The 57213-nt window shown below is 70.5% G+C and carries 52 protein-coding genes and 2 tRNA genes (2 of these 54 only partly in view); 38 read left to right on the top strand and 16 right to left on the bottom strand.

The features are described 5' to 3' along the window. Positions 1–1623: the 5' portion of a GGDEF domain-containing protein gene (locus tag BM424_RS08720; protein ID WP_093415202.1), read on the bottom strand. It extends 108 nt beyond the left edge of the window; only the first 1623 of its 1731 coding nucleotides appear in the window; its start codon is at positions 1621–1623; the stop codon falls past the left edge of the window. A gap of 110 nt (positions 1624–1733) precedes the next feature. After that, positions 1734–1804 (bottom strand) — tRNA-Gln (locus BM424_RS08715). A 518-nt stretch (positions 1805–2322) separates the two neighbouring features. On the opposite strand from BM424_RS08715, the gene BM424_RS08705 reads away from it, so the two are divergent. The 7 genes from BM424_RS08705 to BM424_RS08675 all read left to right on the top strand — a co-directional run bounded on the left by BM424_RS08705 (position 2323) and on the right by BM424_RS08675 (position 11684). Further along, the gene (locus tag BM424_RS08705) at positions 2323–3291 is read left to right on the top strand and encodes an acyl-CoA desaturase (RefSeq protein WP_093415199.1); all 969 of its coding nucleotides are present in this window, start codon (positions 2323–2325) and stop codon (positions 3289–3291) included. Positions 3292–3469: 178 nt separating this feature from the next. Then, the gene (locus tag BM424_RS08700) at positions 3470–4063 is read left to right on the top strand and encodes a TetR/AcrR family transcriptional regulator (RefSeq protein ID WP_093415198.1); all 594 of its coding nucleotides are present in this window, start codon (positions 3470–3472) and stop codon (positions 4061–4063) included. Positions 4064–4195: 132 nt separating this feature from the next. Continuing rightward, complete coding sequence (mfd, locus tag BM424_RS08695) at positions 4196–7780, top strand: transcription-repair coupling factor (RefSeq protein ID WP_093415196.1); 3585 nt, start codon at positions 4196–4198, stop codon at positions 7778–7780. 113 nt (positions 7781–7893) lie between these two features. Beyond that, a complete protein-coding gene (locus BM424_RS08690; RefSeq protein WP_245775717.1) occupies positions 7894–8820 on the top strand; it encodes a SurA N-terminal domain-containing protein in 927 nt (308 codons plus the stop codon). A 259-nt stretch (positions 8821–9079) separates the two neighbouring features. Next, complete coding sequence (locus tag BM424_RS08685; protein ID WP_093415195.1) at positions 9080–10060, top strand: nucleoside triphosphate pyrophosphohydrolase; 981 nt, start codon at positions 9080–9082, stop codon at positions 10058–10060. Beyond that, complete coding sequence (locus BM424_RS08680) at positions 10053–10805, top strand: lytic transglycosylase domain-containing protein (RefSeq protein ID WP_093415193.1); 753 nt, start codon at positions 10053–10055, stop codon at positions 10803–10805. The genes BM424_RS08685 and BM424_RS08680 overlap by 8 nt, the downstream gene beginning before the upstream one ends. Positions 10806–10943: 138 nt before the next feature. Continuing rightward, a complete protein-coding gene (locus BM424_RS08675; RefSeq protein WP_093415723.1) occupies positions 10944–11684 on the top strand; it encodes a lytic transglycosylase domain-containing protein in 741 nt (246 codons plus the stop codon). Positions 11685–11850: 166 nt separating this feature from the next. Here the strand turns inward: BM424_RS08675 and BM424_RS08670 are convergent, their stop codons facing one another. Continuing rightward, positions 11851–12228 carry a tetratricopeptide repeat protein gene (locus tag BM424_RS08670; RefSeq protein WP_093415192.1) on the bottom strand — a complete coding sequence of 126 codons (378 nt, stop codon included), beginning with the start codon at positions 12226–12228 and terminating at the stop codon, positions 11851–11853. A 261-nt stretch (positions 12229–12489) separates the two neighbouring features. Between BM424_RS08670 and eno the strand changes: the two genes are divergently transcribed. The 3 genes from eno to BM424_RS08655 are packed head-to-tail and all read left to right on the top strand — an operon-like array spanning position 12490 to position 14843. Continuing rightward, positions 12490–13776 (top strand): phosphopyruvate hydratase, encoded by a 1287-nt coding sequence (gene eno, locus BM424_RS08665; RefSeq protein WP_093415190.1) that lies wholly within the window; start codon positions 12490–12492, stop codon positions 13774–13776. A gap of 3 nt (positions 13777–13779) precedes the next feature. Then, positions 13780–14346, top strand: coding sequence for an FtsB family cell division protein (locus BM424_RS08660; protein ID WP_175547992.1), 567 nt, complete (start codon positions 13780–13782; stop codon positions 14344–14346). 2 nt (positions 14347–14348) lie between these two features. Next, positions 14349–14843: a DUF501 domain-containing protein gene (locus BM424_RS08655; RefSeq protein WP_217649671.1), complete on the top strand. Its 495-nt coding sequence runs from the start codon at positions 14349–14351 to the stop codon at positions 14841–14843. A gap of 119 nt (positions 14844–14962) precedes the next feature. Here the strand turns inward: BM424_RS08655 and BM424_RS08650 are convergent, their stop codons facing one another. Next, positions 14963–16576, bottom strand: a complete 1614-nt coding sequence (locus BM424_RS08650; RefSeq protein WP_093415187.1) for an acyl-CoA dehydrogenase family protein — start codon at positions 16574–16576, stop codon at positions 14963–14965. 209 nt (positions 16577–16785) lie between these two features. Between BM424_RS08650 and BM424_RS08645 the strand changes: the two genes are divergently transcribed. From BM424_RS08645 to BM424_RS08615, 7 genes are all read left to right on the top strand, one after another. After that, positions 16786–18282, top strand: coding sequence for a lytic transglycosylase domain-containing protein (locus tag BM424_RS08645; protein ID WP_245775715.1), 1497 nt, complete (start codon positions 16786–16788; stop codon positions 18280–18282). A gap of 138 nt (positions 18283–18420) precedes the next feature. Continuing rightward, complete coding sequence (locus BM424_RS08640) at positions 18421–19374, top strand: Ppx/GppA phosphatase family protein (protein WP_093415185.1); 954 nt, start codon at positions 18421–18423, stop codon at positions 19372–19374. Positions 19375–19592: 218 nt separating this feature from the next. Continuing rightward, positions 19593–21209, top strand: a complete 1617-nt coding sequence (locus BM424_RS08635; protein WP_093415184.1) for a peptide ABC transporter substrate-binding protein — start codon at positions 19593–19595, stop codon at positions 21207–21209. A gap of 74 nt (positions 21210–21283) precedes the next feature. After that, the gene (locus BM424_RS08630) at positions 21284–22210 is read left to right on the top strand and encodes an ABC transporter permease (protein WP_093415182.1); all 927 of its coding nucleotides are present in this window, start codon (positions 21284–21286) and stop codon (positions 22208–22210) included. Further along, entirely contained in the window at positions 22203–23162 is a 960-nt protein-coding gene (locus BM424_RS08625) for an ABC transporter permease (RefSeq protein ID WP_093415181.1), read from the top strand. Before BM424_RS08630 ends, BM424_RS08625 begins: the two co-directional genes overlap by 8 nt. Positions 23163–23173: 11 nt before the next feature. Next, entirely contained in the window at positions 23174–24184 is a 1011-nt protein-coding gene (locus BM424_RS08620) for an ABC transporter ATP-binding protein (RefSeq protein WP_245775714.1), read from the top strand. Beyond that, on the top strand, positions 24177–25175 hold the full coding sequence (locus BM424_RS08615) for an ABC transporter ATP-binding protein (protein ID WP_093415178.1): 999 nt from the start codon (positions 24177–24179) through the stop codon (positions 25173–25175). The genes BM424_RS08620 and BM424_RS08615 overlap by 8 nt, the downstream gene beginning before the upstream one ends. Positions 25176–25230: 55 nt before the next feature. Here the strand turns inward: BM424_RS08615 and BM424_RS08610 are convergent, their stop codons facing one another. Next, positions 25231–25470, bottom strand: a complete 240-nt coding sequence (locus BM424_RS08610; protein WP_139274030.1) for a cell division protein SepF — start codon at positions 25468–25470, stop codon at positions 25231–25233. A 51-nt stretch (positions 25471–25521) separates the two neighbouring features. Continuing rightward, complete coding sequence (locus BM424_RS08605) at positions 25522–26988, bottom strand: S10 family peptidase (protein WP_093415176.1); 1467 nt, start codon at positions 26986–26988, stop codon at positions 25522–25524. 82 nt (positions 26989–27070) lie between these two features. Here BM424_RS08605 and BM424_RS08600 point away from each other — a divergent pair, with 82 nt between their 5' ends. The 4 genes from BM424_RS08600 to hepT all read left to right on the top strand — a co-directional run bounded on the left by BM424_RS08600 (position 27071) and on the right by hepT (position 29570). Continuing rightward, positions 27071–27805, top strand: coding sequence for a uracil-DNA glycosylase (locus BM424_RS08600; RefSeq protein WP_281248723.1), 735 nt, complete (start codon positions 27071–27073; stop codon positions 27803–27805). A gap of 190 nt (positions 27806–27995) precedes the next feature. Then, positions 27996–28643: a molybdopterin-dependent oxidoreductase gene (locus BM424_RS08595; RefSeq protein WP_217649653.1), complete on the top strand. Its 648-nt coding sequence runs from the start codon at positions 27996–27998 to the stop codon at positions 28641–28643. Positions 28644–28707: 64 nt separating this feature from the next. Beyond that, the gene (locus tag BM424_RS28765; protein ID WP_175547990.1) at positions 28708–29130 is read left to right on the top strand and encodes a nucleotidyltransferase domain-containing protein; all 423 of its coding nucleotides are present in this window, start codon (positions 28708–28710) and stop codon (positions 29128–29130) included. Then, entirely contained in the window at positions 29127–29570 is a 444-nt protein-coding gene (gene hepT / locus BM424_RS28760) for a type VII toxin-antitoxin system HepT family RNase toxin (protein WP_175547989.1), read from the top strand. Before BM424_RS28765 ends, hepT begins: the two co-directional genes overlap by 4 nt. A gap of 104 nt (positions 29571–29674) precedes the next feature. Here the strand turns inward: hepT and BM424_RS08585 are convergent, their stop codons facing one another. Further along, positions 29675–29971 (bottom strand): putative quinol monooxygenase, encoded by a 297-nt coding sequence (locus BM424_RS08585; protein ID WP_093415172.1) that lies wholly within the window; start codon positions 29969–29971, stop codon positions 29675–29677. A gap of 713 nt (positions 29972–30684) precedes the next feature. On the opposite strand from BM424_RS08585, the gene BM424_RS08580 reads away from it, so the two are divergent. The 7 genes from BM424_RS08580 (at position 30685) to BM424_RS08545 (ending at position 38383) form a co-directional block, all read left to right on the top strand. Then, positions 30685–32007, top strand: coding sequence for an NAD(P)/FAD-dependent oxidoreductase (locus BM424_RS08580; protein WP_093415171.1), 1323 nt, complete (start codon positions 30685–30687; stop codon positions 32005–32007). Between the two features lie 339 nt (positions 32008–32346). Further along, positions 32347–33450 carry an ATP-grasp domain-containing protein gene (locus tag BM424_RS08575; RefSeq protein ID WP_245775713.1) on the top strand — a complete coding sequence of 368 codons (1104 nt, stop codon included), beginning with the start codon at positions 32347–32349 and terminating at the stop codon, positions 33448–33450. A 99-nt stretch (positions 33451–33549) separates the two neighbouring features. Continuing rightward, a tRNA-Leu gene (locus tag BM424_RS08570) sits at positions 33550–33623 on the top strand. Between the two features lie 228 nt (positions 33624–33851). Then, on the top strand, positions 33852–35201 hold the full coding sequence (locus BM424_RS08565) for an acetamidase/formamidase family protein (RefSeq protein WP_093415169.1): 1350 nt from the start codon (positions 33852–33854) through the stop codon (positions 35199–35201). A 146-nt stretch (positions 35202–35347) separates the two neighbouring features. Then, complete coding sequence (locus tag BM424_RS29410; RefSeq protein ID WP_245775712.1) at positions 35348–36154, top strand: hypothetical protein; 807 nt, start codon at positions 35348–35350, stop codon at positions 36152–36154. A 266-nt stretch (positions 36155–36420) separates the two neighbouring features. Further along, positions 36421–37452: a membrane protein insertase YidC gene (gene yidC, locus BM424_RS08550; RefSeq protein WP_093415166.1), complete on the top strand. Its 1032-nt coding sequence runs from the start codon at positions 36421–36423 to the stop codon at positions 37450–37452. Positions 37453–37594: 142 nt separating this feature from the next. Continuing rightward, positions 37595–38383 carry a Bax inhibitor-1/YccA family protein gene (locus tag BM424_RS08545; protein ID WP_093415165.1) on the top strand — a complete coding sequence of 263 codons (789 nt, stop codon included), beginning with the start codon at positions 37595–37597 and terminating at the stop codon, positions 38381–38383. Between the two features lie 189 nt (positions 38384–38572). On the opposite strand, the gene BM424_RS08540 is transcribed toward BM424_RS08545, so the two are convergent. Together BM424_RS08540 and BM424_RS08535 are read right to left on the bottom strand one after the other, a co-directional pair. After that, a complete protein-coding gene (locus BM424_RS08540) occupies positions 38573–39793 on the bottom strand; it encodes an acetyl-CoA C-acetyltransferase (RefSeq protein ID WP_093415163.1) in 1221 nt (406 codons plus the stop codon). 244 nt (positions 39794–40037) lie between these two features. Beyond that, on the bottom strand, positions 40038–40961 hold the full coding sequence (locus BM424_RS08535) for an SGNH/GDSL hydrolase family protein (protein WP_093415162.1): 924 nt from the start codon (positions 40959–40961) through the stop codon (positions 40038–40040). A gap of 241 nt (positions 40962–41202) precedes the next feature. Here BM424_RS08535 and BM424_RS08530 point away from each other — a divergent pair, with 241 nt between their 5' ends. The 3 genes from BM424_RS08530 (at position 41203) to BM424_RS08520 (ending at position 45099) form a co-directional block, all read left to right on the top strand. After that, the gene (locus tag BM424_RS08530; protein ID WP_093415160.1) at positions 41203–42570 is read left to right on the top strand and encodes a cystathionine beta-synthase; all 1368 of its coding nucleotides are present in this window, start codon (positions 41203–41205) and stop codon (positions 42568–42570) included. Positions 42571–42670: 100 nt separating this feature from the next. Beyond that, entirely contained in the window at positions 42671–43855 is a 1185-nt protein-coding gene (locus BM424_RS08525; protein ID WP_093415159.1) for a hypothetical protein, read from the top strand. Positions 43856–43959: 104 nt separating this feature from the next. Further along, positions 43960–45099, top strand: coding sequence for a cystathionine gamma-synthase (locus BM424_RS08520; RefSeq protein ID WP_093415157.1), 1140 nt, complete (start codon positions 43960–43962; stop codon positions 45097–45099). Positions 45100–45227: 128 nt separating this feature from the next. Here the strand turns inward: BM424_RS08520 and BM424_RS08515 are convergent, their stop codons facing one another. Next, positions 45228–45473, bottom strand: a complete 246-nt coding sequence (locus BM424_RS08515; RefSeq protein ID WP_093415156.1) for a hypothetical protein — start codon at positions 45471–45473, stop codon at positions 45228–45230. Between the two features lie 99 nt (positions 45474–45572). Between BM424_RS08515 and ilvA the strand changes: the two genes are divergently transcribed. Then, positions 45573–46784 (top strand): threonine ammonia-lyase, encoded by a 1212-nt coding sequence (gene ilvA / locus BM424_RS08510; RefSeq protein WP_093415154.1) that lies wholly within the window; start codon positions 45573–45575, stop codon positions 46782–46784. Positions 46785–46792: 8 nt separating this feature from the next. Beyond that, positions 46793–47338: an Lrp/AsnC family transcriptional regulator gene (locus BM424_RS08505; RefSeq protein ID WP_093415153.1), complete on the top strand. Its 546-nt coding sequence runs from the start codon at positions 46793–46795 to the stop codon at positions 47336–47338. A gap of 104 nt (positions 47339–47442) precedes the next feature. On the opposite strand, the gene greA is transcribed toward BM424_RS08505, so the two are convergent. Further along, entirely contained in the window at positions 47443–47931 is a 489-nt protein-coding gene (greA, locus tag BM424_RS08500) for a transcription elongation factor GreA (protein WP_175547988.1), read from the bottom strand. 190 nt (positions 47932–48121) lie between these two features. Then, positions 48122–48562: a DUF4307 domain-containing protein gene (locus tag BM424_RS08495; protein ID WP_245775711.1), complete on the bottom strand. Its 441-nt coding sequence runs from the start codon at positions 48560–48562 to the stop codon at positions 48122–48124. A 216-nt stretch (positions 48563–48778) separates the two neighbouring features. Between BM424_RS08495 and mca the strand changes: the two genes are divergently transcribed. From mca to BM424_RS08480, 3 genes are all read left to right on the top strand, one after another. Continuing rightward, positions 48779–49663 carry a mycothiol conjugate amidase Mca gene (gene mca / locus BM424_RS08490; RefSeq protein WP_093415150.1) on the top strand — a complete coding sequence of 295 codons (885 nt, stop codon included), beginning with the start codon at positions 48779–48781 and terminating at the stop codon, positions 49661–49663. Beyond that, positions 49660–50049: a hypothetical protein gene (locus BM424_RS08485; protein WP_093415713.1), complete on the top strand. Its 390-nt coding sequence runs from the start codon at positions 49660–49662 to the stop codon at positions 50047–50049. The genes mca and BM424_RS08485 overlap by 4 nt, the downstream gene beginning before the upstream one ends. A gap of 231 nt (positions 50050–50280) precedes the next feature. Continuing rightward, positions 50281–52293 carry a thioredoxin domain-containing protein gene (locus tag BM424_RS08480; RefSeq protein ID WP_093415148.1) on the top strand — a complete coding sequence of 671 codons (2013 nt, stop codon included), beginning with the start codon at positions 50281–50283 and terminating at the stop codon, positions 52291–52293. Here the strand turns inward: BM424_RS08480 and trhA are convergent. Beyond that, complete coding sequence (gene trhA / locus BM424_RS08475; protein WP_342742602.1) at positions 52284–52961, bottom strand: PAQR family membrane homeostasis protein TrhA; 678 nt, start codon at positions 52959–52961, stop codon at positions 52284–52286. The two genes, BM424_RS08480 and trhA, sit on opposite strands and share 10 nt — an antisense overlap. 155 nt (positions 52962–53116) lie before the next feature. Here trhA and BM424_RS08470 point away from each other — a divergent pair, with 155 nt between their 5' ends. Beyond that, complete coding sequence (locus BM424_RS08470) at positions 53117–53893, top strand: isoprenyl transferase (RefSeq protein WP_093415145.1); 777 nt, start codon at positions 53117–53119, stop codon at positions 53891–53893. 66 nt (positions 53894–53959) lie between these two features. Here the strand turns inward: BM424_RS08470 and BM424_RS08465 are convergent, their stop codons facing one another. Beyond that, positions 53960–54202, bottom strand: coding sequence for a hypothetical protein (locus BM424_RS08465; RefSeq protein ID WP_093415144.1), 243 nt, complete (start codon positions 54200–54202; stop codon positions 53960–53962). Positions 54203–54453: 251 nt separating this feature from the next. Further along, positions 54454–54699 (bottom strand): hypothetical protein, encoded by a 246-nt coding sequence (locus BM424_RS08460; protein ID WP_093415142.1) that lies wholly within the window; start codon positions 54697–54699, stop codon positions 54454–54456. Positions 54700–55546: 847 nt separating this feature from the next. Between BM424_RS08460 and phoH2 the strand changes: the two genes are divergently transcribed. Next, entirely contained in the window at positions 55547–56926 is a 1380-nt protein-coding gene (gene phoH2 / locus BM424_RS08455; RefSeq protein WP_093415141.1) for an RNA 5'-3' helicase PhoH2, read from the top strand. Positions 56927–56972: 46 nt separating this feature from the next. Here phoH2 and BM424_RS08450 read toward each other — a convergent pair whose 3' ends face one another. After that, positions 56973–57213, bottom strand: the end of a protein-coding gene (locus BM424_RS08450; RefSeq protein ID WP_093415139.1) for a GuaB1 family IMP dehydrogenase-related protein. The gene runs 1199 nt beyond the window's last position; 241 of the gene's 1440 nt are visible here — the last part of the coding sequence; the start codon falls outside the window, past its right edge — the gene reads right to left on this strand; it ends in the stop codon at positions 56973–56975.

Below are 57213 nucleotides of genomic sequence, written 5' to 3'. Positions count from 1 at the left end.
CCCGCCGTTGCGCTTCGACTGGTACATCGCGGCGTCCGCGCGCGCCAGCACCTGAGCGGCCGACTCCTGCGGGCGCATCGCGACCACGCCGATCGACAGCGTCACGCCGCGGGAGAGCTCCGGGGCCAGCCCGTCGACGGCCTCGACGGTGCGGTTGAGCGCCTGCTCGGCCGCCGAGAGCGTGGCGCCGGGCAGCAGCACCACGAACTCGTCACCGCCGTAGCGGGCGACGAAGTCGTCGGTGCGCAGCGTGTCGCGCAGGTTGCTCGCCACGGTGCGCAGCACGTCGTCGCCCTCGGCGTGCGAGCAGCGGTCGTTGACGCCCTTGAAGCCGTCCAGGTCGACCAGCGCGACCGCCAGCGGCTGCACGTCGGGCGTGCTGAGCAGGGTTTCCAGCCGGTCGTCGAGGGCGCGCCGGTTGGACAAGCCGGTCAGCGGGTCCTCGCGGGCCTGCCGGGTGATCGCGTCGTGCTTGTGGCTCAGCCGCGAGTTCTCCAGGCGAGTGGCCAAAGTGGACACCCGCGTCTCGCGCATCGCCCACAGCTCGGTCTCCAGCTCCAGGGCGTAGTCGCGCAGCGCGTCCCGCGGCCGGTCCGGCGCGAGCTCGGTGAGCAGCGCGAACTCCCGCGCCAGCGAGATCCGCAGGGTCGGCTCGGAGGAGTCGTGGCTGAGGCTGGTCAGCGTCTCCGACAGCACCCGCACGGCGTCGTCGCGGTGATCGCCGCGCACCAGGCAGCGGGACAGCGCGATCGCCATGATGATCTGCTCCCGCGGGTGCATCGAGCGGTCGAGGTGGCGCATCTCCTCCAGCCGCGTGATGTGGTCGGCGGAGGGGGAGGCCAGCGCGTGCGCGGCGCCCAGCACCGGCATCTGCTCGGCGGCGGTCCGGTTGGACACGCGCGGGAACAGCGACTCCCGCCACGGGCCCTCGACCGCGACGGCCAGCGCGGAGGCGGTGGAGAACTGGCTGGCCGCCTCGTCGGCGAGCCCGACCCGCTCCAGCCGCAGTCCCCAGCCCAGCTGCATCCGGCAGCGGTTGATCATGTGCACGGCGATCTCGTGCGGGCCGCCGCTCTCGCGGATGCGCTGGTGAGCGCGGGCCATCACCTCGTCGGCCATCTCGTAGACGCCGAGCTGGGTGAGCACCAGGCCGATGTCGATCAGCGAGGTCGCCAGCAGCCGCTCCCAGGACCGGCGGCCGAGGGTGCGGTCGGGCGCCAGCTCCTCGTCGAGCATCGCCAGGCCGTGCGCGACCTCGGTGAGCGCGGTGTCCTCGGCGCCAACGAGCAGCGCCCGGCGGCCGCGCAGCGCGTGCGCGTCGGCCTGCAGCACTTCGAGGCCGTGCCGCTTGGTGTGGGTGAGCAGCTCGTCGAGCAGTTCGTCGGCGCTGTCGACCAGTTCGGCGGTGTTGAGGCGCATGGCGGCGCAGTGCCGCAGCAGCTGGGCGACGATGCGCGGTTCGCCCCGGCGCTGGGCCTCGAGGAGCAGGTTGTCGGCTTCGCGGAGCGTGTTGGACTGGCCGGCCGGGTCGCCGTGCTGGCCGACGGCGTTGAGTTCGCGGGCACGACCGACCAACCACGCGTCGGACACCTCGCCCAGCGTGGTCACGGGATCGTCGCGCAATGCGGCAGTGTCGTCGCGCAGCGGCGCACACCCCCTGTTCACCTTGTCTCCCGGGCTGCCCGGGCGGTGCGCGTCGCCGCGCACCGCGTCGGGCCCGGGAGGGCTGCTCGCTCCGCCGCCAGGATTCGAACCTGGACCATCGGAACCAAAATCCGAGGTGCTGCCTTTACACCACGGCGGATCGGGCGCGTCGGGCCCCCGGAACCGGGCGTTGCGCGCCGGCGCCGCAGCGTGAGCTTACCGGTCCGTGACAACGACCGGTGTCGCCCTGTCGAGATCATCACGTGGTCGGCGGAATCGGTGTCGCGATCGGGCTTGCGGTCGGGCCGCGGCCGGGGTGCCGGGCGGCAGGGCGGCGCGAGGGGTTGCCGCCGTTGCGGACGGGGTGTCTTGGGCAGCCGGGGACTCAGGCTCGGAAGCCCGCACGGCTGGTTCTGAGCGCGCACACCGTGGGGACGGAGATCGACTGCGTCCGGTTGCACCGCGGGATGCGGACGATCGGGTGAACGCAGAACCCGAGACACGCCCGGAATGCAGCGACACGCCACTTTTTTTCCTCCGGGGGGTGACGATTTCGCATCGAACAACTTACGCTAGCGTAGGTTACGGTCCCGTAGGGTGGAGGTGTTGCGGAGGCCGTGATCGTCGGGCGTGGAACCGAAGTTTTCCCACCTCCTCAAGCCATTCGAGGTATTGAGCATGACCGCAGCTACCGAGTCGGTGACCCCAACTCAAGCCAGCCGTGAGTCCGGACCCAAGCCGTTGACCGCCGGGCAGCGCCCGCTGATCGGGCACCTGTCGGTGTACCTGTTCGTCCTGGTCCCGTTCGCGGCGCTCCTGCTGGCGGTCCCCGCCGCGTGGGGCTGGGGGCTGGGCTGGGTCGACATCGGCTTGGCCGCTGTTTTCTACGTCGTCTCCGGGCTGGGCGTGACGGTCGGTTTCCACCGCTACTTCACGCACGGCTCCTTCAAGGCCAACCGCGGCGTCAAGATCGCTCTCGCGATCGCCGGGATGATGGCGGTGCAGGGGCCGGTGATCACCTGGGTCGCCGACCACCGCAGGCACCACGCCTACTCCGACCGCGACGGCGACCCGCACTCGCCGTGGCGCTTCGGCTCCTCGCCGGTCGCCCTGGCCAAGGGCTTCTGGTACGCGCACATGGGCTGGCTGTTCGAGCGCGACCTGACCAACCAGGACCGCTTCGCGCCGGACCTGAAGAAGGACGCCGAGCTGGTGCGCGTCGACAAGCTGTTCCCGCTGTGGACGGCGCTGAGCCTGGTGCTGCCGGGCGTCCTCGGCGGCCTGATCACCTGGTCCGTCTGGGGCGGTCTCACCGCGTTCTTCTGGGCCGGTCTGGTGCGCGCCTCGCTGCTGCACCACGTGACCTGGTCGGTGAACTCGATCTGCCACATGATCGGCGAGCGCCCGTTCAAGAGCCGCGACAAGGCGGCCAACTTCTGGCCGCTGGCGATCCTGTCGTTCGGCGAGTCCTGGCACAACTCGCACCACGCCGACCCGACCTGCGCGCGGCACGGCGTGCTGCGCGGCCAGCTGGACATCTCGGCACGGGTGATCTGGTTCTTCGAGAAGGTCGGCTGGGCGTGGAAGGTCCGCTGGCCCAACGAGAAGCGCCTCGCGCGCATCGCGGTCACCGACTACAAGGGCTGACCGCTCAGGCTGCCGGTGCCCGCGCGGTGATCACCGCGCGGGCACCGCTGTGTCTCGGGCCTGCACCGCGAGTGCGGGTCCCTCGCTTAGGGTGGGTCGAGTGGCAGGACGGAGACGTGGGCGGAACGCGCCCGAAGCGGCGGCGCCCACGCGGGCTCCAGCGCGGCCTCGTGCCCGGATGACGGGCAAGGAACGACGGCAGCAGCTGCTGGACGTGGCGCGCGCGCTGTTCGCGGAGAAGGGGTTCGACGGGACCTCCATCGAGGAGATCGCGCACCGCGCCGGGGTCTCCAAGCCGGTGGTCTACGAGCACTTCGGCGGCAAGGAGGGCGTCTACGCGGTCGTGGTCGACCGCGAGATGCGCGACCTGCTGGACCTGATCGTCTCGGCGCTCGACGCCGGGCACCCGCGGGTGCTGCTGGAGCAGGCCGCGCACGCTCTGGTCGACTACATCGACGAGAACACCGACGGCTTCCGCGTGCTGGTCCGCGACTCGCCGGTGGCCAGCAGCAGCGGCACCTTCTCCAGCCTGCTCAACGACATCGCCAGCCAGGTCGAGCACATCCTCGGGCTCCAGTTCAGCGCCCGCGGCTACGACGCCAAGCTCGCCCCGCTCTACAGCCAGGCGCTGGTGGGCATGGTCGCGCTGACCGGCCAGTGGTGGCTGGAGGCGCGCAAGCCCAAGAAGGAGGAGGTGGCCGCTCACCTGGTCAACCTCGCCTGGAACGGGCTGTCCGGGCTGGAGCACAAGCCCAAGCCGATGACCCGGTGACCTGGGGCGGGCTGTTCGTGTCACCCCGGAGTCGTAGTCTGGGGTTCCCACCGCTTGAGTGGCCGCCACCTCGCGCTCGCGTCCGGGCCGAGGTGTGTCCGCATTCGCTCTTCTCCGCTGCGAGGTAGCTCCATGAGCAAGGCCGGTCCCCTGCGCGGACTGCTCGACAACGTGCTGCGCGATCCCGCCCTGCGTCGCCTCGTCGACGCCGCGGACAGCCCGCGCCTGGTCGTGGAGGGCCCGGCCGCGGCGCGCCCGCTGACCGCCGCCGCGCTGGCCGCCGGGGCCGACCGCCCGGTGCTGCTGGTCACCGCCACCGGCCGGGAAGCCGAGGAGTCCGCCGCCGCGATCGCCGACCTGCTCGGACCCGACGGCGTGGAGGTCTTCCCGTCCTGGGAGACGCTGCCGCACGAGCGCCTGTCGCCGCGCGCCGACACCGTCGGCCGCAGGCTGTCGGTGCTGCGCAGGCTCGCCCACCCCGAGGAGCACCCGTGCGGGCAGATCCGGGTGCTGGTCACCACCGTCCGCAGCCTCATCCAGCCGATCGCCCCCGGCCTCGGCGAACTCGCGCCGGTGCGGCTGTCGGTGGGCGTCGAGGTCGACTTCCAGGAGACCGTCGAACGCCTGGCCGGGCTCGCCTACGACCGCGTCGACATGGTCGAGAAGCGCGGTGAGTTCGCCGTGCGCGGCGGCATCGTCGACGTCTTCCCGCCCACCGAGGAGCACCCGCTGCGGGTGGAGTTCTGGGGCGACGAGGTCACCGAGATCCGCCCGTTCTCCGTCGCCGACCAGCGCTCCCTGCCCGACGCGTCCGACACCGACCTGATCGCGCCCGCCTGCCGCGAGCTGCTCATCACCGAGCAGGTCGCCGAGCGCGCGGGCAAGCTCGCCGAGCAGCACCAGGCCGACGCCAACCTCGCCGAGATGCTCGGCAAGATCGCGGGTGGCGCCCCGGTGGAGGGCATGGAGGCCCTCATCCCGGCGCTGTGCGAGGGCGAGATGCAGCTGCTCAGCGACCTCGTCCCGGCCGGGACGCACGTGATCCCGGCCGACCCGGAGAAGATCCACGCCCGCGCCGCCGACCTGGTGCGCACCGGGCAGGAGTTCCTGGAAGCGTCCTGGATGGTCGCCGCCGACGGCGGCAAGGCCCCGATCGACCTGGGCGCCTCCGCCTACCGGGGCCTCGCCGAGGTCGCCGAGCACACCCGCTCGCTCGGCCTGCCCTGGTGGCCGCTGACCCAGCTGACCAGCGAGGAAGGCGAGGACGACGAGGTCGTCCGGCTCACCTTCAAGCAGCCCGACGCCTACCGCGGCGAGATCGAGCGCGCCTACGCCGACCTGCGCGCGCACACCGCCTCGGGCGGCGCGGCCGTGCTGGTGGTGGCCGGTGCCGGGACCGCGCAGCGCGCCGCGCAGCAGCTCCGCGAGGCCGAGCTGCCCGCCGCGCTGGTCGAGGACGGGCTCGCCGACGAGCCCGCCGCCGGTGTGGTCACCGTGGTGCGCGGCGGCCTGGAGGACGGCTTCGCCGCTCCGGAGATCGCGCTGGTGGTGCTCACCGAGGCCGACCTGACCGGCGGTCGCGGCGGCACCTCCACCAAGGACATGCGGCGGATGCCGTCGCGCCGCCGCAACGCCGTGGACCCGCTGGCGCTCAAGACCGGCGACTTCGTGGTGCACGACCAGCACGGCATCGGCAAGTACGTCGAGATGGTGCAGCGCACCGTCGGCGGCGCGACCCGCGAGTACCTGGTGCTGGAGTACGCCTCCAGCAAGCGCGGGCAGCCCGGCGACCGGCTGTTCGTGCCCACCGACCAGCTCGACGAGGTCACCCGCTACGTGGGCGGTGAGACGCCGACGCTGAACAAGCTCGGCGGCTCGGACTGGAAGAACACCAAGGCCAAGGCGCGCAAGGCGGTCAAGGAGATCGCCGCCGAGCTGGTGCAGCTCTACGCCGCCCGCCAGTCCTCGCCCGGGCACGCGTTCGGCGTCGACACCCCGTGGCAGCGCGAGCTGGAGGACGCCTTCCCCTACACCGAGACCGGCGACCAGCTCGCCGCGATCGACGAGGTCAAGGGCGACATGCAGCGCTCGGTGCCGATGGACCGGGTGATCTGCGGCGACGTCGGCTACGGCAAGACCGAGATCGCGGTGCGCGCCGCGTTCAAGGCGGTGCAGGACGGCAAGCAGGTCGCGGTGCTGGTGCCCACGACGCTGCTCGCCCAGCAGCACCTGACGACCTTCGCCGACCGGATGCGCTCGTTCCCGGTGACCATCAAGGGCCTGTCCCGGTTCACCGACCCGGCCGAGTCCGACCAGACGATCAAGGGCCTGGCCGACGGCGAGGTCGACATCGTCATCGGCACGCACCGGTTGCTGCAGACCGGCGTCCGCTACAAGGACCTCGGGCTGGTGATCGTCGACGAGGAGCAGCGCTTCGGCGTCGAGCACAAGGAGCACATCAAGGCGCTGCGCACGCACGTCGACGTGCTGACCATGTCGGCCACGCCGATCCCGCGGACGCTGGAGATGAGCATGGCCGGCATCCGCGAGATGTCGACGATCCTCACCCCGCCCGAGGAGCGGCACCCGGTGCTGACCTACGTCGGCGCCTACGACCCGAAGCAGGTGGGCGCGGCGATCCGCCGCGAGCTGCTGCGCGACGGGCAGGTGTTCTTCGTGCACAACCGGGTCAACGACATCGAGAAGACCGCCCGCCAGCTGCGCGAGCTCGTCCCGGAGGCGCGGATCGTCACCGCGCACGGGCAGATGAACGAGGAGCGGCTGGAGAAGATCATCCAGGGCTTCTGGGAGCGCGAGCACGACGTGCTGGTGTGCACCACGATCATCGAGACCGGCCTGGACATCTCCAACGCCAACACGCTGATCGTGGACCGCTCCGACATGCTCGGCCTCGCCCAGCTGCACCAGCTGCGCGGGCGCGTCGGCCGGGCGCGGGAGCGCGGCTACGCGTACTTCCTGTACCCGCCGGAGAAGCCGCTGACCGACACCGCGCACGACCGGCTGGCCACCATCGCGCAGAACTCCGAGCTGGGCGCCGGTATGGCGGTGGCGATGAAGGACCTGGAGATCCGGGGCGCGGGCAACATCCTGGGCGCCGAGCAGTCCGGGCACATCGCCGGCGTCGGCTTCGACCTGTACGTGCGGCTGGTGGGGGAGGCCGTGGACGCCTTCCGCAAGCACGCCGGGGCCGAGCCCGCCGAGGGCGAGGAGGAGCTCACCGACGTGCGGGTCGACCTGCCGATCGACGCGCACATCCCGCACGACTACGTGCCCGGCGAGCGGCTGCGCCTGGAGGCCTACCGGAAGCTGGCCGCCGCGGCCGGCACCGACGACCTGGAGGCGGTGCGGGCCGAGCTCACCGACCGCTACGGCCCGCTGCCGGAGCCGGTGGAACGGCTGCTCAAGGTGGCCCGGTTCCGGCAGATCTGCCGCGAGCACGGGGTCCGCGAGGTGACGCTGCAGGGCTCGTCGCTGCGCTTCTCGCCGCTGGAGCTGCCGGACTCCAAGCAGGTCCGGCTCAAGCGGCTGTACCCGAAGGCGGTGTACAAGCCCGCGCTGCGCACGATCTCGCTGCCCCGCCCCACCGAGGGCGCGGCCGGGGGCCGGATGGGCGCCCCGCAGCTGCGCGACGAGGCGCTGCTGGAGTGGTGCGCGACGTTCCTGGAGACCCTCACCAGCAACCCGGTGCCCGCCTGACGTCGGGCAAGCGACCGAGCTTTCCGAGCCTGGGATCGGTCGTGGTGGCGAGATGTTGACTTCGTTCTGTGTTGAGTCTTCATCTCAGGGTGATGACGTGAGAGGGTGCCCGCGTGACGATCTCGCTGCGCCGTGGCCGCTTGTTCGCGTCTCTCGCCGTTGCCGGTGTGCTGCTGTCGGGTTGCGGGTCGGGGCCCGGTCACGCGGGTGCCGCCGCGATCGTCGGTGACCAGCGCATCCCGGTGTCCGAGGTGCAGTCCTGGTTCTCCGAGGTGCTGGCCAAGGAACCGGAGCTCAAGCCCCAGCTGCGGCAGCAGGGCCAGTACGACGAGCTGGGCCGGACGCTGGCCGGGCAGCTGGTGCGCAAGGAGCTCGTCGCGCAGGCCGCGCGGCAGGACGGGCTGACGGTGTCCGAGCAGCAGGTCACCGACATGATCAACCAGTGGGGCGGCCCGCAGGCCACCCGGGGCAAGATCTTCACGCCGGAGAACCTGCACGACATGGCGCGCAGCGAGGCGCTGGTGACCGAGCTGGGGCGCCGCTACTTCGACGGCCTGGCCGTCACCTTCGACTTCACCCAGGCCACGACCCGCGCGGAGGCCGAGCGCAAGGCGCACCAGATGGCCCGGGGCGACGCCGCGGTCCGCGACCTGATCGCCGCCGATGCCCGCGCCGGTGTCCCCGCGGCGGCGGGGCAGCACCTGCGGGCGGTGGACAGCCCGAAGCTCGCCGCCTCGACCCCGCTGTTCGGCGCCGAGCCGGGCACGGTGCTGGCGTTCGAGCCGGAGCCGAACTCGGGCCAGTGGCTGGTCGCGCTCATCCGCCAGCGCGAGGCGAAGCCGTCGCCGAACCCGACGAGCTCCGTCGACGACCAGACGCTGCAGGGCGTGGGCAGCTTCCTGCTGGGCGCGACCGCCGACCGCGTCGGCGTCCAGCTCAGCCCCCGCTACGGCGTCTGGGACCAGATCGGTCTGCAGGCCGCCCCCAACGAGGGCGAGACCACCGGCTTCCGCCTCGAACCCGAGGACAAGTCCTCCTGACCCCGGCGAAGTTCTCATGAACTTCCCCCACCCCACGCCCCAGGGGCCCCGAAGTTTTCATGAAAACTGCGTCATCCCCAGGACCACAGGGACGGGGAAGTTTTCATGAAAACCTCCCGATCTTCGGGACCACTGGGGTGGGGAGGTTTTCATGAAAACTTCGGGATCTCGGGGACCGCCGGGGTGGGGAGGGTTCGTGGGGGTTGGGTGTGGTGCACGTCAATGCGCCTCGGTGAAGCGGGCTTGGGACAATCGCGGTATGAGCGAGCTCCGGGTGGCCGAAGGGACCGCGATCGTCCTGGTCGACGATCGACTCGACGAAGCGCTGCCCGCAGCCGCGCTGCCGCTGGTCCGCAAGGCCGCGGAGGTCTACGCCGACGCGGGGCTGTCGGCCGCGACCAAGGCCGCGCTGCAGGTGCCCGAAGCGCCCGAGGACGTGGTCGCGCGCGCCGCTGACGCGCCGGTCGTGCTCGTCACCGGGGAGATCGGTCCGGCCGCCGAAACCCTGCGCGCCGCCGGTGCTCTCGTCGTCGGGGCGCCCGCGCCGGACGGCGTCGAGCTGCTGGACGCGGTCACCGTGATGGACCGGCTGCGCTCGCCCGGCGGCTGCCCGTGGGACGCCGAGCAGGACCACGACTCGCTGCGCCAGTACCTCGTCGAGGAGGCCTACGAGCTGCTCGACGCCATCGCCGAGAAGGACCGGGAAGCGCTGCGCGAAGAGCTCGGCGACGTCCTGCTGCAGGTGCTGTTCCACGCGCGGGTCGCCGCCGAGGACCCCGACGACCCGTTCGGCATCGACGCCGTCGCGGCCGGGCTGGTGAGCAAGCTCGTCAGCAGGCACCCGCACGTCTTCGCCGACGACACCGCCGTGGTCGACACCGAGACCCAGCACGCGCGCTGGGAGGAGCTCAAGCAGCGGGAGAAGCAGCGCGAGTCCATCGTGGACGGTGTCGCGCTGGGCCAGCCCGCCGTGGCGCTGGCCGCCAAGCTCACCCAGCGCGCCGCGCGCGCCGGAATCCCGCTGGAGGCCATGCCTTCCGGCGACGACACCGGTTCGGCGCTGTTCGCGCTGGCCGCGCGGGGCAAGCTCGACGGCATCGACCCCGAGGACGCGCTGCGCTCGGTCGCCCTGGAGTTCGCCACGCGCATCCGGGCCGCCGAGCGCCGCGCCCGCGAGACCGGCCGCACCGACCTCACCGCCGCCGACTGGAGCGAGCTGCTGAGCGGATCCGATGCCTGACCGCAGGCTGGTCGCCGTCCCGCTGCTGTTAGCGCTGGCCGCCTGCTCGCCCCAGCCCTCGATGCCGTTCGAGATCCCGTCGGCCTCCGCGCCGCCGGACCCGGGCGTCGACCCGCCGCCGGTGGAGGTGCTCGCCGCGGGCGCCCGGACGCCGAACCGGCCGCAGGCGCAGCTCACCGAGTGGTCGGAGCGGATGTCCGATGAGCTCAACATCCCGCGCGCCGCGCTGCAGGCCTACGGGTACGCGCAGGTCGCGCTGGGGGCCGAGACGGCCGAGTGCGGGCTGAGCTGGACGGTGCTGGCGGGCATCGGCGCGGTGGAGTCCAGCCACGGCAGGCACGGCGGCGCCCGGCTCGACGACACCGGCAGGCCGACGCCGCGGATCATCGGGCTGCCGCTCGACGGCAGCGCCGGGGTCAAGCAGATCCACGACACCGACGGCGGCGTCCTCGACGGCGACCCGGTGTGGGACAGGGCGGTCGGGCCGCTCCAGTTCATCCCCTCCACCTGGAACAAGTACGCCGCCGACGCCGACGGCGACGGTGTCGCCGACCCGCAGGACATCGACGACGCGGCGCTGACCGCCGGGCGCTACCTGTGCGCGGTCGGGCACGACATGCGCGACGGCGACCGGTTCTGGTCGGCGCTGCTGGACTACAACCAGTCCCGCAGCTACGGCCAGGAGGTCCTGGACTACGCCGACCACTACGGGCGGACCAGCCGGTCACTCCCGGCGGAGGGCTGAATCCGGAGGGTGTTCGGTGCCCTGAAGTGCTGGAACCCGAGGGCTACCTGCAAGTAGCCTGTGCTGGTGATCAGGATCTCGCCAACGGTGCTCGCGGCCCTCGGTCGCCTCGCGCTGGTCGTCTCGCTGCTGGCCGCGATGGTCGTCGGCGTCGCCCTGGTCCAGCTCCTCGGCACGCCCGAGAAAGCGCCGGTCGCCGCGCCGCCGCGCCCCGAGGACCCCGAGCCCGCGCCGGTCGAGCCCGGCTCGGTCGCGCCCCCGGTGCAGGCCCCGCAGGTCGAGCCCCAGCCGCAGCCGCAGCCCGGCGTCGACCCGGTGCGCGAGTGGGCGAACCAGATCTCGGCCGTGGTCGACATCCCGGCCCGCGCCGTCGTCTCCTACGTCAACGCCGACCTGGCGCTGCGCCAGCACCAGCCGAGCTGCCGGATCTCCTGGACCACGCTGGCCGGCATCGGCCGCATCGAGTCCAACCACGGCCGCTTCGCCAACCGGCAGCTGCGCGAGGACGCCCGCCCGTCGACGCCGATCATCGGCATCAAGCTCGACGGCGGCCCCGACGTCCGGCTCATCCCGGACAGCGACGGGGGAGTGCTCGACGGCGACGTCGAGCACGACCGCGCCGTGGGGCCGATGCAGTTCATCCCCTCGACCTGGCGCAAGTGGGCCACCGACGGCAGCGGCGACGGCCGCGGCGACCCGCAGAACCTCGACGACGCGGCCGTCTCGGCGGCCCGCTACCTGTGCGCCAACGGCCGCGACATGTCCACCGGCTCCGGCTGGTGGCAGGGCGTCATGTCCTACAACAACTCCGTCGAATACGCCCAAAAGGTCTTCGGCCTAGCCGAGTCCTACGCAGCAGCGGGCAACCAGCGCCCCTGACCCCCTCCTCACCCCCCGGCTCCGCACCGGGTGACCGGATTACGGCAGTAATCCGTCCCCCGATTACGGCGGTTTTCCGTCCCCTGATTACGGCGGTACTCCGGGTGGGACACGGATTACGGCGGATTACTCCGGTATTCGGGTCACCCCGGGGGAGCGGGTCGGGTCAGGAGGAGTGGACGGCGATGTGGGCGTTGATCTCGCCCAGGGCTTCCTGGTAGGCCGGGTCCGGGTACATGGTGGCGGCGAGGCGGATCTGGGCGCGGGCCTCGGTGAGGCGGCCCTGGCGCTGCAGGGTGCGGCCCAGGACCAGCCGCGCGTAGTGGTCCGAGGGGTCGAACTCCAGGACGCGCAGGAACGCGCGCTCGGCCCGGCGCAGCTGCGCCGAGAAGAAGTAGGCCCGTCCCAGCAGCAGCTGCACGCTGGGCTGCTCGGAGGCGACGTCGACAACGGGTTCGAGGACTGTCAGGGCTTCCAGCGGGCGTCGTTGCGCGAGCAGTTCCTCCGCTCGGCGGAACGCTGTGACCGTGCCTTCTGTCGTCATGGCGCCGACAACGTTAATCCGCGATCGGCTGTTCCGAGACGTCCGACCGGATGGTCTTGCGGTGACGGGCAGATGTCGCGGACGCGACACGGGAGCGGAGAACGAGCGGCGCAGATCACCGCATCGCGAGTCTGCGGCGAGCGCGGTACCGGCCCGGTTAGGCTCGTAGTCGGTTGTCGGGGCGGACGGCCGGAGCGCGGCGTGCGGGAACGTCGTGGCGGTTGCTCCCGTCCTATGGATCCAAGCTGGTTAGGAGCACACGTGGCGATCATCGAACAGGTCGGCGCCCGCGAGATCCTCGATTCGCGCGGTAACCCCACCGTCGAGGTCGAAGTGGCGTTGGAGGACGGCACGCTCAGCCGTGCGGCGGTCCCCTCGGGCGCGTCGACCGGCGAGCACGAGGCCGTCGAGTTGCGCGACGGTGACGCCGGCCGCTACGGCGGCAAGGGTGTGGAGAACGCCGTCTCGGCCGTGCTGGACGAGATCGGCCCGGAGCTGACCGGCCTGGACGCCACCGAGCAGCGCGTGGTCGACCAGAAGCTGGTGGACCTCGACGGTACCCCGGACAAGTCCCGGCTGGGCGCCAACGCGATCCTCGGCGTCTCGCTGGCGGTGGCCAAGGCCGCCGCGGAGGCCTCGGAACTGGAGCTCTTCCGCTACATCGGCGGCCCGAACGCGCACGTGCTGCCGGTGCCGATGATGAACATCCTCAACGGCGGCGCGCACGCCGACACCGGGGTGGACATCCAGGAGTTCATGATCGCGCCGATCGGCGCGGACACCTTCGCCGACGCGCTGCGCTGGGGTGCCGAGACCTACCACGCGCTGAAGTCGGTCCTGAAGTCCAAGGGCCTGGCCACCGGCCTGGGCGACGAGGGCGGTTTCGCCCCCGACCTGCCCAACAACCGCGAGGCGCTGGACCTGATCGCCTCGGCGATCGACAAGGCCGGCTACAAGCTGGGCCGCGACATCGTGCTGGCCCTCGACGTGGCCGCCACCGAGTTCTTCGAGGCGGGCACCTACAACTTCGAGGGCAGCAAGCGCACCGCCGACCAGATGGCCGAGTACTACCAGGAGCTCGTCTCCGCGTACCCGCTGGTGTCCATCGAGGACCCGCTGGGCGAGGACGACTGGGACGGCTGGGCCAAGCTGACCAAGCAGATCGGCGACAAGGTGCAGCTGGTCGGCGACGACCTGTTCGTCACCAACCCGGAGCGCCTCGAGGACGGCATCAACAAGGGCGCCGCGAACGCGCTGCTGGTCAAGGTCAACCAGATCGGCACCCTGTCGGAGACGCTGGACGCGGTCAGCCTGGCGACCTCGTGCGGCTACAAGTCGATGATGAGCCACCGCTCCGGCGAGACCGAGGACACCACGATCGCCGACCTGGCGGTGGCCACCGGCTGCGGCCAGATCAAGACGGGTGCTCCGGCGCGCAGCGAGCGGGTCGCGAAGTACAACCAGCTGCTGCGCATCGAAGAGGGCCTCGGCGACGCCGCCCGCTACGCGGGTGACCTGGCGTTCCCGCGGTTCAACGCGGAGAGCTGAGTCATGCCGGCCGGGCGCGCATCCGATTCGCAGGGGCGCGGCGAGCGGAAGGTTCCGCCGTCGCGCCGGCCGGTGCGCGCCCGCCGGGACTCGGCCCAGGGCCGAGCCGCCCAGGGCAAGGCTTCCCAGGGCAAGTCGGCTCAGCGCAAGCCGCCGCCGAAGCGGCGTCCGGCGAGCAGGCCCCGGTCCAGCACCGGCGGCGCGTTCCAGCTCTCCTCGACGCGTCGCGCGGCGGTGCTGGCGACGCTGGTGTGCGTGATGGCGCTGAGCGTGGCGGTGCCGCTGCGCACCTACCTCAGCCAGCGCGACGAGCTCAACGCGCAGGAGGCGCAGCGCGCCGAGCTGGAGGTGCAGGTCCGCCAGCTGGAGCAGCGCAAGCAGGAGCTGTCCGACCCGGAGCAGGTGGAGGCCGAAGCGCGGGCGCGCCTCGGCTACGTCCGCCCGGGCGAGACGCCCTACATCGTGGAGGTGCCGCAGGCCCCGGCCCCGCCGCCTCCGCGGGCACCCGGTGACGACGGGGTGCCGTGGTACGAGGAGATGTGGAACTCGGTGTTGGGGAAGGATTCGTGAAGGTGGACACGTCGCTGGTCAGCGAGGCCGACCGGGAGTGCGTCCGGCGTCAGCTCGGACGGCCGCCGCGGGGGCTGCACGCGATCGCGGCGCGCGACGCCTCCGGTGAGCCGACGGTGGTGCAGACCTGGCCGCGGCTGGAGGACGGCACCCCGTTCCCGACGCTGTACTACTTGACGGCCCCGGACCTCACCGCCCACGCCTCGACGTTCGAGGCGGAGGGGCTGATGAAGGAGATGCAGGACCGGCTGGCCACCGACGCCGAGCTCGCCGAGGTGTACCGGCGCGCCCACGAGTCCTACCTCGCGGAGCGCGACGCCCTGGAGTCGCTGGGCACGGACGTCAGCGCGGGCGGGATGCCGGACCGGGTGAAGTGCCTGCACGTCCACATCGCCCACGCCCTGGCCAAGGGGCCGGGGGTGAACCCGTTCGGCGACGAGGCCATCGACCTCATCGCCGAACGCTGGCCGGAGCACCGCTACCTCCTCGCCCGCTGAGGCCAGATTCCTTCCGCACTTCGGAACGCGGGTTCCACCGGTGACGGTTTTAGCCATAATCACCCATGATCAATGTCCGTTTTGTCCGGACAATTATGGCTAAAACTGTCCGACGGCCCTCACCTCCCCGGCGCGATGCGGTCGACGAGGGTCTTGGGGCTCGGGATCGGGGTCGCGCCGAAGGTGCGGCCGGGGTCGCCGAGGCGGGTGGCGATGAAGGCGTCCGACACCGTTGCGGGCGCGTAGCGCTGGAGCAGTGCCGCCTGCAGGGTCAGGGCCAGGGACTCCGCCAGCGCCCTCGCGCGTTCCGGCCGGGGGTCGGCCAGTTCCGCCCGGACCCGGCGGACGGCTCCGTCGTAGATCGCGTTGTCGCCGCCTGCCGCGTCGAGCTCGGCGAGGATCGCGTCTCGGCTGCTCGGCTGCTTGGCCAGGGCTCGCAGCAGGTCGAGGGCCGTGACGTTGCCGGAGCCCTCCCAGATCGACATCAGCGGCGCCTCCCGGTAGAGCCGCGGCATCCCGGACTCCTCGACGTAGCCGTTGCCGCCCAGGCACTCCAGGGCCTCGGCCACCACGTACGGCGCGCGCTTGCAGACGAAGAACTTCGTCGCGGGCAGCGCCAGCCGCAGCAGGTCGTGCTCCTGCTGCTCCACCGCCGCGGCCAGCCGCATCGCCAGCGTCGTCGCCGCCTCGGACTCCAGCGCCAGGTCGGCGATGACCTGCTGCATCAGCGGCTGGTCGGCCAGCCGCGCGCCGAACGCGCTGCGCCGCTGCACGTGGTGGGCGGCCTCCGACAGCGCGATGCGGACGTTGGCCGCCGCGCCCAGAACGCAGTCGAGCCTGGTCATCGACACCATCTCGATGATGCAGCGGACCCCCCGCCCCTCCTCGCCGACGAGGTGCCCGATGGCGCCGGTGTACTCGATCTCCGAGGAGGCGTTGGACTTGTTGCCGAGCTTGTCCTTGAGCCGCTGCAGCCGGATCTCGTTGCGGCTGCCGTCGGGCAGCACGCGCGGCACCAGGAAGCAGCTCACCCCGTTCGCGGTCTGGGCGAGGGTGAGGAACAGGTCGTTCATCGGCGCCGAGGTGAACCACTTGTGCCCGACGAGCCGGTAGGTCCCGTCGGCCAGCGGCTCGGCGGTGGTGGTGTTGGTGCGGACGTCGGAGCCGCCCTGCTTCTCGGTCATCGACATGCCCGCGAGCAGCGCCGACTTCTCCTGCGGCGGCCGCAGACCGAACTCGTATCCGGGCGCGGTCAGCTTCGGCTCGTACTCGGCGGCCAGCTCGGGCGACCAGCGCAGCGCGGGCACCGAGGAGTAGGTCATCGAGATCGGGCAGCCGTGCCCGGCCTCGGCCTGCGACCACAGGTAGAACCCGGCGGCCCGGCGCAGGTGCGCGCCCGGCCCCTGCCCCCACGGCGCGGCGTGCAGGCCGTGCGCGATGGCCCGCTCCATCAGCCAGTGCCAGGACGGGTGGTACTCGACCTCGTCGATCCGGTTGCCGTAGCGGTCGTGGGTGCGCAGCTGCGGCGGGTTCTCGTCGGCGAGCCTGCCGTGCTCGCGGGCCTCGGCCGACCCGGCCTCCAGCGCGAGCGGGGTGAGGTCGCCGACGGCGTAGCGGGTCAGCGCCGAGCCCAGCGCGGGATCGCAGGCCAGCGGGTCGAACCCGGACAGCGGGACGGACTGGTTGGAGACCTGGTGGGTGCTGAACGCGCGCAGCTCGTCGGTGAGCGTCATGCTCCGGAGCCTAGGCACAACCACTTCCGAGTTGAACGGGTCGGGAGAGATCGTGAGGTGGGAAGTTTTCATGAAAACTTCCCCGTCCCCGGGCGGTCGGCTCGGTCGGGTGAACCTGCCCGTTCTCCGGTCGGCGGAGCTTCCCGACCTGGTGTATCCAGGGACTCGGCTCTGGCGGAGGCTCGAACTCTGGTGTGGGGGTTTCACGGGTGGCGAACCGCAAGAACAAGATCCGGCGGAAGGCTCAGACGCGCGCCGTGGTGGGGGATCGGGCGCGGAAGTGGCTGGCGGCCACCGCGATGGCACCGGTCCTGGCGCTGCCGGCGGCGCTGGTCAGCGCGTCCGCGCTGCCGACCGCGATGGATCAGCACTCGCCGGATCTCCGGCAGCTGGGGGTGAGCGGGAACCTGCCGCAGGCACCGGCGCTGAGCCCTCGCGTGCTCGACGAGGCCGCCGACCCGGAGCAGCTGGCGGCGGTGCCGCAGGCCGCGCCCCGGGTGGAGCTGCCGACCGGTGAGCTCGGCATCCCCGAACCCGTCCTGGCCGCCTACATGCAGGCGGCGCGCTCGGTGGAGCAGACGCACGCGTGCGGGCTGCACTGGTCGGTGCTGGCCTCGATCGGCCGCATCGAGTCCGGGCACGCCCGCGGCGGCGACATCGACGTCAACGGCACGACCACGCACGCGATCCTCGGGCCGCGGCTGTCGGGCGGGCCGAACATCGCGGCGATCCCGGACACCGACGCGGGCCGCTTCGACGGCGACCCGGTGTGGGACCGGGCCGTGGGTCCGATGCAGTTCATCCCGTCCACCTGGCGGAAGTTCGCCACCGACGGCAACGAGGACGGCGTCGCGAGCCCGCACAACCTGCCGGACGCGGCGGCCGCGGCCGGGACCTACCTGTGCAGCGGCGGTGGTGACCTCAGCGATCCGCGCGAGCTGGCGGCAGCGGTGTTCCGCTACAACCACTCCGAGAGCTACGTCCGCACCGTCATGGTCTGGGCCGACGCCTACCGCCGCGGCGTCACGCCGACCCCGGCGGAGCTGGCCCCGGCGGCCGGCGACGTGCTCGCCGGGGAGCGGGTGTCCGCCGATCCGGGCGCGCTCGCGATGCCCGCGCCCGCGCCGCTGACCGTTCCCGGGATCGAACCGGTCCCGCCGGTGGAGGACCCGCAGCCGCAGGCCCTCCCGCCGCTCACCCCGGCCCCGGAGCAGCAGGAGCCCGCCCCGGCGCCCGTTCCGGAGTCCGGCCTGGCGGAGCCGCCGCTGGTGCCGCCGGTCGAGCCCGCGCCGCCGCAGCTGCCGGGCGACGAGCCGACGACCAAACCCGCGCCGACCCCGACGGTCCCGACGACGCCGCCGAGCTCGGAGACCCCGACGCCGGAGCCGTCCACATCGGAGCCCGCGCCGAGCGCTCCGCCGAGCTCGTCGAGCACCCCGACTCCGGAACCGAGCACCGAATCCCCGTCCTCGGAGCCGAGCGCCGAGCCGCCGACCTCGCAGGCTCCCGGCTCGCAGGTCCCGCAGCCGTGCGACACCGAGCTGCTCGACCGCGGCGAGTTCTCGCTGCTCGAACCGGAGGCGGGCGAGGACGTCCAGCCCGGCGAGTCGTTGCCGCTGCTGGCGCAGGCCGGCGGTCAGGTCTTCACTGACGCCGGCGGCGTCGCCGCACCCTGCACCGTCCCGGAGGACTACCAGCCCCGCTGACCGGCCGGACCCCGGAACCGGGCCGCGCGCGTTGCCGTCAACGCGCGCGGCCCGGCGCTGTCTCCGGGGTGGCCGGGTCCCGATAGCGTTGGGGGAGCGGCCGGAAACGCCGGTGCGCAGCTGGTCGAGGAGGGTGCGATGGCACGGGTTGCGGCGATCGACTGCGGGACGAACTCGATTCGCCTGCTGATCGCGGACGTCACGGTCCACGACGACGGGCGCAAGGACCTGCGCGACATCTACCGCACGATGCGCATCGTCCGGCTCGGCCAGGGCGTGGACGCCACCGGCCGGCTGGCGCCGGAGGCCATCGAGCGCACCCGGGAGGCGCTGGTCGACTACGCGGCGATGGCCGCGCGCAAGGGCGTCGAGCGGGTCCGGATGGTGGCGACCTCGGCGACCCGCGACGCGGAGAACCGCGAGGACTTCTTCTCGATGGTCCGCGAGACGCTGGGCGTCGACGCCGAGGTGATCACCGGTGACGAGGAGGCGCGGCTGTCGTTCGTCGGCGCGGTCGGCGACCTCGACCCGCTGGACGGCCCGTTCGTGGTCACCGACGTCGGCGGCGGCTCGACCGAGGTCGTGGTGGGCACCTGGGACGGCGCGAACGCCGACATCACCGCCGCCCACTCCGCCGACATCGGCTGCGTGCGGCTGACCGAGCGGTGCCTGCACGACGACCCGCCGACCGGCGAGGAAGTCCTCGAAGCGGAGAAAGTCGCACGTCAGATCCTCGACGAGGCGTTCGCGCGGGTCGACGTCAGCGAGGCGAAGACGTGGGTGGGGGTGGCCGGAACGGTCACCACGCTCTCCGCCATCGCGCAGGATTTGCCGGAATACGACCCGCAGGCGATTCACCTTTCCCATATTTCCCAGAATCGTGTCGAACAAATCGCCGAACGCCTTCTTTCTTCAACGCACGAAGAGCGTTCGAAGATCGGATCGATGCATCCGGGCCGGGTGGACGTCATCGGGGGCGGTGCGCTGGTGGTCAAGGTTCTGGCGCAGGAGTTTTCCGAGCGCAGCGGCATCTCGTCGATGACAGCCAGTGAGCACGACATCCTCGACGGTATTGCCCTGTCCATCAGCTAGTTCCCAGATCGTGGACAGGTGGTTTCACTTGCAAAGAATGGGAATGGTGAATCGATTCAGAAAGTGACGGCTTTGTGACACTGCATTGCCGCCGCCCGGTTCTCACTTATGTTTACGCACGTCTGACGCGACGGTGAAGAACCGTCGTGCGTGATGACCCCGGAAAATCAACCTGGGGCGCGCGTGGAAGCGGGAGGACCTACATGCGAAAGGGACGTTTGGCCGCATTGGTCGCGGCCCCGCTGGCGGTGGCGTTGCTCGCCACCGGCTGCGGCGGTGGCGGCAGCGGCTCGGGAGAGGACGGCGTCATCACCCTGGACTGGGGCGAGCCGGAGAACCCTCTTGTCCCGGCCAACACCACCGAGGAAAACGGTGGTTTCATCGTGAGCTCCATGTTCACGGGTCTCGTGAAGTACCGCGCGAGCGACCTCAAGGTCGAGAACGCGGTCGCCGACAAGATCGAGACCACCGATCACCAGAACTACACGATCAAGCTCAAGCCGGGCTGGACGTTCCACGACGGGACGCCGGTCAAGGCCAAGAACTTCGTGGACGCCTGGAACTACTCCGCCTACGGTCCCAACGGCATGCAGGGCGCGAGCTTCTTCGAGCAGATCGACGGCTACGACCAGCTGCAGTCCGAGGACCCGGACGGCGAGGAGGGCCCGGCACAGGCCCCGCCGCCGCCGGCCAAGGAGATGTCCGGTCTCAAGGTCGTCGACGACACGACGTTCACCGTCAAGCTGAAGGCGCCGCTCACGATCTTCCCGGTCGTGCTGGGCTACTCCGCCTACATGCCGCTTCCCGACTCGTTCTTCGCCGACCCTAAGGGCTTCGAGGAGCACCCGATCGGCAACGGTCCGTTCAAGTTCCAGGACCGCCAGCCGAACGTCGAGCTGAACCTGACCGCCTACGACCAGTACGCCGGCGCCGACAAGCCGACGATCAAGGGCGCCAAGTTCAAGGTCTACGACAACCTCGACACCGCCTACCAGGACCTCGTCTCGGGCAACCTGGACTTCCTGCGCGCCGTCCCGGTCTCCGCGCTGGTCGGCGACAAGTGGAAGCAGGACCTCGGCGACCGCGCGAAGCAGAAGCCGGGCCTGCTCACCCAGAACCTGGGCATCCCGATCTACGACGAGAAGTTCAAGAACCCGCTGCTGCGCAAGGCGATCTCGATGTCGATCGACCGCAAGACGATCACCCAGCAGGTGTTCGCGGGCGGTCGCGACCCGGCGGACGGCTTCGCCACCCCGGCCGTCGACGGCTACCGGCCCGGCCAGTGCGGTGAGGCCTGCGAGTTCAACCCGGAGAAGGCCAAGCAGTACCTGGCCCAGGCCGGCGGTTTCCCGGGCACCCTGACCCTGGAGACCAACGCCGACGGCGGGCACGACGAGTGGGTGCAGGCCGTGGCCGCGAGCATCCAGCAGAACCTGGGCATCCCGACCCAGTTCGTGCCGGTCCCGACCTTCGGCGAGTTCCGCCAGAAGGCCAACGCGTTCCAGTTCGACGGCCTGTTCCGCACCGGGTGGAAGGCCGACTACCCGAACCTGGAGACGTTCCTGACGCAGCTGTACCGCACGGACGCGTCGTCGAACGACTACAAGTACTCCAACCCGGCGTTCGACGCCGCGCTGGACAAGGCGAACGCGGCTCCCGACATGGCCGCCGCGACCGCCGGTTACGCCGACGCGGAGAAGCTGCTGGCGGAGGACCTGCCGGCGATCCCGCTGTGGACCCAGCCGGTGCAGTACGGCTTCTCGGAGCGAGTCGCCGCAGGTGAGGTCAAGGCCTACCGTGAGCTCGATCTGACCACGGTCCGCCTGAACCCGTAAAACCGAGTGCGGGCCCGGCCCACCGAAACCCGGTGGGCCGGGTCCCGCGCTGCTGTTGATGGAGGAGGCCCAGGATGGGTCGCTACGTGTTGCGGCGGCTGCTGCAACTGATCCCGGTCTTCATCGGGACGACTTTTATCATCTATGCGCTGGTGTGGGCGATTCCCGGCGACCCGTTCGCGGGCAAGTGCGGCGACCGCGGCTGTCCTCCCGCCTACATCGCGGAGATGAACCAGAAGTACAACCTGGACGATCCGCTCATCGTCCAGTACATCAAGTACCTGGGGAAGCTGCTGACGGGTGATTTCGGGGAGACCTACTCCGGAACCGCGATCTCCTCGCTGCTCGAACAGGCCTATCCGATCACCGTCCGGCTCGCCATCGTCGCCCTGATCATCGAGGGCGTCATCGGTCTGGCCGCCGGTGTTCTGACCGGCCTGCGCGGGCGCGGCTTCCTGGACAACCTGGTGCTGGTGTCCACGCTCTTCCTGATCGCGCTGCCGGTGTTCGTCACCGGTTTCGTGGCCCAGATCGTGCTCGGTTCCGAGCTCGGCATCATCAGGCCCACCGTCTCCTCCGATCCCTCGATCGGCGAACTCATCGTTCCCGGGTTCGTCCTCGGATCCCTGTCGATGGCCTACGTGTCCAGGCTGACGCGGACGAGCATGATGGAGAACAAGCACGGCGACTTCGTGCGCACCGCCGTCGCGAAGGGCCTCACGCCCCGCCGCGTCGTCGGCGTGCACATGCTGCGCAACTCCATGATCCCGGTCGTCACGTTCCTGGGCACCGACCTGGGCGCGCTGATGGCCGGTGCGATCGTCACCGAAGGCGTGTTCAACATCCGTGGTATCGGTGGCCTCGTCTTCAAGGGGATCACCACCCAGGAAGGCACCACGGTGACGGGGATCGTCACCGTCCTGGTGCTGGTCTACCTGCTGATGAACCTGCTGGTGGACATTCTCTACGCGGTGCTCGACCCGAGGATCCGATATGACTGACCGAACCCCCACCACCCTCGCGGCCGACGATTCGGCGGCCGCGCACACCGAAGCGGCCGTCTCCGAGGAGACCAAGAACGAGAAGCCCCGGGGACTCTGGAGCGACGCCTGGCGCGACCTGCGCCGCCGTCCGCTGTTCCTGATCGCCTCGGTGCTGATCCTGGCTCTGCTGATCATCGCCGCGTTCCCGCAGCTGTTCACGCACGTGGACCCGAACTTCCAGGACCTCACCAAGGCCCGCGACACCCCGTCGGCGGACGCCTGGTTCGGGTACGACAACCTCGGCCGGGACCTCTACGCCCGCACCATCATCGGCGCCCGCGCGTCGATCCTGGTCGGTCTGGCGGCGACCCTGCTGACCGTGCTGCTCGGCGGGTTCATCGGCATCATCGCCGGTTACTTCGGCGGCGTCGTGGACACGTTGATCTCCCGGTTCTCCGAGATCTTCATGGGCCTGCCGTTCGTGCTCGGCGCGATCGTCATCCTCACCACCATGAACGCCGAGGTGAAGATCCCCAGCGGGACTCGCATCGTCACCCAGGTGGTGCTCACGATCGGGGTGCTGTCCTGGCCGGTGTCGATGCGCATCATGCGGTCGGCGACGATCGCGGCCAAGCAGCAGGACTACGTCAAGGCCGCCCGCGCGCTGGGGGCCAGCTCGGGCCGGATCATCTTCCGGCACGTGCTGCCCAACACGCTCGCGCCGGTCATGGTCTACGCGACCATCGCGCTCGGCGGGTTCATCGGTGCGGAGGCGACGCTGTCGTTCCTCGGCATCGGCCTGCGCGAACCGGTCGTGTCCTGGGGCGTGATGATCGCCGACTCGCGCAACTACATCCAGTCGGCGCCGCACCTGCTGTTCTTCCCGGCCGGTTTCCTGGTGCTCACGGTCCTGGCGTTCGTGATGCTCGGCGACGCCGTCCGCGACGCGCTCGACCCGAAGCAGAAGTAGGAGTGACCGCTGTGTCCGCACACGAACACGAGACCTCGGCGGGACGTCTGCTCGAGGTCGAGGACCTGCACGTCGAATTCCGCACCCGGGACGGCGTCGCGAAGGTCCTCAACGGCGTGAACTACCACGTCGACGCCGGCGAAACCCTCGCCGTGCTGGGCGAATCCGGTTCCGGCAAGAGCGTCACCGCGCAGACGGTGATGGGCATCCTGGACATCCCGCCGGGAGCGATCACCGGGGGCGCGATCCGCTACCGCGGCGAGGACCTGCTCACCGCCACCGAGGAGCGCAGGCGCGAGCTGCGCGGCGACTCGATGGCGATGATCTTCCAGGACGCCCTCTCGGCGCTGAACCCGGTCTACACGGTCGGGTTCCAGATCGCCGAGCAGCTGCGGACCCGCCGCGGCATGTCCCGCAAGGACGCCACGGCCAAGGCCGTCGAGCTGCTGGACCAGGTGAAGATCCCGAACGCCAAGCAGCGCGTGAAGGAGTACCCGCACCAGTTCTCCGGCGGCATGCGGCAGCGCGCGATGATCGCGATGTCGCTGGCCCTGGACCCGGCCCTGCTCATCGCCGACGAACCCACCACGGCGCTCGACGTTACCGTGCAGGCCCAGATCATGGACCTGCTCGACGAGCTGCGCCGGGAACGCGGCATGGGCCTGATCCTCATCACCCACGACCTGGGCGTGGTCGCCGAGGTCGCGGACCGGATCGTGGTGATGTACGCGGGCCGCATCGTCGAGTCCGCCGACGCGCACTCGCTGTACAAGCAACCGGGCCACCCCTACACCGACGGCCTGATGCGGTCGATCCCGCGCCTGGACCTCAAGGGCCAGGAGCTGGAGACGATCAAGGGCCTGCCGCCGAACCTGATGGCGGTGCCGCCGGGATGCCCGTTCCACCCCCGCTGCACGCGGGCGGAGGACAAGTGCCGCACGGAGGTGCCGACCGACCACGACCTCGGGTTGGGCCGGGTCAGCGCCTGCCACTTCGCGGAGGAGATGATGAGCCGTGGCTGAGCCGATCCTCCAGGTCAACGACCTGGTCAAGCACTTCCCGGTGCGCGCGGGCTTCCCGCGTCGCACCGTCGGGCACGTGCGGGCGGTCGACGGCGTGTCCTTCGACCTGAACAAGGGCGAGACCCTCGGCGTCGTCGGCGAGTCCGGCTGCGGCAAGTCGACGCTGGCGCAGGTGCTGATGCGGCTGGAGCCGCCGACCAGCGGCACCGCGACGTTCGAGGGCCGCGACATCTTCAAGATGCGCGGGTCCGAGCTGCGCAAGCTGCGCCGGGACATGCAGATCGTGCTGCAGGACCCCTACACCTCGCTGAACCCGCGGCGCACCGTCGGCGACATCGTCGGCGAGCCCTTCGAGATCCACCCCGAGGTGGCCCCGAAGGGCGAGCGGCGGCGCAAGGTGCAGGAGCTGCTGGAGGTCGTGGGCCTCAACCCCGAGCACATCCACCGCTACCCGCACCAGTTCTCGGGCGGTCAGCGGCAGCGCATCGGCATCGCCCGCGCGCTGGCGCTCAAGCCGAAGGTGATCGTCTGCGACGAGCCGGTGTCGGCGCTGGACGTGTCGATCCAGGCGCAGGTGATGAACCTGCTCGGCGACCTGCAGGACGAGTTCGGGCTGTCGTACGTGTTCATCGCCCACGACCTCGGTGTGGTCCGGCACCTGTCGGACCGGGTCGCGGTGATGTACCTCGGCAAGATCGCCGAGGTCGGCACCGAGGACGAGATCTACGAGCACCCGCAGCACCCGTACACCCAGGCCCTGCTGTCGGCCGTTCCGGTGCCGGACCCGACCCTGCGCGGCAAGCGCGAGGTCATCCGGCTCAGCGGTGACGTCCCCAGCCCGGCCAACCCGCCGTCGGGCTGCCGCTTCCGCACCCGCTGCTGGAAGGCGCAGGACATCTGCGCCGAGAAGGCGCCGGAGCTGGAGATCCGCACCGGCACCCACCCGGCGGCCTGCCACTTCGCGGAGGAACACCCCCACGTCGTGGCCTGATCCGACGAGACGCGGGCGCTCCCACCGGTTCTCCGGAGGGGGCGCCCGCGTCGTGTCAGCTCTGCTGCTCGGGGTGGCTGAGCAGGAAGACCCTGGGCGCGACCCGTTGCATCTCGCCGCCGCGGGCGACGACCAGGCCCGCCGCGAAGTCGACGAGCTGCGTCGCCTCGGACCCCGGAACGCCGCTGAGGTCCATCAGCACGGCGTTGCCCTGCCGGTAGTAGTCGCCCACGTAGTAGACGTCCTGGTAGTTCTGCGGGTGCAGCGTCTTGACCACCCGATCAGTGTCACCCACCGACCGGCCCTGTCAATCGCAAGCGAGGGCCGTGCCGCGCGATTTCCCGCGTCAGGTTCCGCTGACGAAGCGCGCGAGGTCCTCGGACTGCTGGAGCCGGGACGGCTCGTGGACGTACATCATGTGGCCCGCCGGGTAGTAGCGGACGTCGATGTTGTCGCGCAGCTCGTCCGGGACGGGCAGCCGGGCCAGCACGTGCTCGGCGGCGAAGTACGGCGTGGCGCCGTCGGTGTAGCCGCAGCCCACGTGCACCCGCAGGTGCGGGTTGGCCTGCATCGCCGAGCCCAGCTTGTCCACCACCGACACCGCCGCGCCCTCGAACTCCTTGTAGGACCACGGGTGAACGCGGCCGGTCAGCGTCTCGTAGGGCAGGTCGCTGCGGTAGTCGAGCTCCTCGCGCAGGTAGTGGTTGATCGCCGCCGAGTAGGCGCCGCGGATGCCGGAGATGCTCGGGTCGTCGGTGAAGCGCTCCACCGCCGCGTCCGGCTCCCACCCGGTGAACCGGCCGTCCATCCGGCCGACGGTCCTGCGCTCGTCGCGCAGCAGCTCGGTGAAGAACCGGATGTGCTCGATGCGCAGGTTGACGCGGTCCACGTAGTCCTCGGACAGGCCGGACAGCTCGGCGAGCCTGCGCACCACGTCCGCCCGCTCCTCCGGCGTGAGCCGCGCGCCCCGGGCCAGCGCCCACGGGTAGTCCTCGGCGGCGAACTTCTCGGCCTCGTCGAGGACCTCGCGCAGCGGCCGGTCGCCGTGCTTGCCGTGGTGGTGGGCGATGGCGGCGTAGGTCGGCAGGTACAGCGAGTACGGCAGGTCGTTGCCCTCGGTGAACCGGATCGTGCCCATGTCCAGCACCGACGAGATCAGCAGCAGGCCGTTCGGGTACAGCCCGTGCCGCGACTGCAGGTGATCGGCCAGCGCCGCCGCGCGCAGCGTCCCGTAGGACTCGCCGGCGAGGTACTTCGGCGACATCCACCGGCTGTTGCGGGTCGTCCACAGCCGGATGACCTCGGCGATCGACTCGACGTCGCCCTGGAAACCGTGGAAGTCGCCGGGTTTTCCGCCCTCGACGGCCCGCGAGTAGCCGGTGGAGACGGGGTCGATGAACACCAGGTCGCTGTGCTTGAGCAGCGTCTCGGGGTTGTCGGCCAGCCCGTACGGCGGCGGCGCGAGGTCCCCGGCGTCGCCGGAGATCACCCGGCGCGGCCCCAGCACGCCCAGGTGCAGCCACACGCTCGCCGACCCGGGTCCGCCGTTGAACGCGAAGGTCACCGGGCGGTTCGAATCCGGTGCGGCGTCGAGGACGTAGGAGGTCAGGAAGACCTCGGCCTTGGCCTTGTGCCCGTCGAACTTGCCGTCGGCGTAGACCTCGTCGCGCAGCACCAGGCGTCCCGTGGTGGCGGTGTAGGACAGCTCGGTGCCGTCCACGGTGATCGCGTGATGGGTGCTGACCAGGTCGTCCACCGGCTCGGCGGGGGTGGTTTCCTGCTGCGTCGCCTCGGCGGCCTTCTCCTCTGCCATGCCGCCCACAGTACGTGCCACCGGAGGCGTCTTCTGTCAGTTTTGGAGCGTGGAAACGACATCGGAGTTGATCTCCTCCCCGGTGGGTTCGCCCGCCGACGCGGCCCCGCGCGCCGGTGATCTGACCGAACTGGACGAACTCGTCACCCGCTGCACGGCCTGCCCCCGGCTCGTCGCCTGGCGCGAGGAGATCGCCCGCGTCAAGCGCGCCGCGTTCCGCGACGAGGAGTACTGGGGCCGTCCGATCCCGGGCTTCGGCCCGCACGACGCGCGGATCGCGATCGTCGGCCTGGCCCCGGCCGCGCACGGCGCCAACCGCACCGGCCGGATGTTCACCGGGGACCGCTCGGGCGACGTCCTGTTCCGGGCGCTGCACGAGGTCGGCCTGGCCTCGCAGCCGCACGCGGTCTCATCGCACGACGGCCTGACCCTGCGCGACGTCCGGATCACCGCCCCGGTCCACTGCGCTCCACCGGCCAACAAGCCCACCCCGGCCGAACGCGACACCTGCCGCCCCTGGCTCGTCCGCGAACTCGACCTGCTCCGGCCGACGCTGCGGGTCGTGGTCGTCCTCGGCGCCTTCGGCTGGCAGGCCCTCCTCCCGGTCCTCGCCAACGCGGCCTGGCAGCTTCCCCGCCCGCGCCCGAAGTTCGGCCACCTCGCCCACGCCGAACTCCCCGCCACCGACGACGGAGCCCCGCTCCACCTCCTCGGCTGCTACCACGTCAGCCAGCAGAACACCTTCACCGGAAAACTCACCCCGGAGATGCTCCAAGAGGTCTTCACCCAGGCGAAAACCCTGGCCGCGGCCGACTGATCCGAGCACTCCCACCGCATGAAACGTCCCGCTATTACCACTCGGGGCAACGAGAGGGTTCGGGTGCGTTCCTCACCAGGGGACAGTTTTAGTCCAAACTGTCCGGACATTTCGGGCATCGACCCTCGGCAGTTTGGACTAAAACTGCCGTCCTCCGGACACCCGGCCCCGACGGTGGGACGCTCGGAGGGTGGACCGAGAACTCCCCACCGGCCAGCGCGTCGCGCAGCTGGAGCGGTTCGGGCTCCCGGAGTTCGCACGACGCCTCGCCGCCGTGCCGGAACGCCCGGTCCTGACCGTCCAGGGCGCGGTCCGGCGGCCCGCCCAGTTCGACCTCGCGGAGCTCCTCGACGGGCTGCCCGAGCACGAGCAGCGCAGCGACCTGCACTGCGTGACCACGTGGAGCGCGCTCGACCTGCACTGGTCCGGGTTCCGGTTCCGCGACCTCGCCGCCCGGATCGCCGACGCGGTCCACCCGCACCCGCGCGCGACGTGGCTGATGGCCACGGGACTGGACGGCTTCCGCTCGTGCCTCGCACTCGAAGACGCCTGCGCGGACCGGGTTCTCGCCGCCACCCGTCTCAACGGCGCCGAGCTCCCGCCCGAGCACGGAGCCCCGCTCCGCCTCGTCTCCGCAGATCAGTACGGCTACAAGAGCGTGAAGCACCTCGTCGCCCTCGAATACCGCCTCACCTACAGCGCAGGCTCGGCCGGTTTCAAGGAGCACCCCCGAGCCCGCGTGGCCCGGGAGGAGCGAAGCCGCTACCTCCCCGGCCCCCTCTGGCGCCGCATCTGGGCCGCAGCCCTACCCCTCGCCCGCAAGCCCTACCGCAGCTGAACCGCAAAACCGCGCCCGCTCGCACCCGGTCCACCACTGCACCGTCCGGTTATGCTGGTGAGCGATGACGACACCGCGCGAAGCGCTGGGACGACTCGACTCCGCAGCGGAGTCCGGCGAGATCGAGGAGCTGTGCGCCAGGCACGGCCTCGATCTGCTCGTCGTGCACGGCAGCGCGGTCGAAGAAGCGCCGATGCGGCCTCCGGGCGACCTCGACATCGCCTGTCGCTCTCTTCCCGGAACCGAGTTGGACGTCATCGGGTTGATCAACGACCTGATGGACTTGACCGGCTTCGACGGCATCGATCTCCTCGTGCTGAACTCGGCCGGTGTCGTCGCCAGCGCCCGCGCGCTCAGCCCGCAGAGCGTGCTGCTGTACGAGGCGGAACCGAGTCTGTTCACGCTGGCGCAGATCGCGGCCCTGACGACGGAGATGGAGACCAAACACCTTCGCCTCCTCGACCTCAAACTGATGGCTGGTCGATGACACCCAGACGCCTGGACGTCGAAGTCCTCCGAAACAAGCTCGACGCGGTCGACCGCGCAACCACCACCCTGCAGAGCATCACGCCGCTCGACGCGGACAAGCTCCGGTCGGAGCCGGTGACGGCGGCCGCTGTCGAGCGGTTGACCTGCCGCCTGGTCGATCTGGCTGCTGACGTCAACACTCACATCGGCTCGGTGGTCCTCGGTCGTGCCCCGGAGAACTACCGCGAAAGCTTCGACCTGATGGAACAGGCCGGTGCGCTGACCGGGGAACTCGTCGAGAAGATCAAGCCTTCGGTGGGCATGCGCAACGCGATCGTCCACGAGTACCTGCGCATCGACTACGACATCGTTGCCGCAGCGGTACCGCTCGCTTTGGAGACGTACTCCGAGTACCGGAAGCAGGTCGCTGGGTACGTCTACGACCAAGCCGCCGGCTGACGCCGGAACGGCGCAGTGCGGCCGAGGTCGTCCGGACGTTCCGGTCCTTGATCATGGGTGATCTTCGGTGACAGCTGTCTGTCACCGCCCACCGGCAACCGCCGTCACACGCCGAGGCCTCCGGCGATCGAGGTCGCCTGTCCGGTGAACTCCCCCGTCAGCAGCGGCATCGCCTCGCCGATGGCCTTCCGGGTTTCGGGCAGCTCCAGCGACGCCGCGTGGTCCTCCTCGCTCCGCCACACCTCGGTGACCCAGATGGTGTCGTCATCGGTCGCCGAGGTCGCCACCACGTACGACTCGCACCCGTGCTGCCGCAGGTTCTCCACCCCACCCACCAGCAACGCCACGACCTCGTCCCGCTTACCGGGCTTCGCCTTCATCGAAGCGATGTAACCGAACATCCCCACGCCCTCCCTCTCCGAACCGGACTCGCAGCAGCCTGACACCCCGGCCCGACAGCACGGTCCGAAACCCACCGCACGACCGTCAGCGTCAGGGCACCGACCACGTGCGCACGGGCGACGGGAACGCTCGAGGGGCGTGGCTGGGATCAGTCGATCGAGTTCTGGAGCTCAGGGCGCTCCTGGGATAGCTTCGGCGCAGGAGCGCGGCGTCGTGGGCGTCGGGCGAGTCGTAAGGCCAGGTGCACCCGGGGCAGACCGGGACCCTGGCCTTACGCATGTTCGGGGTCAGCGGTGGAAGAGACGGGCGGTTGTGGCTGGAGCTGTCCTTCTGCTTCCCGGGGTGTTGAGTTCGGTGGGAGGTTCGGTGGGGGTCGGGGCCGGGCGGTAGACTTGATCAACAACGAGGAATTTCCTGGATGTTGCCGTTCTCTGACAAGTTCGCCCCGGTGGCGGTCACCTTCGTCAAGAATCGGTTCGAGTCCGGCCCCGCTCGCCGAAGATTCGGTAGGGTGGCGGCAACCGGCTCGCCGGACATCAACGGTGCAGCCCAGGCCCGGTTCACCCTTCCGCGCTTGTTCGTTACAGAGCGCGTACGCAGCGCGTATGGATGCCTACCGCGCGTTGATCGTGATCGACGCCACTCGCGACTGGCGTCACATTAAGGGGGGTAGCTGCAGCGCGGTCACGGTATGTGGTGCGACGATAAAGCCATGGCTGGTAAATCCGATCCCACGCGGATTCTCATCCTCGGCGGCGGTTACGTCGGCATGTACACGGCACTTCAGCTGCAGAAGAAGCTGGGTCGCCGTGAGGCCTCCGTGACGGTCGTCGATCCTCAGCCGCACATGACCTACCAGCCCTTCCTACCGGAAGCGGCCGCGGGTTCGGTTGAACCCCGCCACGTGGTAGCGCCACTGCGACGAGTGTTGAAGCGGTGCCATGTGATCACCGCATCTGTCACCGAGATCAAGAACGACGAGAAGCTCGTCACGATCGAGAACCCGCAGAGCGGCACCGAGACGCTCGCCTACGACGTCCTCGTCGTGGCGCTGGGCTCGGTGTCCCGGCTGCTGCCAATCCCCGGCCTCGCCGAGGAAGGCATCGGGCTCAAGACCGTGGGCGAGGCGACGTACCTGCGCAACCACGTTCTGGCCAAGATGGACGCCGCGGCCAACACCGACGACGAGGAGCTGCGCAAGCGGCTGCTGACCTTCACCTTCGTGGGTGGCGGGTTCGCCGGTGTCGAGGCGCTGGCCGAGCTGGAGGACATGGCCCGCTACGCGAGCCGTGACTACCCGAACGTGGGCCCCGAGGACATGTCCTGGGTGCTCGTCGAAGCCGCCGGCCGGGTGATGCCCGAGGTGAGCGAGAAGATGGGCGTCTACGTCGTCAAGGCGCTCGAAGAGCGCGGCATCAAGGTCTACCTGAACACCTTCCTGAAGTCGGTCGAGGGCGGTCACGCGGTCCTGTCCGACGGCACCGAGTTCGACACCGACACCCTGGTGTGGAACGCGGGTGTGAAGGCCAACCCGGTGGTCAAGAACAGCGACCTGCCGCTGGACGAGCGGGGCCGCGTCAAGGCCTCCGCGCACATGCAGGTCGAGGGTCTGCCGGGGGTCTGGGCCGCCGGTGACGTCGCCGCGGTGCCGGACCTGTCCAAGACCGACGAGGACCCGAACGCCACCTGCGCCCCGTCCGCGCAGCACGCGGTCCGCCAGGCCGACCAGCTCGCCAAGAACGTGCTGGCGACCCTGCGGGACAAGCCGACCAAGGAGTACCGGCACGCCTACGCCGGCTCGGTCGCGGGTCTGGGCCTGTACAAGGGCGTCGCCGACGTCTACGGGTTCAAGGCCAAGGGCTTCGTCGCCTGGTTCATGCACCGCAGCTACCACGTGAGCCGGATGCCCACGTTCAACCGGAAGATGCGGATCGTCATCGACTGGACGCTGGCCTTCCTGTTCAAGCGGGAAGCCGTGTCGATGGGTCAGATCGAGAACCCGCGCGCCGCCTTCGAGCGGGCCGCCGCGAGCTGACGCCGTACCGGGCCGATGGACACCAGGCCGCGCGTCGATGATGACGCGCGGCCTTCATGTTTTCCAAGATCCTCGTCCAGGCGGTGGACAGCCGACCCGCTATCCTTGACAATCAGTAGCGGGAACGAAGATTGAACTCAGGTCTTCACCTGAAAGGATGCGTCACACGGGGGAAGGGGTGAATCCCTTGACGCTCAAAGAGCTGGCCGCGATCTTGCGCAGTGGGGAAGCGCAGGACGGCCCGATCGCCGATTTCGAAGCCGACTACGCCGAAGCGTCGAAGGTCTTCCGGAAGAAGGACGACTGACCATGTGCGCGGCCGAACACCGGCCTGCTGACATGGGGGAACGGGCCGAACCCGAACTCCGCCCGACACCGGTGCTGCTCCAGGGACAGGACTACTTCGTCCGCGCACCGGACACCCCGCTGGACTTCCAGGAGCGGATGTACCAGGCGGGTCTCGTCGAGGAGGAGCCGGGCGATCCGGTTCCCTGCGTCGTCGTGCTCTCGCGCGCCACCGACATGGAGATGAACGACCTCTCCCTGGCGCTGGCCGAGCACGACATCCGAATGGTGCGCATCGACGCCGATCGGTGTCTCGACCTGCCACTGACGGTCTACGCCGATACTCCTCTGATCGAATTCCAGCGCTGGCTCTTGCGCCCGGTACTGATCTGGCGGCGACACTTCGACATGACCGCCGTACCCGTTGATCCCGCAACCGTCTACGGGTCCTATGTTCGGGAGCAGTGGCAGGCGGTCGGTGACTGGCTGACCACTCGGGACGATTGGGGACAGGTGAACACGCGGCGGTCCAGGGAAGGCCTCGACCGGCTGACGCAGCTGCAGGGCGCGGCGTCGGTCGGCCTGCGCGTGCCGCGCACCGCCGTGACCACGATGCCCGGGCGCAGCCGTCCCGGTGGCGCGCAGTGCATCGTCAAGACCGCCGGTCACCACATGCTCGAACCGGAACCCGGTGCGCTGCGCGGGCTGTTCCCGCAGCCGCTGGACGTCCGCCGCACGGGCGGCGAGGCGCGCGAACCGGCCCCCGTGCTGGTGCAGCAGTTCCTCGACGCCGACGAGGAGCTGCGGGTGTTCGTGGTGGGCGGGCGCGCGATCGGGTTCCGGGTGCACAAGCTCGACCCGGCGCAGCTGTGGGTCGATCCCGAGTCGGTCGTGGTCGAACCGGTCGACGTGCCCGAGGAGCTGACCGAGCCGCTGCTGCGGCTGTGCGAGCGCTGGCAGCTGGACGTGGCGGGGTTCGACGTGCTGCGCGTGGCAGGCGAGTGGGTGTTCCTCGAGGTCAACGTCAACTGCGACTGGCGTTGGTTCGAGCAGCGCGCGGACAGCAAGGACGTCTCCGGAGCCGTGCACGACTGGGTCCGGTCGCGGTACGACGAGTTGGCGGAGTCGGCGACGGTGGGCGAATGGGGCAGCTGGTGACCAGACCAGAAGTGCGTGGAAATTTCACGACCGCGGGAACCTTACGGGGTCCGGCCGCGTCGTAATGGCGTACCGGCACACGTGCCGGCGCGAAGCCTGGCCCCCGTAGCCCAACTGGCAGAGGCAGACGACTTAAAATCGTCAGAGTGTCGGTTCGAACCCGACCGGGGGCACTTTTCCAATCTAACGGGTCATCTCGGCTCACACCTCCCCCTTCCGTGCAAGTCGTGCACTCTCTTTCGGGTGATCCTCTCGGGTTCTGGTGGTGACCGCTTCCGGTTGCGGCCGAACGCCTTTCGCCCGGGATCAACCGTTTCCCCTTCGTCACACGCGTTTACGCAGGTGACATCGCCGGGCTCCTAGCGTGGTCTCGCCCGACCAGGCGAGCACGAGGAGAGCACGTGGTATCAGGAGAAGCCGGGAACCTGCGGGACGCGCTGGTCGCGGGGATCGGCCGGCGCAACTTCCTGCGCGCGGCGACCGCCATCGGCGCGACCGGAACCGCGGCGACGGCGTTACCGGCGAACGCGGCGCCGAGCCCTGCGGGACCGGTCCGGATGTCGCGCGAAATCCTGCAGCCCGGAACCGGTCCCGTCGACGGTGAGCACTACCTGCGCTCGCTGCCCGAGGAGGTCCGCTGGGGCTACGTCCCGGCGCTCGGCAGCGAACCGGTGCTGCGGATGCGCTCCGGCGAGACCGTCACCGTCGACACCGTCTCGCACGAGGGGATCCTCGAGGACCAGGGCCGCGACCCGGTCGGCTACTTCGCCCGGCACGGCGTCCCGCGCGAGCGGGTGCTCGACGACGCGGTGCTCATCGCCCGCGATTACGACCGCACCGCAAGGGATTTCGACGCCGACGGCCCGCACGTGATCACCGGGCCGATCCACGTGGACGGCGCCGAACCCGGCGACGTGCTCAAGGTCGACATGCTCTCCATGCGCCCGCGCGTGCCCTACGGCGTCATCTCCAGCAGGCACGGCAAGGGTGCGCTGCCGAGCCTGCCCGACGACGGCGTGCCCGCCGGGATCGACCGCGCGGAGATCATGCCGCCGGTCGGCACCGACGGCCGCGACACCGGGGACCCGACCCGGTACGGCAACGTCTCGGTGTTCGCCCCGATCGAGGGCGATCGGGGAGTGCTGCCCGCCGGGAGCGGGCGGGTCCGGTTCCCGCTGGACCCGTTCATGGGGACGATGGGCGTCGCGTTCGCCGAGGCCGCGGAGCTCGACGACCCGGCGCTGAACTCGGTGCCGCCCACGCTCGGTGGCGGCAACATCGACATCAACCGGCTGGTCGTGGGCAGCAGCCTCTTCCTGCCGGTGTTCGCCGAGGGCGCGCTGTTCTACGCGGGCGACGCGCACATGGCGATGGGCGGCGGCGAGGTCGCGCTCACCGCGATGGAGGGTTCGCTGCGGGCGACGTTCCGGCTGACGGTGTGCAAACCCGGTTCCGGCGATGCCCCCTCGGTCGCGTTCCGGTATCCGTTCGGTGAAACCTCGGACGCGTGGATCCCGGTCGGTCTGTCCGATCCGGACGGTGCGCAGCACGGCCAGGGCGGCGATCTCGACGTCGCGATGCGGCGCGCCGTGGTCAACGCGCTGGACTTCCTGGAGCACGATCGGGGGATGGATCGCGCGGTCGCCTACGCCTACCTGTCCGCGGCCGCCGACTTCGAGTTGTCGCAGGTCGTGGACAAGACCGTCGGGGTGCACGGGATGATCCGCAAGGACCACTTCGACGTCGGCTGACCGGCGCGGCCGGGCGCGTCGGCGGGGTCGCGGCAGTCGTGCCGTGACGTCCGCCGGCACCCGCGATCCCTGTGGTGCGCCTCATCGAGTGCCGCTGCGGGGTGGGGGTTTCGCGGTGGGCGGGGTAACCGCGACAATGCGCGCTCATGGCCTACGAGCGAGACCCCCGGACCGGACGACCGGTGCCGGGACAGCCAGGACCGCAGCAGCCGGGACCGCCCCAGGGCGGTCCGCAGCCGCCCGGCCCGCCGGGACCGCCGCCGGGCGGTCAGCCGAGGCCGCCGCAGGTCCCGCCGGGCCAGATGCCTCCCCAGCCGCCGGGCGGGCAGCCCCCGGGACCGCCGCAGCAGATGCCTCCGCAGCCTCCGCAGTACCCGCAGGGCCAGCCGCCGCAGTACCCGCAGCAGCAGCCCCCGGCCGGGGTGCCCGGGTACCAGCCGCCAGCCAACAACCCGTACCCGGAGACGCGCGTCGGCGGGTACCGGGACGACCCGTACGCCGATCCCTACGACTACCGCGATGACTACCGCGACGACCGGTACGACCGCTACGACGACAGGTACGACGACCGCTACCGCGAGCCGGAGCGCGACCGCTACCGCGACGACTACGACCGCCGCGAGCGGGCCCGCGACCGCGATCGCGACTACGACCGCCGGGACCGGGACTCGTTCCGCGGCCCCAGCGCGGACGCGATCGGCCGCACGGTGCAGGTGCTCACTGCGCTCATCGCGCTGGTGTTCGTGCTGCACATCGTTTTCTCGGTGAGCGGGGCGAACCAGGACAACGACTTCGTGGCCTTCACCTACGGCACCGCGAAGTTCTTCGTGCTCGGCCTGGGCGACGTGTTCACGCCCGGCGACGCGACGATCGGCCTGGTGCTCAACTACGGCCTCGCCGCGCTGATCTACCTGTTCGCCGGCCGGATCATCGCTCGCGCCCTCCGCCGGTGACTCTGCGTCGAACCGGACCCGGAACTCGCCGGGTCCGGTATTGCGCACGTCACCCATCCGCGTGACCTGCGTAAACGTTCCGCGACCGGACTGCGGCGGAGCGGGCTGTCAGGGGGCGGACGCCGTCCCGCGTCGGGGCATGGCACCCTTGAACTGGCCGGACCTGCATGTCAGGCGGGTTCAGCCGCGCACGCACGGCCCGGGTTGCGCCGGACGGAAACGATCGGGCGCTTGCTCTCCAGCGGCCCATGACCAGGAGTAGCTGAGTGGAAAGTTTCTTCTCCTTCATCCTCTACCCGGTTTCGGCGATCTTGTGGTTCTGGCACAAGGTCTTCGGAGCCGTGCTCGGGCCGGACAACGGCTTCGCGTGGGCCCTGGCCGTGTTCTTCCTGGTGTTCACGCTGCGCACGGTGCTGATCAAGCCCGCGCTGAGCCAGATGCGGGCCGGCCGCAAGATGGCGAAGTTCTCGCCGCACATCCAGAAGCTGCGCGAGAAGTACAAGAACGACCGCCAGCGCATGGCGCAGGAGATGCAGAAGCTCCAGTCCGAGCACGGGGTCAACCCGCTCGGCGGCTGCCTGCCCGCGCTGCTGCAGATCCCGGTCTTCCTGAGCCTGTTCCACGTCCTGCGGAACTTCCACCCGGGCGCGCAGAGCAACTTCGTCTTCGACAAGGCCGGGGTGGACTCGTTCATCCAGGCGAACATCTTCGGCGCCAAGCTCTCGAACTGGATCACCCAGCCCGAGCAGGAGCTGGCGCTGTTCGGCACCGACCGGACGTCGATGATGATCGTCGCGATCCCGCTGATGGTGATCGCCTCGATCGCGACCTTCTTCACCATGCGGCTGTCGGTGAAGAAGCAGACCGACGCCTCGATGGCCAACCCGCAGTCGGCCATGATGGCCAAGTTCATGATGTACATCGCGCCGATCGGTGCGCTGATCTCGGGTTGGTTCCTGCCGATCGCGGTGCTGCTGTACTGGCTGGCCAACAACGTCTGGACGCTGGGCCAGCAGCACTTCCTGACCAAGAAGATCGACGCCGAGCAGGAGCGCGAGCGGCAGAAGGAGATCGAGGCGAAGAAGTCCACGCCTCGCCCGAAGCCGGGCCAGAAGCCGGTCCGCGACGGCGGCAAGCCCGCCTCGGAGGAGGGCGAGTCGGCCACGGCCACCGCCACCGAGGCCAAGCCGGCCAAGCCCGCGCCGGGGCAGCGACCGGGCGGCAAGCCGGGTGGCAAGAAGAACCAGCCGAAGAACCGCCCGGGCAAGCAGGCGTCCAGAGCGAAGAAGCGACGTTAGATAACTCGCAGGTAAAGGCCGGTGGATCTTGTGTCCACCGGCCTTCTGCGTCCGGTAAAGTCCGGTTTTACCGAAACGGGAACCGATCGGGACGGCCGGTCGTTGGACCTGGTGACGGCGCAAGAACGCCCAGGAGGATGAGTTGCGCACAACGAGCAACCCCGCGTTCCGCAAGCTGCCGGAAATGGCCGGTGGCTACGCGAACTTCAACTACGGCGGTAGCCCCCAGGGCTACGGCCAGGCGCCGGCTGCTCCGCCGCAGGCCGCGCGCCCCATGACGATCGACGACGTCGTCACCAAGACCGCGATCACGCTCACCCTCGCGGTGATCACCGCGGCGCTGACCTACCTGGTCGGCCCGCCCGCGGTCGTGCTCGCGCTGCCCGCTGCGCTGATCGCGCTGGTCATCTCGCTGGTCATCGTCTTCACCAAGAAGGTCCGCCCGGCGCTGGTGATCGCGTACTCGGCGTTCGAGGGCGTGTTCCTCGGCGGCATCAGCTACGTGTTCGGCTCGAGTTTCGGCTCGGCGATCATCATGCAGGCCGTCGTCGGCACGCTCGGCGTCTTCGCCGCGATGCTGGTCGTCTACAAGACCGGCGCGATCCGGGTGACGCCGAAGCTGACCAAGTGGATCATCGGCGCGGTCGCGGGTGCGGCGGTGCTGATGCTGATCAACCTGGTCGCGAGCTTCTTCACCGCGGGCGGCCTGGGGCTGCGCGAGGCGGGCCCGCTGGGCATCGGCTTCAGCCTGCTGTGCATCGGCATCGCGGCGTTCAGCTTCCTGCTGGACTTCGACGCCGCCGACAAGGCGATCCGCAGCGGTGTCGACGCCAAGTTCGCCTGGTACATCGCCTTCGGCCTGATGACCACGCTGGTCTGGCTGTACCTGGAGATCCTCCGCCTGCTGTCGTACTTCACCAGCAGCGACTGACGCGGATCCCCGCAAGACCCGACAAGGCCGCCACCCCCACCGGGGATGGCGGCCTTGTCTTTGCTCGCTCCGCTCGCGAACACGGATTACCGCCGTAATCCGTTCCCCGAATACGGCCGTAATCGGATCCCCGAAAACGGCCGTAATCGGGTCCCTGAAAACGGCCGTAATCGGGTCACCGCGCGGGGATCAGGAGAGGCGTTCGAGGACCATGGCCATGCCCTGGCCGCCGCCGACGCACATGGTCTCCAGGCCGAACTGCTTGTCGTGGAACTGGAGGGAGTTGATGAGCGTGGTGGTGATGCGGGCGCCGGTCATGCCGAACGGGTGGCCCACGGCGATCGCGCCGCCGTTGACGTTCAGCTTCTCCAGCGGGATGCCCAGGTCCTGGTAGGACGGGATGACCTGCGCGGCGAACGCCTCGTTGATCTCCACCAGGTCGATGTCGTCGATGCTCATGCCGGCGCGCTTGAGGGCCTGCTTGGAGGCCTCCACCGGGCCGAGGCCCATGATCTCCGGCGACAGGCCGGACACGCCGGTCGAGACCACGCGGGCCAGCGGCGTCAGGCCGAGCTCCTTGGCCTTGGTGTCGCTCATGATCACCAGGGCGGCGGCGCCGTCGTTGAGCGGGCAGCAGTTGGCCGCGGTGATCCGGCCGTCGGGGCGGAACACCGGCTTGAGGCCGGAGACGCCCTCCTTGGTCACGCCCGCGCGCGGGCCGTCGTCGGCGGAGACGACGGTGCCGTCGGGGAGGGTGACCGGGGTGATCTCGCGCGACCAGAAGCCGTTGGCGATGGCCTTCTCGGCGAGGTTCTGGGAGCGGACGCCGAAGTCGTCCATCTCGTCGCGGGTGATGCCCTTCAGCCGCGCCAGGTTCTCGGCGGTCTGGCCCATCGGGATGTAGACGTCCGGGACGACGTCGAGCTCGCGCGGGTCGGTCCAGTTCTCGGCGCCCTGCTCGGCGGTCTGCTGGGTGCGGGCCTCGGCGTCGGCGAAGATCGGGTTGTGGGTCTCGGGCAGCGAGTCCGAGGAGCCCTTGGCGAAGCGGGACACCGTCTCGACACCGGCGCTGATGAACACGTCGCCCTCGCCGGCCTTGATGGCGTGCAGCGCCATCCGGGTGGTCTGCAGGCTGGACGAGCAGTAGCGGGTGATGGTGGTGCCGGGGAGCTGGTCGTAGCCGAGGAGCACGGCGACCACCCGGGCCATGTTGAAGCCCTGCTCACCGCCGGGGAGACCGCAGCCGAGCATGAGGTCGTCGATGTCGGCGGGGTTGAGCTCGGGGACCTTGTCCAGCGCGGCCTTGACGATCTGCGCGGTGAGGTCGTCCGGGCGGATGTCCTTCAGCGATCCCTTCCCGGCGCGGCCGATGGGGGAGCGCGCAGCGGAGACGATGACTGCTTCGGGCATGGGGAACTCCTTCGTTCGCCGGGGCGCGGAGATGCGGTTACTGACGAGTCACTTTAGAGCCGCTGCCCCCATCCTGTCGGTGACGCCACTCACCAACAACCCCCAAACCGACCGGTCGGTACCCGACGCATCCCTCCTCCGGTCAAATACTGCGGTATTCGCCCAGTCGAATACCGCAGGTTTCGACCCGACAAAAACCGCAGGTTTTGACCGGGCGAATACCGCAGGTTTTGACCCGGGGAGGTCAGGGGCGGTGGAGGTGGAGGCGGCGGTTGAGGTGGGCGACGACCCGGCTGGTGGGGCGGCGGGCCTCGGCGGTCTCCGAGCGGGTCGGGGCCGGGGGCAGCGGTCCGCCCTGCCAGGCGCCGACCGCGATGCAGACGACCGGCAGCAGGATCTCCGCGGCGGCCTCGTAACCCGCGCCGGAGGGGTGGAAGCGGTCCGGGGAGAAGAACTCCGCGGGCCGGGCCAGGAACTCCGGCGACAGCAGGTCGGCCAACGGGACCGCGTAGCCGCCGTTGGTCTCGACCGCCCGGCGCTGCGCGCGGGCCAGCGCGAGGCTCCAGCGGCTCGCCACCGAGCGCAGCGGCTGCGGGATCGGCCGGATCGCGCCCAGGTCCGGGCAGGTGCCCACGACGACCGGGATGCCCTCGTCGACCAGCCTGCGGACCTGCTCGCCCAGCAGCTCGGCGCACCGGGACACCGGCAGCTTCGAGGTCACGTCGTTGGCGCCGATGATGACCAGCACGACCGCAGGCGGACGCCGCAGCACCGCGTCCACCTGCCCGGACAGCTCCTGGGTGGTCGCGCCGACGATCGCGTGCGTGGTCAGTGCGACCGGCCCGCCGAGCTCCTCGGCCAGCCCGCGCGCCACCCCGACGCCCGGCAGCTCGCCCGGGAAGTTCGCGCCCAGACCCGCCGCCGAGGAGTCGCCGAGCACCGCGAGCTCCAGCGGTTCCACACCTTCGGGGAGTTCGCGGCGCGGCACCGGGCCCACGCCGGAGGGGAGGTGCACGCCGTCGGCGCGCAGCGGTTCGGCGATCGGGGGTCCGATGACCTTCCGCGCGTGCCCGGCCTGGCCGTTGAGCAGGCCGTAGGCCGCGCCGGACAGTCCGCCCGCGGTGCCGGCCGCCATCAGTGCGAGCCGCAAAGCCTTCGTCACGATCATCTCGGCCCCTCCCTCGCAACCACCCCGGGGACTGGGAATGCTCGCCCATCCGACCCGGAGCGCGCCCGGCGAAACGCCGCGTCCCCTGATGGGAAGACGCCGCCGGACCGGAAAAACTTCCCTGATCAGTGTGTCGTCCGGAAGGTCCTGTGGGTTAGCGCCTGACCAGGCGATTACGCTCGGCATCACACCCGCGCGCCGGTCCCGCGCGCGGGACGATCCCGACGATTGAGGACGAGGCGTGGACTACGTCGAGCACGTCACCGACCTGGTGGGAAACACCCCGCTGGTCAGGCTGAACGCTGTCGCCACCGGCAAGACCCCGGTGCTGGCGAAGGTGGAGTACCTCAACCCCGGTGGCAGCGTGAAGGACCGCATCGCGGTGCGGATGATCGAGGCCGCCGAGGCCTCCGGTGAGCTCAAGCCCGGCGGCACCATCGTGGAACCGACCTCCGGCAACACCGGTGTCGGCCTGGCGATGGTGGCTCAGCGCAAGGGCTACCGCTGCGTGTTCGTGTGCCCGGACAAGGTCAGCGAGGACAAGCGCAACGTCCTCAAGGCCTACGGCGCCGAGGTCGTGGTGTGCCCGACGGCCGTGGAGCCCGAGCACCCGGATTCCTACTACTCCGTGTCGGACCGCCTCGTCACCGAGATCGAGGGCGCCTGGAAGCCCAACCAGTACGCCAACCCGCAGAACCCCGAGTCGCACGTGCACTCCACCGGCCCGGAGATCTGGGAGCAGACCGAGGGCAAGGTGACGCACTTCGTCGCCGGCATCGGCACCGGCGGCACCATCTCGGGCACCGGCGAGTACCTGAAGAAGGTCTCCGGCGGCAAGGTCAAGATCATCGGCGCGGACCCGGAGGGCTCGGTCTACTCCGGCGGGCACGGCCGCCCCTACCTGGTGGAGGGCGTCGGCGAGGACTTCTGGCCGACCACCTACAACCGCGGCATCTGCGACGAGATCGTGCCGATCTCCGACGCCGAGTCCTTCGAGATGACCCGCCGCCTGGCCAACGAGGAGGCGCTGCTGGTCGGCGGTTCCTGCGGCATGGCCGTGGCCGCCGCGCTCAAGGTCGCCGAGACCGCGAGCCCGGACGACGTGATCGTGGTGCTGCTGCCCGACGGCGGCCGCGGCTACCTCACCAAGATCTTCAACGACTCCTGGATGGCCTCCTACGGCTTCCTCTCGCCCGACGAGACCGGGGGCACCGTCGGCGACGTGCTGCGCCGCAAGGACGGAACGGTCCCCGAGCTCGTGCACACCCACCCCAGCGAGACGGTGGCCGAGGCGGTGGCGATCCTGCGCGAGTTCGGCGTCTCCCAGATGCCGGTCGTGCGCGCCGAACCGCCGATCATGGCGGCCGAGATCGCGGGCGCGGTCAACGAGCGCGACCTGCTGGACGCGCTGTTCGCGGGCCGCGCGCACCTCGCCGACACCGTCGAGCAGCACATGTCGCCGCCGCTGCCGACCATCGGCGCCGGTGAGGAGATCAGCTCGGCGATGTCGGCGCTGACCGGCGCGGACGGGGCCATGGTGCTGATGGACGGCAAGCCCGCCGGGGTCGTGACCCGCCAGGATGTGCTTGGATTCATCGCCGGTCGATGATGACGACTTGACGCTTTGCGCCACTGCGCTCCGATCCCATCGGATAGCGTGGGGCCGCAGTATGCCCAGGACTTTGGACGCCGCAAGGGAGTAGTACCCGATGAGCTCTCCGCAGCCGCCGGACGGCGGTCAGCAGGGTTCGGACCCGATCTCGAACCGGATGGACCCCCAGGACGAGAACCAGGCCGGCGGTGACTCGACGCAGGTCGTCCGGCCCGTCCAGTCGCAGGGGCAGCAGCCGCCGTCCGAGGCCACCCAGGTGGTCCGGCCGACGGGACAGCCGCAGCAGGGCGGTGACTCCACCCAGGTGGTGCCGCCGTCGATGCAGCCGCCGCAGCCGATGTACCAGCAGCCCGGTCAGCAGCAGGGCGGCGCGGACGCGACGGCCATGGTGCCGCCGTCGATGCAGCCCCCGCAGCCGATGTACCAGCAGCCGGGCACCCAGAGCCAGCCCGGTGGCTTCCCGGCGCAGCCCCCGCAGCAGCCGGGCACCCCCGGCGGCGGTTTCCCCGCCCCGCAGGCCCAGGCCGGCTTCCCGCCGCCGCAGGCGGGCGGCTTCCCGGGTCAGAGCGGCGCTGAGGTGGGCAACCCCCAGCTAGCGAAGCTGTGCGCCATCCTGGCGATCGTCTTCGGCGGTCTGGGCCTCATCGGCGGATTCATCAGCATCGCGAGCCTGGCCACGCTGTCGGCGATGTCGTCGCAGGCCGAGGCGATGGGCATCGACGTCCCGCCGGTCGGTCTCCTCTACGTCCTGGTCATCCTCAGCATGCTGCTGGCCGTCACCTACGTGGTCGGTGGTGTCCTGCTGCTGAAGCGGCGTTCCCTCGGTGCGCTGCTGATCGGTGGTGCCGCGGCCGCGAGCGCCGTCGTCGCCCTGATCCAGGTCATCATGATGCCGAGCGGCTTCACCGCCTGGCTCGGCATCCTGTTCGGCATCGCCCTGGCCGTGCTGGCGTTCCTGCCCGCGGTGCGGGAGTGGGCCAACGCCGGTTCCGGTGCCGCGAACGCGCAGCTCGGCGGCTTCGGCCAGCCGCAGCCGCAGCAGGGCTTCGGTCAGCCGCAGCCGCCGCAGCAGTTCGGCCAGCCCGGACCGCCGCAGCAGTTCGGTCAGCAGCCCCAGCAGGGCTTCGGCCAGCCCCCGCAGCAGGGCTTCGGCCAGCAGCCCCCGCAGGGCTACCCGCAGCAGGGCGGTTACCCCCAGTCCGGCGGGTTCCCCCAGCCGGGTGGTTACCCGCAGCAGGGCGGCCAGCAGCCGGGCCAGCCCCCGCAGCCGCCGCAGTGGTGAGCTGAGCGCAGCACCCGAAGTGCCCCCGACCTGCGCAGGTCGGGGGCACTTCGCTTCGCGGGGCCGAATCGGCAGGACCGCGCTGGAGCACTACGCTGCTCCGCATGAGTGACGGCTTCGCCACCCGCGCGATTCACGCGGGCCAGGAGGCAGACCCGACGACCGGTTCGGTGATCGTGCCCATCCACGCGACCTCGACCTACGCCCAGGACGGCGTCGGCGGGATGCGCTCCGGCTACGAGTACTCCCGCACTGGCAACCCGACCAGGACCGCGCTGGAGCGCTGCCTGGCCGAGCTGGAGAACGGCAGGCACGCGCGGGCCTACGCCTCCGGCATGGCCGCCACCGACGCGGTGCTGCGGTCCCTGCTGCGCCCGGGCGACCACCTGGTGATCCCCGACGACGCCTACGGCGGCACGTTCCGGCTGATCGACAAGGTGCTGTCCGGCTGGGGCATCTCCTACACGCCCGCGCCGGTGTCCGACGTCGACGCGGTGCGCGCGGCGATCCAGGACAACACCAAGCTGGTGTGGCTGGAGACCCCGACGAACCCGCTGCTCAACATCGGTGACATCGCCGCGCTGGCGCAGGTCTCCGCCGACGCGGGCGTGAAGCTCGTCGTCGACAACACCTTCGCCTCGCCGTTCCTGCAGCAGCCGCTGGAGCTGGGCGCGACCGCCGTCGTGCACTCCACCACGAAGTACCTCGGCGGCCACTCCGACGTGGTCGGCGGTGCCGTGGTGACCTCCGATGACGCGCTGGCCGAGCAGCTGGCGTTCCTGCAGAACGGCGCGGGCGCGGTGCCCGGCCCGTTCGACGCGTTCCTGACGATGCGCGGTCTCAAGACCCTCGCGGTCCGGATGGAGCGGCACAGCGCGAACGCCGAGCGGATCGTCGGCGCGCTGACCGGCCACCCGAAGGTCGCCAAGGTCCTCTACCCGGGCCTGCCGGACCACCCGGGCCACGAGGTCGCGGCCAAGCAGATGAAGCACTTCGGCGGCATGGTGTCGTTCCTGCACGCCGACGGCGAGCAGGCGGCGCTGGAGGTGTGCGCCCGCACGCGGCTGTTCACCCTCGCCGAGTCCCTCGGCGGCGTCGAGTCGCTCATCGAGCACCCGGGCAAGATGACCCACGCCAGCACGGCGGGCTCGATGCTGCAGGTCCCGGCGGACCTGGTCCGCCTCTCGGTCGGCATCGAAGAGGCCGACGACCTCGTCGAAGACCTCCTCACCGCCCTCGGCTGACCCCCACCACCTCCTGACCGGGCGAATACCGCGGTATTCGCCCGGTCAAATCCTGCGGTATTCGTCGGGTCGAAAACCGCAGGATTCGACCCGACAAAACCTGCGGTATTTGACCGGTGGGGCCGGGGTCACCTGGCGAGGGAGGGGTCCGCTGTGCCCGGGTCGGGGGTGTTCGCGGGGTCTTGCGGGGTGATCGGGAGGTCGCTGGGGTGCAGGCAGCCTCCGATGAGCTCGACGACCCCGTCGTGCTCGGTGTAGGTGCCCGGGTCGTCGCAGCCGGAGCCCAGGACCGCCAGGACGGCCGCGCCGGACAGGGCCGCGGCCATGACGGCGCCGGTGAGCAGGGACAACGCGCCGGTGCTCGGTTGCGCCATGATTCCCTCCCGGCACTGCGCTCGGTGACCGTCCCGCCCACCGAGCGTACCGAACGTCACGCGCTAGTACCGGTAGATCGACGGTGGCACGATTGCCTCATGCAGCTCGTCGACCTCGACCGAATCCGCGAAGCGGACGCCCTGCTCGCCAAGGTGGCGCGGCGGACCCCGATGGAGCACTCCCGGGTGCTCGGTGAGCACACCGGCGGCGAGGTGTACCTCAAGTGCGAGAACCTCCAGCGGACCGGTTCGTTCAAGCTCCGGGGCGCCTACGTGCGGCTGCTCGGGCTCGACCCGGCGCGCCGCGCGGCCGGGGTGGTCGCGGCCAGCGCCGGAAACCACGCCCAGGGCGTCGCGCTGGCCGCTCAGCTGCTCGGCATCCCCGCCACCGTCTACATGCCCGAGCGCGTGCCGCTGCCGAAGCTGGCCGCCACCAAGGCCTACGGCGCCGAGGTGAAGCTGCACGGCGCGGTGCTCGCCGAGACCCTCGCCGCCGCCAAGGAGCACGCCGAGCGCACCGGGGCCGAGTTCATCCACCCCTTCGACCACCCGGACATCGTCGCCGGTCAGGGCACCGTGGGCCTGGAGATCCTGGACCAGCTGCCCGAGGTGAGCACCATCCTGGTGCCCACCGGCGGGGGCGGGCTGGTCGCGGGCGTGGCGGCCGCGGTGAAGGCCAAGCGCCCCGAGGTGAAGGTGGTGGCGGTGCAGGCCGAACGCGCCGCGGCCTGGCCGGGTTCGCTGGCCGCGGGCAAGCCGGTTCCGGTCACCGACACGCAGACGATGGCCGACGGCATCGCCGTGGGCGAGCCCGGTGCGGTGCCGTTCGCGCACGTCAACGAGCTGGCCGACGGGGTGCTCACGGTCAGCGAGGAGTCGCTGTCGCGGGCGCTGCTGCTGTGCCTGGAGCGGGCGAAGCTCGTCGTCGAGCCCGCCGGCGTGGCCGCCGTCGCCGCGCTGCTGGAGCACCCCGAGCAGATCTCGTCGCCGACCGCCGCGGTGCTCTCCGGCGGCAACATCGACCCGCTGCTGCTGCTCCAGCTCATCCAGCACGGCATGACCTCGGCGGGCCGCTACCTGTCGCTGCGGGTGCGGCTGCCCGACCGGCCCGGCTCGCTGGCGGCGCTGCTGGGCACGCTCGGCGAGGTCAACGCCAACGTCATCGACATCGAGCACTCGCGCATCTCCGGTGCCCTCGCGCTCGGCGAGGTCGACGTCGAGGTGTCGCTGGAAACCCGAGGTCAGGAACACTGCGAGTACGTCGTCACCCAGCTCGAAGCGGCCGGGTACACGATCCTCGCCCGCCGCTGAGGAGCGCTGTGGCCACCACCAACGGTCCCGACGAGCTCGACGCCCGGCTGTTGCTGCTGCTCTCCGACGAGCCGCGGCTGGGCGTGCTGGAGTGCTCGCGGCGCCTCGGCGTCGCGCGCGGCACCGTGCAGGCGCGGCTCGACCGGCTCGTCCAGCGCGGCGTCTTGCAGGGGTTCCCGCCGGAGCTGGACCTGGCGGCGATGGGCTACGGGCTGACCGCCTTCGCCTGGCTGGAGATCACCCAGGGGCACCGCACGGCCGTCTCCGAGCAGCTGGCCGCCATCGACGAGGTCTGCGAGGTGCACGCCACGACCGGCCAGGGCGACCTGTTCGTGCGGATGGTCGCGCGGTCCAACGACGACCTGCAGCGGGTCATCGACGAGGTGGTCGGGGTGCCGGGGGTGCGCCGCACGTCGACGTCCATCGCGCTGTCCACACCGGTGCCGCCGAGGGTGCGTCCGCTGCTGCGCCGCCTTTCCGGGGAAAAAGGAGCGGGCGTCCCGGAAACCGGAACGCCCGCAGCCCGAGCGCATAAGCCCGGAATCGATTCTTAATTGCGCCGAAACCACTAGGTGGTTTCGCCCGCATAGACCAGGTGAAGCCAGATCAACAAAGGCGCGCGCCGACCGCACGCGAAAGGAGTCCGGATTCAGCGGTATCAGCCGTTGAAGGGTTCCGCCTTGACGAGCGTGACCTTCATGTTGCCGCCGTTGGGGAGTTCGTACTCCCGGCTCTCGCCCTCCTTGGCGTCCAGCAGAGCCTGGCCCAGCGGGGAGCTGGGGGAGTACACCTCGAGGTCGCCGTGGGCGCCCTCCTCGCGGTTGGCGAGCAGGAACTGCTCGGTCTCGTCCTCGCCGTCGTAGCGGACGGTCAGCACCGAACCCGGCTTGGCGATGCCGGACTCCGTGGGCACGTCGCCGACCTTGGCGGTGCGCAGCAGCTCCTGCAGCTGGCGGATGCGAGACTCGATCTGACCCTGCTCCTCGCGAGCCGCGTGGTAGCCGCCGTTCTCGCGGAGGTCGCCCTCCTCGCGGGCCTCGTTGATCTTCGCGGCGATCACCGGGCGGTTGGCCACGAGTTCGTCCAGCTCACCCTTGAGCCGGTCGTAAGCATCCTGGGTCAGCCAGGTCACCTGGGTCTCGCTCACGGTCACCACTCCTCGTCGACTTCCGGCCCGCTCTCACTGCGAGCCAAATTGCAATTCCGCCTTTTCTCAGCCAATGCCAAGTAACGGAAAAACACGGCCCTCACCGGGGGCCGTGCTGCGCTCGACGATAGCACGAATCAGCACGCGAAGGGGTGGGATTCTGCTGGCGTCCGACGTGCAAGGGGACGCTTCACCCGGTTGGCCGCGTGTGAGTGGACAAATATTCAGGAACGTTGTAAGTGCAGCCGTACACCTCCCCAACACCAGCCGGGGCGGATGTACGGAGCACAGTGTCCTGCCGCGTGACGCCGTTCGCCGGGTGGATCAGGACTTCGCGCCTGCCGACCTCCTCGCCGGACTTGGCGCGACCGCGGACCACGCAGTCGGCGGGCCGCTGCGGATCGTCCCGCTGGACCTCCAGGGTGATCCGAACGGAGTGGTCGTCGATGATCTCGAAGGCGACCTGCTTGCCCTCGATCGGAGCAGAGCCGAGGTTGCGGTAGCCGACCACGGACACGCCCACCAGGACCAGCAGGACGACCGCGGTCAGGGCCCAGCGCAGCGCAGGACGGCTGCGCGCGCTGCGAGCGCGCGATCCGTACCGGTCCGAGGGGACCTGCTGCTGCGTCACGGCGGCCTTTCGACGCGAGTGGTGGATCTGCGGCCTGGACCACACGGGGTCGCGGCCGGTTCGTCGGCTCCACCGGGAACAATGGAGCACGACGTCCACGTTGAGTATCCCTGGACCGTTCAGCTGACCGACGGCGGGGCCGCGGACGCGGGCCGGCCGTGCGCGGCGCGGACGGTGTGGGCGCAAGCTGCTACTAGCGGGAGGAACGAGCGGGCGATGGCGGACAAGCTGCGACTGATGACGGTGCACGCGCACCCCGACGACGAGTCCAGCAAGGGGGCCGCGACCACCGCGCGCTACGCGGCGGAGGGCCACGAGGTGATGGTCGTCACCTGCACGGGCGGTGAAGCCGGCAGCATCCTCAACCCGGCCATGGACCGGCCGGAGGTCGTGTCGAACCTGACCGAGGTACGCCGCCAGGAGATGGCGCAGGCCGCCGAGATCCTGGGCGTGCAGCACCGCTGGCTGGGCTTCGTCGACTCCGGGCTGCCGGAGGGCGACCCGCTGCCGCCGCTGCCGGACGGCGTGTTCGCGACCGTGCCGATGGAGGAGTCCACCCGCGAGCTGGTCAAGGTCGTGCGCGAGTTCCGCCCGCACGTGCTCATCACCTACGACGAGAACGGCGGCTACCCGCACCCCGACCACATCCGCTGCCACGAGATCTCGGTGGCGGCCTTCGACGCCGCGGGCGACCCCGACCTCTACCCGGGCACGGGCGAGCCGTGGCAGCCGCTGAAGCTGTACTACTCGCACGGCTTCTCCCGCAAGCGCATGCAGCTGTTCCACGAGTCGCTGCTGGCCGAGGGCAAGGAATCGCCCTGGACCGACTGGCTGGCCCGCTGGGACGAGCAGAAGCGCCCCGACCCGGACGACCGGGTGACCACGCGCGTGCCGTGCGGGGAATACTTCGAGAAGCGGGACGACGCGTTGCGCGCCCACGCGACCCAGATCGACCCGACGAGCCGCTGGTTCGCGGTCTCGTGCGACGTCCAGCGCGAGCTGTGGCCGACCGAGGACTACGAGCTGGTGCGCTCGCTGGTCGACACCACGTTGCCGGAGGACGACCTGTTCGACGGCGTCCAGGAGAAGGTGTGCGCATGAGTGCCCAGGAGACCGTCGCACTGGTGCTGGCCCAGGCCCCGGCACCGCCGCAGGACCCGGGCGGGCAGGGTGAGGACTTCGGCAAGTCCTCGCCGCTCGGCCTGGTGCTGCTGATCGTGTTCGCCATCGCCGTGGTGTTCCTGATCCGGTCGATGACCAAGCACCTCAAGAAGGTGCCGACGGTCTTCGACGAGGACAAGGCCAACGCCGCCGCCCCGGCCCACGTCAAACGAGCCGAAGCCGAAGCCGCCAAGAAGGCCGAGTCGGAGCCGGAGGAAGCCGAGGCGAAGACCTCGGAGTCCGAATCCGAGCCCGAGCCCGGCGAACCGGCCGAGGCCACGGCCAAGACCTCCGAGACCAAGTCCTCGGGAGCGAAGGCCGAGTAGAACCCCCCACTCCGAACGGGGCCACCCGAACCACCGGGTGGCCCCGTTCTGCGTCCCGAGCCCGGATTACGGCGGTACTCGGGGACCCGAATACTCCGGTAATCCGGTACCCGAATACCGCCGTAATCCGGTACCCGATTACGGCGGTATTCCGGGACCCGATTACTCCGGTATTCCGGGTTTGGGCACCTGAGCGGTGCGTCCGGAAGATCGAGATGCGAGGCTGGGGGCATGGCGAACCGGCTTGCGGACGCGACGAGTCCTTACCTCCTGCAGCACGCCGACAACCCGGTCGACTGGTGGCCGTGGTGCCCGGAGGCGTTCGCCGAAGCGCGCAGCCGGAACGTGCCGGTGCTGCTGTCGATCGGCTACGCGGCCTGCCACTGGTGCCACGTGATGGCCCACGAGTCCTTCGAGGACGACGACACCGCCCGGTTGATGAACGAGCACTTCGTCAACATCAAGGTCGACCGGGAGGAACGCCCGGACATCGACGCCGTCTACATGGAGGCCACCCAGGCCATGACCGGCCAGGGCGGCTGGCCGATGACCTGCTTCCTCACGCCCGACGGCGAACCGTTCCACTGCGGCACCTACTACCCGGCGGAGCCGATGCCGGGGATGCCGTCGTTCCCGCAGCTGCTCGCCGCCGTCGCGCAGGCCTGGGAGAACCGCGGCGGCGAGGTCCGGGCCTCGGCGACCCGCATCGTCGAGCAGCTCAGCGCGCAGCGCTCACCGCTGCCCGAGACGATCCTCGACGACGAGGTGCTCACCGGCGCCGTCGGCCGGCTGCGGGCCGAGGCCGACGGCGAGCACGGCGGTTTCGGGCGAGCCCCGAAGTTCCCGCCGTCGATGGTGCTGGAGTTCCTGCTGCGCCACAACGAGCGCACCGGTTCCGCGCAGGCCCTGGAGCTGGCCCGGGACTGCTGCGCGGCGATGGCGCGCGGCGGCATCTACGACCAGCTCGCGGGCGGGTTCGCGCGCTACAGCGTCGACGCGGCCTGGGTGGTCCCGCACTTCGAGAAGATGCTCTACGACAATGCCCTGCTGCTGCGCGCCTACGCGCACCTGGGCAGGCTCGGCGACGAGCTCGCCGCCCGCGTCGCCCGGGAGACCGCCGGGTTCCTGCTGCGCGACCTGCGCACCCCGGAGGGCGGGTTCGCCGCCTCGCTCGACGCCGACACCGACGGCGTCGAGGGCCTGACCTACGTGTGGACGCCGGAGCAGCTGCGCGAGGTGCTGGGCGAGGCCGACGGTGAGTGGGCGGCGTCGCTGCTGGTCGTCACCCCCGACGGCACCTTCGAGGAGGGCGCGTCGACGTTGCAGCTGCCGCGCGACCCGGACGACCCGGAGCGCTGGGCGCTGGTGCGGCAGCGGCTGTTGGCGGCGCGCGAGCAGCGCCCGCAGCCGGGCGAGGACGACAAGGTCGTCACCGCCTGGAACGGCCTGGCCATCACCGCCCTGGTGGAGGCCGCGACCGCGCTGGAGGAGCCGTCCTGGGTCGAGGCCGCCGCCGGTGCCGCTGAGCTGCTGCTGGCCACGCACCGGGTCGACGGCAGGCTGCTGCGGACCTCCCGCCACGGCGTCGCCGGCACCGCCGCCGGGGTGCTGGAGGACTACGCCTGCCTCGCCGACGGGCTGCTGTCGCTGCACCAGGCCACCGCCGATCCGCGCTGGCTGACCGCCGCCTGCGAGCTGCTGGACGTGGCGCTGGAGCAGTTCGCCGACGCCGAGCACCCGGGCACCTTCCACGACACCGCCGCCGACGCCGAAGCCCTGGTGCGCAGGCCGTCGGATCCCACCGACAACGCCAGCCCGTCCGGTGCCGCCGCGCTGACCTCCGCGCTGCTGACCGCCTCGGCGCTGGTCGGGCCGGAGAGCACCGGTCGCTACCGGACCGCCGCCGAGCAGGGGCTCTCCCGCGCGGGACTGCTGGCTCAGCGGGCGCCGCGCTTCGCCGGGCACTGGCTGACCGCCGCCGAGGCCCGGGCGCAGGGCCCGCTGCAGGTCGCCGTGGTCGGGCCGGATGAGTCGGCGCGGGCCGAGCTGCTCGCGGTGGCCCACCGCCGGGCGCCCGGCGGGACGGTCGTCGTCGGGTCCACCCCGGAGGCGGCCGGGGTTCCCCTCCTGGCCGACCGTCCTCTCGTCGACGGGTCGGCGGCCGCCTACGTCTGCCACGGCTACGTCTGCGACCGCCCCGTCACCAGCGCCGAGGACCTCGTGGGGCGCCTCGTTCAGGCGTAGAGGGCCAGCCAGATCGCCACGTGGTGGCAGATGGCCGCCGCGGTGACCGTCGAGTGGAAGAACTCGTGGTACCCGAAGGTCTTGGGCCACGGGTCCGGCCAGCGGGTCGCGTAGAAGATCGCGCCCGCGGTGTAGAGCGCGCCGCCGACGATGAGCAGCACGAGCACGGCCACGCCGGCGTTGTGCAGCAGGTCCGGCAGCACGAACACGGCCACCCAGCCCAGCGCGATGTAGACCGGGACACCGACCCAGCGCGGCGCGTTCGGCCAGGCCAGCTTGAGGATCACGCCGCCGAGCGCGCCCGCCCACACCACGGCGAGCACGACCGCACCGGTCGTCGGCTGCATCGCGATCATCGCCAGCGGCGTGTAGGTGCCCGCGATGAACAGGAAGATCATCGAGTGGTCGAGTCGCCGCATCCAGGTGCGCGCGCCGACCGATTTCCAGGTCTTGCGGTGGTAGAGCGCGCTCACCCCGAACAGGCCGAGGACGGTCGCCGAGTAGATCGACGTGCCCAGCGCGGCCTGCGCGGACACGGTCGAGGCGGCGAGCGAGATCAGCGTGGCCCCGGCGGCGAAGAACGCCAGCAGCGACCAGAAGTGGATCCAGCCGCGCATCCGGGGCTTCACGAATGCCGAAGGGACACGAGAGGAGAGGGCGTTGGTCACGCTTGAAAGGTTACGGGACCGTAGGTTTCGCGTGCTGTGACGTCCGTTGCAAGGGACTCCTCCTGTGGTCCGGCCGCACGGCGGGGCGGAGGGGGAGGCTGCGCCGCTTGGGCTCGGCGCCGATGGTCGTCGGCGTCCGCGTAGTCTCATCTGGCGTGGCGCTCAAGGTTCGGTTGAAAGAACTCATGTACTCGGTCTACGAGCGACGGCTCAGCCGGAAGCTCGACGGACTGCAGCATCCGCGGCACGTCGGCGTCATCTTGGACGGCAATCGCAGATGGGCCAAGGAGGCCGGCCTGGACGCGGCGAGCGGCCACCAGGCGGGCGCCCGCAAGATCGCCGAGATGCTCGGCTGGTGCGAGGAGGCGCAGGTCGAGGTGGCCACCCTGTGGCTGCTGTCGACCGACAACCTCAACCGCAGCGAGGACGAGCTCAACGCCCTGATGGAGATCATCGCCGGGGTGGTGGACGAGCTCACCGGCCCGGGCAAGTCGTGGCGGGTGCGGATCGTGGGTGCGCTGGACGTGCTGCCCACCGAGACCGCCGCGCGGCTGACCGCGGGCGCGCTGCGCACCAAGGGCCGGACGGGGATGCAGGTCAACGTGGCCGTCGGCTACGGCGGCAGGCGGGAGATCGCGGACGCGGTCCGCAAGCTGCTGCAGCAGCACGCCGAGGCGGGCACGACCATCGAGGAGCTCGCCGAGGTCCTCACCGTCGACCACATCGCCGAGCACCTCTACACCTCGGGCCAGCCGGATCCCGACCTGCTCATCCGCACCTCGGGCGAGCAGCGGTTGTCCGGGTTCATGCTGTGGCAGTCGGCGCACTCGGAGTTCTGGTTCACCGAGGCCTACTGGCCGGAGTTCCGGCGGATCGACTTCCTGCGCGCGCTGCGCGACTACGCGGTCCGGCACCGCCGCCTGGGCCGCTGACACCCCCGGAACGGAGAGAAGGCCAGGTCGGTGACGACCTGGCCTTCTCGCACGTGATCAGCTCGATCAGGCGCCCGGGTGGTCCACGACCGGGGCGTTGACGCACTCGCTGCTCTGCGGCGACAGCAGCGGGACGACCGCGCCCAGCACCGCGACGTTGTTACCGCAGGCCTGCACCGGCAGGACGCTGAGGTTGTTGTCGTTGAGCAGGTTCACGCCGTCGTTGTCCGAGCTGTCGGCGTTGGCGACGGGCGCCAGGGCCAGGAGACCGGCGGCGGCACCGGCGACAATCGCAGCCTTCTTCAGCACTTGGGTCACTCTCCTCTGGAATTCCGCGGGATTCGGAGTTCACACCAGCGGGCTCAATTGCGAAGCCCGGGTCGGCAAGCCGACCGCGGTGTGTTCCGGTCGCAAACTACAGCGAACGCGCGGTTCGTCCAAATTCCATGACACCATTGTGTGAACGCGAATTCTTCCCGCCCTGGTAGAAGGGGAATCGGCGGGCGCGAAAAAGGAGCGCCGGGGTCGTTCCCGGCGCTCCTCTTCGTCGCGGTGAGGCCTCAGCCGCCGCTCGGGTGGTCCACGATCGGCGCGTTCACGCACTCGCTGGAGTTCGGCGAGGCGACCGGGATGACGGCGCCCAGCGCGGCGATGTTGTTGCCGCACAGCTGCACCGGAACGGCGCTGATGTTGTTGTCGTTCAGGAGGTTGATGCCGTCGTTGTCCTGGCTGTCGGCGTTGGCCATCGGGGCCAGCGCGAGCAGGCCAGCAGCGGCGCCGGCGACAATCACTGCTTTCTTCAGCACAGCGTTGCTCCTTGGTCAGATGAGTCGAGCAAGTGCGTGCTTCTGCCCGGAGGAGTGAATTCCGAAGCGAGTGAAGCACCTGGCTCGAAACGTATCCAGGGCTCCGGGGGTGCGACACTCGGGTAACACCATTGTGTGTATTGACGGAGTTATCCCTCAGGTGCTCGCCGCTTTTCGCCGACAAAGGCGCGCGCATTTCGGAGTGGGGCGAATTCGGGAATTGCCTCCACCGTTGGAGTGGCCGTTGATCACAGCGCGCGTTGATGTATGAGCGACCCGGGCGCGGGGCCGGTCGCACCACCCGGCCGGGACATCGAGCACTGATCGTTACCGCCGACCGCTTGACCGCCGTCTGCACCGGGTGGCCCCGGAGCGCAAAGTGAGGCGCGCGGGCGGCCCCGAAGTTCACCCGGAAAGAGCAGCGATCTTCACCGGGAGTGTTGAATTCCGTTCGGTCTCGTCCGCGCCCGCGTACGCCTCCTGACCTGCTGACGAATCGTCTGGCAACCTGCTATTAACCACGTGACCTGCGGAAACGTGCCAGTCGCACGCCGTGAGCGCGGGAATGGTTCGAATCACCTAAGTGGCTGTCTGCCGAAATGCGATCACGCAGGTAGCGTTCGCGGTGACGGGCCGTTGCCTTGCACGTCCGAACGCGGCCCGTCCGGGAGGCCCTGATCGTGGCTGTTGGCTGGAGGGACGTTCACACGTCCACCTTGGTCGCGGAGGGGGTCGGTGCCCGGCCCTCGCGCGGCCGGTGGACCGGACGGTCCAGCCGGAGCGCGACGGGGGCAGGCCCGGCCCACCGACGAGCGGGCGTGTTCGGCACGTCCGCGAGGGAGTAGCCGTGACCGCACGACGTTCCCAGCCTCAGGCGCACAGCGCCGTCCGCAGCGACGAGCCCGCGCACACCGCCCCGACCGGCGGTGACATCGAGGTCCGCACCTACGTCCTGGACACTTCGGTCCTGCTGTCCGACCCGTGGGCGATGGCCCGGTTCGCCGAGCACGACGTGGTGCTCCCGGTGGTGGTCATCTCCGAGCTGGAGGGGAAGCGCCACCACCCCGAACTCGGCTGGTTCGCCCGCGAGGCCCTGCGCGTGCTCGACGACCTGCGGGTGGAGCACGGCAGGCTGGACCACCCGGTGCTGGTCAACCCCGAGGGCGGCCACGTCCACGTGGAGTTGAACCACTCCGACCCGTCGGTGCTCCCGCCGGGCTTCCGCACGGACTCCAACGACTCGCGCATCCTGGCGTGCTCGCTCAACCTCGCCGCCGAGGGTCGCGAGGTCGTGCTGGTCACCAAGGACATGCCGCTGCGGGTCAAGGCCGCGTCGGTGAACCTGGCGGCCGAGGAGTACCGCGCGCAGGACGTCGTGTCCTCGGGCTGGAGCGGCATGGCCGACATCGACGTCGGTTCGGAGTCGGTGGACTCGCTGTTCAAGGACGGCGTCGCCGACCTCGACGAGGCCAGGGACCTGCCGCCGAACACCGGCGTCCGGGTGCTGGCGGGCCAGCAGAGCGCGCTCGGCCGCGTCACCGCCGACAAGCAGGTCAAGCTGGTGCGCGGGGACCGCGAGGTCTTCGGCCTGCACGGCCGGTCCGCCGAGCAGCGGATCGCGCTGGAGCTGCTGATGGACCCCGAGGTCGGGATCATCTCGCTCGGCGGTCGCGCCGGTACCGGCAAGTCGGCGCTCGCGCTCTGCGCGGGGCTGGAGTCGGTGCTGGAACGCCAGCAGCACCGCAAGGTCGTGGTGTTCCGGCCGGTCTACGCGGTCGGCGGGCAGGAGCTCGGCTACCTCCCCGGCACCGAGGGCGAGAAGATGGCGCCCTGGGCGCAGGCCGTCTTCGACACGCTCGGCGCGCACGCTAGCGAGAACGTGCTCGAGGAGATCATGGACCGCGGCATGCTCGAGGTGCTGCCGCTGACCCACATCCGCGGCCGTTCGCTGCACGACGCCTTCGTCATCGTCGACGAGGCCCAGTCGCTGGAGCGCAACGTGCTGCTGACGGTGCTCTCGCGGCTCGGCGCGAACTCGCGGGTGGTGCTCACCCACGACGTCGCGCAGCGGGACAACCTGCGGGTCGGCAGGCACGACGGCATCGCGGCGGTCATCGAGAAGCTCAAGGGCCACCCGCTGTTCGCCCACGTGACCCTGACCCGATCGGAGCGCAGCCCGATCGCGGCCCTGGTCACCGAACTCCTGGAGGGCGAGCACACCCCCTGACCCGCGAGGAGGGCGCCTTCCTCCGGGAAGGCGCCCTCCCGGGCGGTCACCAGCCGGAGGGCAGCGGACGGCCTTCGTTGAAGCCCGCCGCGGACTGGATGCCGACCAGCGCGCGCTCGTGGAACTCCTCCAGGGTGTGCGCGCCCGCGTAGGTGCAGGACGAGCGCACGCCCGAGGTGATCTGGTCCAGCAGGTCCTCCACGCCCGGGTTCTGCGGATCGATCCGCATCCGCGAGCTGGAGATGCCCTCCTCGAACAGGGCCTTGCGGGCCTGGTCGTAGGGGCTG

It is taken from the genome of Saccharopolyspora flava (assembly GCF_900116135.1).
GTDB classification, from domain to species: Bacteria; Actinomycetota; Actinomycetes; order Mycobacteriales; family Pseudonocardiaceae; genus Saccharopolyspora; species Saccharopolyspora flava.
This window is presented reverse-complemented; position numbering and strand designations above follow the sequence as displayed.

Coding starts and splice junctions, on each gene's coding strand:
- BM424_RS08535 (WP_093415162.1), bottom strand. CDS start 40,961: ATGATCGTGACGAAGGCTTTGCGGCTCGCACTGATGGCGGCCGGCACC.
- BM424_RS08670 (WP_093415192.1), bottom strand. CDS start 12,228: ATGACGACAGAAGGCACGGTCACAGCGTTCCGCCGAGCGGAGGAACTG.
- mfd (WP_093415196.1), top strand. CDS start 4,196: ATGAGCAAGGCCGGTCCCCTGCGCGGACTGCTCGACAACGTGCTGCGC.
- BM424_RS28765 (WP_175547990.1), top strand. CDS start 28,708: ATGACGACACCGCGCGAAGCGCTGGGACGACTCGACTCCGCAGCGGAG.
- BM424_RS08585 (WP_093415172.1), bottom strand. CDS start 29,971: ATGTTCGGTTACATCGCTTCGATGAAGGCGAAGCCCGGTAAGCGGGAC.
- BM424_RS08630 (WP_093415182.1), top strand. CDS start 21,284: ATGGGTCGCTACGTGTTGCGGCGGCTGCTGCAACTGATCCCGGTCTTC.
- BM424_RS08580 (WP_093415171.1), top strand. CDS start 30,685: ATGGCTGGTAAATCCGATCCCACGCGGATTCTCATCCTCGGCGGCGGT.
- BM424_RS08515 (WP_093415156.1), bottom strand. CDS start 45,473: ATGGCGCAACCGAGCACCGGCGCGTTGTCCCTGCTCACCGGCGCCGTC.
- BM424_RS08575 (WP_245775713.1), top strand. CDS start 32,347: ATGGGGGAACGGGCCGAACCCGAACTCCGCCCGACACCGGTGCTGCTC.
- BM424_RS08640 (WP_093415185.1), top strand. CDS start 18,421: ATGGCACGGGTTGCGGCGATCGACTGCGGGACGAACTCGATTCGCCTG.
- BM424_RS29410 (WP_245775712.1), top strand. CDS start 35,348: ATGGCCTACGAGCGAGACCCCCGGACCGGACGACCGGTGCCGGGACAG.
- BM424_RS08540 (WP_093415163.1), bottom strand. CDS start 39,793: ATGCCCGAAGCAGTCATCGTCTCCGCTGCGCGCTCCCCCATCGGCCGC.
- BM424_RS08705 (WP_093415199.1), top strand. CDS start 2,323: ATGACCGCAGCTACCGAGTCGGTGACCCCAACTCAAGCCAGCCGTGAG.
- BM424_RS08520 (WP_093415157.1), top strand. CDS start 43,960: ATGAGTGACGGCTTCGCCACCCGCGCGATTCACGCGGGCCAGGAGGCA.
- BM424_RS08625 (WP_093415181.1), top strand. CDS start 22,203: ATGACTGACCGAACCCCCACCACCCTCGCGGCCGACGATTCGGCGGCC.
- BM424_RS08650 (WP_093415187.1), bottom strand. CDS start 16,576: ATGACGCTCACCGACGAGCTGCGCGCGTTCAGCACCCACCAGGTCTCC.
- BM424_RS08675 (WP_093415723.1), top strand. CDS start 10,944: ATGGTCGTCGGCGTCGCCCTGGTCCAGCTCCTCGGCACGCCCGAGAAA.
- BM424_RS08605 (WP_093415176.1), bottom strand. CDS start 26,988: ATGGCAGAGGAGAAGGCCGCCGAGGCGACGCAGCAGGAAACCACCCCC.
- mca (WP_093415150.1), top strand. CDS start 48,779: ATGGCGGACAAGCTGCGACTGATGACGGTGCACGCGCACCCCGACGAC.
- BM424_RS08525 (WP_093415159.1), top strand. CDS start 42,671: ATGAGCTCTCCGCAGCCGCCGGACGGCGGTCAGCAGGGTTCGGACCCG.
- ilvA (WP_093415154.1), top strand. CDS start 45,573: ATGCAGCTCGTCGACCTCGACCGAATCCGCGAAGCGGACGCCCTGCTC.
- BM424_RS08485 (WP_093415713.1), top strand. CDS start 49,660: ATGAGTGCCCAGGAGACCGTCGCACTGGTGCTGGCCCAGGCCCCGGCA.
- BM424_RS08660 (WP_175547992.1), top strand. CDS start 13,780: ATGCCGGCCGGGCGCGCATCCGATTCGCAGGGGCGCGGCGAGCGGAAG.
- hepT (WP_175547989.1), top strand. CDS start 29,127: ATGACACCCAGACGCCTGGACGTCGAAGTCCTCCGAAACAAGCTCGAC.
- BM424_RS08680 (WP_093415193.1), top strand. CDS start 10,053: ATGCCTGACCGCAGGCTGGTCGCCGTCCCGCTGCTGTTAGCGCTGGCC.
- BM424_RS08685 (WP_093415195.1), top strand. CDS start 9,080: ATGAGCGAGCTCCGGGTGGCCGAAGGGACCGCGATCGTCCTGGTCGAC.
- BM424_RS08700 (WP_093415198.1), top strand. CDS start 3,470: ATGACGGGCAAGGAACGACGGCAGCAGCTGCTGGACGTGGCGCGCGCG.
- BM424_RS08480 (WP_093415148.1), top strand. CDS start 50,281: ATGGCGAACCGGCTTGCGGACGCGACGAGTCCTTACCTCCTGCAGCAC.